Raw genomic sequence first — 57671 nt, forward strand, 5'->3', positions numbered from 1 at the left:
TTCTCAGAAGCCGAACGCCGTGAAGCCCTCCCTGGATGGCTGCATGCCTACAATCACCACAGGCCCCACTCAGCCTGCGAGAACAAGCCACCCATCACCCGCTTGACCAACGTCCCAGGTCAGTACAGCTAGGCACTCCTCGGACGCCCCGTCAGCCGTCTCGCGGGCCTCCTGGAGCCGGTCGAGGGTCTCCTGGAGGGCGCGGGCGTCCTGGGACTCCGCCCCCGTCGCGAGCTCTTCGAGCGCCTCGTCGACCACGAGGTTGTACTCCGCCGCCCTGACGCATGCCGCGGAGACATCACCGGTCTCGGCTGTCGAGTCGTCCGCCGTCGGCGACGGCGACACGCTCGGGCTGGCGCTGATGACCGACAGCGCCTCCATCGGCGTCGCCCATCTGATGCTGAGGAGGAACACGCCCGCGGCCGCGGCCAGCACGATGCCTGCCAGGAGTCCGATCAGGATCATGACCCAGCCGCTGAATGAACTGCCCCGGCGCGAGGCGTTTCGGTGATCGCCAACTGTCATCGATCCTCCTGGTGGTGAGGTCGTCACGCGGCCCGACGGGGCACGGCGTACTGCGATGCTAGTTGTCACACGCGAGCTGGGCTGGACTTTTGCACAGGATCGGGGCTTGGGTCACACTCGGCCGGGGTGGCTAGGGGTCCCAGAGAGCCAGGACCTGCTCGCCTGCCTCGTGCAACAGCGCCACGTCATGCCAGAAGAGATGCCCGCCTCGGATTGTTCCGGCGCTGATGCTCATTCCCGTGGCCTGGGCCGATCGGAGCATGCGGTGAACGGAGGCTCGTGGCGACATGCGGCTGGTGTCCCCGTTGATGATCAGGACGCGAAGGTCCGGGCGGGTTCGTCCGATCGATGTCAGGTAGGCGGGGATGGTGGGCCAGCAGAGCGCGGCCGGCAGGAGTGCCTGGTCGAGGTGCGAGCGGGCCGGGCGCAGTCCTGGCGGTTCTGGATCCCAGCGTCCCACTGCATCGGGCAGGCGGTGGCTGAGGCGGGTCGACTCGTCCCGCTCTCGGAGTTCGTCGCTGGAGGCTTTCAAGAGCCGCCACGGGACCCAGGCCTTGATGGCGATCGGCTCAACGAGCGTGAGGGTGCGGATCGTCAGATCGTTGGTCGCTACCGATGTCGCGGCGGCGGCGACCGAGGCCCCCATCGAATAGCCGAGGATGTGGATCCCCTGGTCTGGGTCTGTGCCGACTGCCCTGAGGCCCGCGAGAGCGGATCGGAGCATTCGCCTCCCGACGGGGGCGAAGGATCCGCCGAGGAGAGCCGCACGCTCCCCCGGGCTCAGGCGGGTTCCGGCCGCACCCAGCCCGGGGCTCTCGACGATGACGATGCGCGCGGCGAGCTGCTGGGCCAGGCGTGTGAACAGTCCGTACTCGAAGGGCTCCAGCCATCCGCCGTACCCCATGAATGCGACGCACAGGCGCTCGGCGTCGCCGTCTCCGACGGCACCCCACTTGAGTCCCTCGCTGACGCCTTCTCGGGGTGCTCCCGCGTGGTTCACCGCCCGGCCGTTCGCGGTCTGGTCGCCATGTGATGGGTGAAGGCGAGGCGGACATCGGGGGCGTCCCAGAAGCGGGAGGTGTGGGTCAGGAATTCGGTGAGTGGGTCACGTTGTGTCCAGGAGAACTTGTACCCGGTCCGCGTACTGGGTCTGGTTTCCGTATCTGCGGCGTCGCTGAAGGGGTCAGAGCCGTCGGGTGGGGTGTCCCACACGTCGATGAACGCCTGGGCTGCGTCGTGGAGGTGTTCAGCGATCACGTCGAACTGATGGCTGCGGCGCACGGGCAGTTCGGGGGTGTATCCGACGATCTCGTGGAAGGCCTCCTTGATGGGGCGTCCGAAGGCGAACTGGTGTCGTCCCTCGCGCGCTCGCCGGTAGATGCGGTACCAGTCGAAGCCCGACGGGTTCTCGGCCGGGGTGATGAGCTGGCTGTCGCCCAGGGGGTTCAAGGTCAGCATCGTCATGAGGGGGCCGGCTGCGAGCTCCACCATCCGTTGTTGCATGGTGCCGACGGCGTCGGCTCGCCTGGACGAGCGGAGACGCTGTGCCATGTTCTCCACGGTGCTGTTGCCGTCGAAGAAGCGGGCGCCGAACCACGCCCAGGCCGCGGCGGCGAAAAGTCGGGAGGTCATGTCGGCGTACTCGACGAAGCTGTAGAGAGCCGAGCCGCGGGGGTCGCGCCAGGCTCGTTCCGTACGAGATCCCGTCGATGCGCGCACAGCCCAGGCATCCCAGTACTCCGGGGTGCTCATCAGTTCCCGGACTCGGAGCAGCACGCCCATCCCTGTTGCCTGTCTGAGGTCCAGGCTGACGCGGCTCGACGGCATCGAGTCATCGCTACCCGCGACATCGAGTCGCAATCGCTCGTCTCTGGGCAGGCCTTGGCTGGACTGGAGGTTGAAGTCGACGAAGATGGCGTCGTACTCGGCGAGCGCCTCGGGGGTGAGGGTCAGGAGCACCTCAACGGTCGGCTGCCAGTCGATCACGATGGGAATCGGCGGTGGCGTGCGTCGAAGGAGAGTGGCGGCGTCCTCGATCCGCCGATACCGGGCACCGTGGTCATCGAAGACGAGGAACTGCAGGTCCGGCCTTCTCATTGCCGGGACCTCGGTTCCGGGTGCCGAAGTGGGACCGTGATGGGCCATGTCGCACGCAGGACCTTGCCGTTGGGCATCGAGTCTTGCCGCAATGAGCCCCCCACTGCGGACAGGTGGCGGCTGATGCCGCCAAGGGTGTGTGAGTTGGCGAGGACCCCGTCGGGGATCAATGGGAGGGTGTCGCGGACCTCGACGACCAGGTTCTGGCCTTCTTGGCGGGCTGTCGCCAGCACGTGCCCGAACTGATCTGGCATGAGCGATGCGTAAGCCTGGACGCTGTTCGAGACGAAGGTCCGAAGGTACGCCGCCACCATCTGGTGATGCTTGGGGTCCAGCCCCGGGTCCAGGCGGATGTTCGTGTCCAGCTGAACGGCCCCGTTCTGGGCTTCGCGGCGGAGGAGTTCCTCAATCGGGGGGAGGAGCCCGCGACGGGGGTCCAGGCGGCCTCGTTGTGCTTGTTCGTGGATGAAGTCGACGTTGGCGATGTAGTGCTCGAGCTCCATGCGGGTCATGGGGTTCGCTACCCGTCGAGCGGCTTCCTGGAGCGATCCCTTCACCGGCTGGGTGAGGGCGTGGTATTCCAGGGCTGCGGTCTTGACGTTCTCCTCGTTGATCTGATCGCGAACAATGGCGGCCGCTGTGACGGCTCGGTCGAACTCCCGCTGCCTCAGGCCGACGTAGTATCCGAGACCCAGGGTCATCAGGGCGTAGGGGAGGGCCTCACCCCATGCTCCGGGACGGGCGGCGATGATGACCGCGAGCAACAGGGGTATCGGGATCCACAACAGTCGGATGGATCGCAGGACGGGCGTTGCAAGCCCGTTGCTGGGGGAATACGTGGCCGGACCCATGAGTGGTCCCAGACCACCTGACACGAGGTACATCATGGCGGTCGCGAGCGCCAGGACTTTTACCCAGCCACGGTCCGTGGTGGGCGGCTCGAGGAAGACCAGCACAAGCGTCAGCTGGAGCGAGCACGCGACAACGCCCAGCGCCGATGTGACGTTGGGAAGGAACTTCTCGTAGTTCCGGTACCACACCCGCACCGCCCGCCAGTACCACTGCCTCCGTCCGTCCCGACCGGTCGAGGAGCGTTGGGCAACAGCCTCGTACCGATGGCGCATGATCGGCTCGAGGTAGATCTCGAGGGCTACTTGGAGAGCACCGGGGATGAAGAACAGCCACCCGAACCACGGAAACCCGACCGCCGCCGAAGCGATGATCAACGTGACCAGGAGGACCAGGCGTGTGACGTAAGGCCGGTTCCGGTCCTGGTGGGAGGAGCGAGCATCGACGACGCGCGCGAACCAGGTGGATCGGGGTGCGGAGACGAAGTCGGCGAACAGGCAGGCAAGCGAGCTGCGATCCGCGGCCGAGGTGTCGGCGGCGTCGTCGACGGCTGTCTCGTCGGAGGTCTTCATCCGTGTCGCTCCTGCGCTCTCTGCTTCTCGCAGCACAAGCGTGGCATGTAGGGACCACGGCGTGTCCCGGCACCCCCGGTTTGCGCCGCGATCGGGACGCATCCCACCCGCGTTGCGTGATGCAACGCCACGGACGAGCGCACCGCTGAAGATGAGTCCTGCAATGCGGCGACAGGTGGTGGCCAGCCGCACTTGGGGGGAGCGGCTGGCCACCACCGAGCCTTCGTATCCCCAGGCGCATGCCACTGCCCCAGATCGGTAACAGCCAGACACATCTCCGACAGATACCCCATGGGGTACGCGACCGATCGGAGTACCGTGGAGGACATCCGAGCGGAGGCAGGTGAGCCTGATGGATTGGGACGACATGGGTGGTTGGCACGGAATGGGCGGCTGGGGCATGGGCGGCGGCTGGGGGCTGCTGTTCGGCGTGCTCCTGCTGGCGGGACTGGTGCTGTTGATCGTGTTGCTGGTCCGAGCCTTGAGCGGAGGAGTTCGCCAGGACCGGAACCCACCGCCGCCCTCGGGCTCCTCCGGCCCTGAGTCGGGGCCGGTGCGGGCCCGTCAGATCCTGCAGGAGCGCTACGCGCGCGGCGAGATCGACACCGAGGAGTACCAGGAGAGGTTGCGGAACCTCGGGGAGTCCTGAGGGTGCGGCCGATTCCCCGGCGCCGGGCCCTGCAGTTGGGAGCGCTCGGCACTGCCGGCGTAGTCGTGGGCGGGTGGGGCCTGGCCCGGCAGGCCAGCAGCCCTGGTTCGACGCGGACACCGTCGGGCGGGGGCACTGCCCTCACCCTCCCGTCGGAGCTGGTCAGCAGCGGCGGCGTGCTGCGCGTGGAGTTGGACGCCGCCCCGCGCACGGTGACGGTGGGCGGCGAACGGGTGACGATGCTGGGCTACGCCGACCACGTCCCCGGACCGACTCTGCGTCTTCGCCCCGGGGACCTGCTGCAGATCCGGTTGCGCAACGGCCTGGATGAGCCCACCAACCTGCACGTCCACGGGCTGCACGTCTCCCCAGAGGGCAACGGCGACAACCCGTTCGTGGTCATCGAACCCGGGCAGAGCTTCGACTACTCCTACCAGCTCCCACCAGACCACCCGGCAGGCACGTACTGGTACCACCCCCACCTGCACGGCACGGTGGCCGACCAGGTGTTCGGTGGCCTGTACGGCGCGATCGTGGTGGACGAGGACGAGCCGCTCCCGGTCGCACGCGAACGCGTGCTCGTGGTCTCGGATGTGTCCTTCGACGGTGCCGGCAATGTCCGTCCGGCCTCCCCGCAGGAGCGGATGATGGGACGAGAGGGTGACCTGCTGCTGGTCAACGGCCAGGTCGCCCCCGTGTTGGAGGGCCGCCCGGGGGAACGGGAACGGTGGCGGGTGGTCAACGCCTGCACCTCTCGCTATCTGCGCTTGGTGGTGGACGGACAGCGGTTCCAGCTCCTCGGGATGGACCTGGACCGCTCCCCGATCCCCGAGGAAGTGGACGAGGTGGTCCTCACCCCGGGCAATCGGGCTGACCTGCTGGTCACCCTCGCTGAGGGCACCACGACGGTCCGCACCCGCGGGTACGACCGCGGCGGCATGGGAGGCATGATGTCCGCCACCTCCGGACCGGCGACACTCGCCACGCTGGCTGCCAGCGGCGACGCCGTCGCCGAGGGGGGTCAGCTGCCGCAGCTCCCGCCGTCCCGGGACCTGCGAACGGGCGAGGTGGACCGCCGTCGGGAACTCACCATGGAGATGGGCATGGGGATGGGAATGCGGGGACGGATGATGTCCTTCACCATCGACGGCGGCGAGTTCGACCATGAGCGCACCGACCAGCAGGTGGCGGCCGGGACCATCGAGGAGTGGACCATCCGGAACACCTCCACGATGGACCACCCCTTCCACCTGCACGTCTGGCCGATGCAGGTCCTCGAGGAACGCGGCCGTGCGGTGAAGGAGCCGCGGTGGCGGGACGTCGTGGACGTCCCCGCCGGTGGCCAGGTGGTGGTGCGGATCCCGTTCGAGGGCCACACGGGCCGCACCGTCTACCACTGCCACATCCTCGACCACGAGGACCTCGGGATGATGGGCGTCATCGATGTCGGGTGAGCCGCCGGTGGAACGGGTGCGGTCACGGTCCTCCACTTCTTGATCGAAGCCGAGGGGAGAGTTGATCAGATCCATACGTTGCCAAGGGACAGTGGTCCTATCGGCCGGAAGGCCGGCACCCGAATGAAGGAGACCACCATGATCAGCAAGCGCAAGATCGCTGCCCTGGCCGCCGCGGCCGCGGCAGTCGTCGCGATGACCGCCACAACTGCGGGAGCAGTCGAACCCACCGGCCGCGAGTACGCCGACCACGTTCGCATGATGGCCCAGTCGGACATGGGCCTCGACGGCGCCCACAACCCCGGCATGCACCAGGGACTCTCCTGCATGGAGAACCACCACTCGTCCTGACCAGAAAGGTCAGCTCGTCACGCGATCCCCGCCAGACCCCAGGTCGGGCGGGGATCATTCATTGACTCAGGCTGCTCAACGCCACACCGGGGTGAAGGGAAGGGAGCCACCATGACCCGCGACGCACCGCGCCACATGCAGTAACTTCACCGCAGTCGCGTGGTGACCTCGTTGAGGAGTTCCTCGGGGTCGAGCCACATCGATGGGTAGTTGCCGTACCAGCGTTGGACTCCGTCGCCGTCGATGAGGACGAAGCCGTGGCCCGGCATTCCGGGGTGCATGCCCTTGTCGAGGACGTCGTAGGCCTTGGACACCGTCCCGTCGTCGAGGAGGTACGGGGTGGCGATGCCGAACTGCTGCATGTCGGGCAGGATCTGCTCGGCGGTGTTCATGACGATGGGCAGCACCGTGATGCCGGCTTGGGCGAACCCGGGGTTCTTCTCGATCTCGGCCATCTGCATGGTGCACGACGCGCAGCCGGCGCCTTCGTTGAAGTAGATGAGCACTGGGCTCGGGCGCAGGTCGCTGAGGGTGACGGCGGTGCCGGCTGTGGTGGTGAGCGTGAAGTCGGGGGCGAGTCGCTGGGTGTCGCCTTGTTCGGGGACGGCGGTCCACAGACCGTAACCGACGACTGCCAGCACGATGAGCGTCACCGCTCCGCCGATGATCCGGGCCCAGGTGCGGCGCTTCTTGTCGCGCTGCGTCTCGGCCTGCTGACGGGCCTTGAGTTGCTCGCGTCGGGAGGGTGCCGGGGCGGTGGGGGTCATCGAGGCTCCTGAGAGGGGACGGTCGCTGCGCCGGTGTCCGCCGGCGCTGTGTCGGGGCTGTCGCAGCAGGCGTGGGCGGAGACCTCGGGTTCGGCGCGTCGGCGGTCACGGAGGGTGGCGACGACGAACACGGCCACCAGTGCGAGCAGTGCCAGCCCGAGGACGGCCTCGGGGATGGGTGCAGTGATCGCGATCAGCCAGGCGAAGACGTCGGTGAGCCAGGCGCCCATTCCCACGAGCGGGGCGTCGGCGCCGGTCATCTCGGTGGCGCCAGCTTGACCGATCACGAGGATGCCCATGATCACGAACCCGATGGCGACCAGCAGGTTGACCGTGTTGGTGGCCAGCGCGAAGCGGCCGAGGTTGATGCGGATGGGCCTGGCGCGCAGGCTGCGCATCCGCTCGGGGCGCTTGTCCCACAGCAGCGCCATCACGAACAGGGGGATCACCATCCCGAACACGTAGGCCAGGCCGAGCAGGAGCCCGCCGACAGGTGAGGCGGACAGCGCGGAGAGGGTCATCACGCCTGCGAGGACCGGTGCGCAGCAACTGGAGGCGATGCCGGAGAACACACCCAGGCTGAAGAAGGTGGCGGTGTCGCCGCGTGAAGTGTTCGGGGCCCGCAGGAACGACGGCATCGACCACATCGCCCCGGACAGAGCCAAGAGGCCGAGGCCGATCATCAGCAGGCCACCGGCCCAATACAGGACCACGTGGTACTTGGCGATGGCGCCTGCGATCAGGCTGACGCCCATGGTGATCGGGACCAGCACCGCCGCCAGGCCGGCGGCGAACACGAAGGTCAGCGGGATGAGGCGCCAGCGGCGGTTTTTGGCCGCCGCGGCGAGGTAGCTGGGGGCGAGGAAGACGATGCAGCAGGGGGCGAACAGCGCGACGCTGCCGGCGAGGAACGCTGCCAGGACCCCGCCGGCGCTGAGGAGATCGGCGCCCATCAGCGGGCGCTCAGGTGGTCGACGAGCCGCGCCAGTTTGCCGCGCGGGATCCGCCCGTCGTGGAAGTGGCGCCCTGCCACCAGGGTGAGCGGGAACATGCCTGGGCGATGCTCGGCAATCAACGCTCGGCCCTCGGAGGACTCCGCCGGGACCGTCCTGAGGCGAAGCAGACCGGCACGGTCGAGGGCGTCGAGACGCTCGTGGGCGTCGTCGCAGAAATGGCATGCGGGGGTGGTCACCAGGGTGACATCGACCACGCCGGTCGGTGCTGACGGCAGGGCGGGTGCCGGAATTTCGTTCACGATCCCAGTCTCAAGCGCCCAGATCAGGGAACGGTTCAGCCCGGGTCAAGGTTCGGCCAAGATCGCCCCGCCGGCGCAGCGAGGGGGTGAGTTAGCGGGTGAGGTCTGCCAATAATGGCCGCATGGCTGAGCCCTGCACGAGCGTGTTGGTGATCGACGACGAGCGCCCGCTCGCAGCGATCGTCGCCTCCTACCTCAGCAAGGCCGGCTTCGACACCGCTGTGGCGTACACCGGCCCGGACGGGGTCCGCTCCGCCCAGGACCTGGATCCTGATGTCATCATTCTTGATCTGGGTCTGCCCGGCCTCGACGGCGTCGAGGCGTGCCGCCAGATTCGGCTGTTCTCCGACTGCTACATCCTGATGCTGACGGCCCGCGCCGACGAGGTCGATAGGCTGATCGGCCTGTCGGTGGGCGCCGACGACTACCTGACCAAGCCGTTCAGCCCCCGCGAGCTCGTCGCGCGCGTCAACACCGTGCTGAGACGCCCGCGCCGCCAGGCACACCGCACACAGCCGGCCGCCCCGCGCGAGTTCGGGCGTCTGCGGGTGGAAGCGGAAGGCCGCGTCTTGATCAAATCTTGACCTTCCACGGGTTGGCTCCCGGGCCCACGGTTCATAGCCTCGAGATCAGGGCCCGGCGACCATCGTCGGCCAGGAACGGAGCACCACATGTCACGCATGAAGCAGATCACCGCCACCCTGGCCGGGCTGGCCCTCACGGCCACCCTGGCGGCGTGCGCAGACCAGAGCGCCACTCCCCCAGCCGCGACCACCTCACCCACAACCGGTGCCGCGACGGCCACCGAGTCAGTGTCGGCGAGCGCTTCAAATGACGTCGCCGGCGAGCACGACGATCAGGACACCACGTTTGCGCAGATGATGATCATTCATCACGAGGGCGCCGTCGAGATGTCACAGCTGGCCATCGAGCGAGCCGACAACCCCGAGGTCGTCGCGCTGGCTGAACGGATCGCCGAGGCCCAAGGCCCGGAGATCGACCAGATGACCGAGTGGCTGGGCGCCTGGGGGGAAGACGTCTCCCCCGACGACCACGGCGGCATGGACATGGGCGGCATGGACATGAACGGCATGAGCCAGGAAGAGATGATGACTCAACTCGACGGCCTCACGGGCGCCGAGTTCGATCAGGCCTTCCTCGAGGCCATGATCGCTCACCACGAAGGCGCCATCAAGATGGCCGAGCAGCAGCTGGCCGACGGCCAGAACCCGGCTGCTCTCCTGTTGGCGCAGAAGATCATCGACGACCAGCAGGCCGAGATCACCGAGATGCAGGAGCTGCTCACCAGCCCCTGACCCGACGCAGGTGAACGCGCGATCTGAAAGCTCTGTTCTGTCCCTTTGTGGTCACTTTCGACCGAGGTGAAACATGCATGATTCCTAGTCAAAGGAGCTTGACCAGGGAGTTCGGCGTGGAGCATAGGGGACTCGAACCCCTGTCGAAACGCGTTTGACTGGGAGTCTAGCCAGCACCCGGCGCTGCCGTGCTATGAGCGTGCTACGAACGTAGGCCTGGGTCGACGTAAGCCAGCCACACTCCGCAGACTCCTCTTTGGGACCCCGGCACCTCTGGGCGTTGACACATATCATCCCGCATCGGATGATATGTGTATGCGAGTGACGGTCTCAGACGCTGCCCACGAGGCGGGGGTGACCACCCATCAGGTCCGCGCCGCGCTGCGCGATGGCACGCTTCAAGCCCAGCACGCCTTCGGCCGCGAGCCGGTCCTCGACGACATCGCCGTCATCGCCTGGAAACGATCACGCTCCCGGGGCCGGCGCTGGAGTCAGCGCGCCTCCCAGGCGGCACTCGACCTGCTCAGCACCGGGACCACGATGCACTTCACCGGCTCCGAACTGAGCCGACTCCGGCGCGTCTTGCGCACCGCCACACCCCACCACCTCGCGTATCTCGCCGGCGGTCTGGGCGGCACTTGGGCCAGATACCGCGGCCTCGAGACAGTGACAGGACTGGTTCCGATCGGCCCATCAGCGGTCAGCGACATCATCCGGTTCGACACGGTCGGCCCTCGGGAGATGTCCTTCGTGGAGGTCGACGACCTCAACGAGTTCGAAACCCGAGCCCTCGTCGCCCCTGACGGAGAAGGAGACCTCGGCGTCGTCGAGCGGCGACCCGACCGGCGAGTCGCCCGCGTCCTGCTCGATACCTATCTGCTCGGCGACAGCCGCGAATCGACCGCTGCCGCACAGGCACTCATGGAGCGCGCACGTGACCTCTGACCCGTTCGACCTGCTCGACGAAGTCGCCAGCGTCCTGCCGCCAGCTCACTGGATGCTGGTCGGCGGGCTGATGGTCCACGCGTACGCGAACCTGGCCGGTGTTGGGAACAACCGCCCCACACTGGACGCCGACATCGTCGTGGAGGTCATGGCCGCCGGCAGCTACCAGGAAGCGGCGTGAGCGATCCAACAATTGGGGTTCGAACCACACGACCCCGTCAATCCCGACGCCCTCAGCTACCGTTTCGACCGCGAAACCGACCGGATCGACCTGATGGTCCAGGACCGCAGGAGGGCCGTGCGGTTCCGGAGGAGGATCGTGCTGCAGGTGCCCGCCTCGGACTCGGCGTTGAGAAACACCGCGAGCTTCATCCTGCCTTCCTGTTCAGCCATCCGCATCCCCACCCTGGCCGGTGCACTGGCGCTCAAAGGGGCGGCCTGCGCCACCTCGTCGCCCAATCCGATCCGCCACGCACAGGACGGGCTGGTCCTGCTCGCCTGCGCCGACGCTCTCGGAGTGCCTACCTTCTCCAAGTCGCAGACCAAACACGTCAACCGGCTGCTCCAAGATCTGAACAGCATTGAGGCATGGAGCCTCGCCGGTCCGGCCGAGGTACGCCGCGCGATGCGCGCGGCCAAAGCCATCCGCCCCGACTGGCAAACTCCTGCATTCCTGGCGTCCGGCTAGTAGGACACGCGTCACGAAACCCCACCACTCCAGGGCACTCACACCACCGTGGGGTACCGAGCGAAGTGCGCCGTTGCTACGGGCTTCCTTCGCCGAGAACGGCGACGTTGCGGACGGGCGAGCGACCCCGATCGGCTCGGCGCCATCGTGGGCGCCGTGCGTTGGGGCGCCGTCACGTCGGCCGATGACAAGTCCTATCAGGCTCACTTCCGGTCGGGCGCGAACGTCGAGGCGTACCAACTGGAGCCGCTCCGCCGCGCTCTGGCAGCCCCGCGCACGAACCTGCTGTTGGCCGACGACGTCGGCCTGGGCAAGACGATCGAGGCCGGGCTTGTCATCCAGGAGTTGCTGTTGCGGCATCGTGCGCGCAGTGTGGTCGTGCTCTGCCCGCCGAGTCTGGCGGTCAAGTGGGCGGACGAAATGCGCGACAAGTTCGGCCTGGACTTCGTGATCGTGAACTCCGAGCGCATGTCCGACCTGCGGCGTAGCCATGGCCTGAACGCGAACCCGTTCCGGTTGTTCCCGCGGGTGATCGTGTCGATGGCTTGGCTTCGGTCGCCGCGCGCCCAGCGTCTGCTGCGTGACATCTACGCCGATGTCGACGACGACCGGACGGCCCGGCGGTACGCGTTCGATGTTTTGGTCGTTGATGAGGCACACCACGTGGCGCCCGCCCGCCCCTCACGCACCGGCCCGGCGCGCGGCTACGCGGTCGACAGCCTGCGCACCATCCACACCCGCGAACTTGCGGAGCGGTGCGAGCACCGGTTGTTCCTCAGCGCCACCCCGCACAATGGTCACAGCGAGTCGTTCACCGCCCTGCTCGAGATGATCGACAACCGGCGTTTTAGCCGCGGTGCCGACCTCGACGAGACCGCTCTGCGCGAGGTCACCGTCCGCCGGTTGAGGTCGGAGATCGCTTCGAAAAACTTCCAGACCCGAATCATCAAGCCGATCCAGTTCTCCCCCAGCGACGACGAGCAGGACCGCTTCGCTGAGTTCGACGACCTGCTGAGGATGAGCAAGAAGCTCAATGGCCGCGATCACGGCGGCGACCTGTCCGGCATGCTGCTCAAGAAGCGGTTCCTCTCAAGCCCTGTCTCTTTCGGCCGCACCCTCGTCGTCGGCGAGCGCACCGAGGCCGCCGTCGGATTCCGCCCCCCAGCCCGCCGTCACCCGCGATCCGGGACCTCCCGCCGCCGCGATCAAGGACGAGCCCGCCCGTGGGAAGTCGGAGGAGAAGAAGCCGACCGAAGCCGAGGAGGCTCGCGACAAGGCCAAGGGCAAGCCGGAGAACCCCGGCGGCTAGGGCCCGGGTGCGCGGCTCGCTATCGGCGTGAGCGGCCGGCCGGATCCTTGCGCCGGGCCACGTAGATCTCGCGGCCGATGATCGCCACGACGGCGAGGACGCCGATGCCCACACCGATGAGCAGGTCGCGCATCCATGGCTCCAGGACGAATGTGTCCGCCAGGTCGCCTAGCGGTGAGTCATCGGCCCGCGGCGGAATGTAGTCCACCCTGTGACCCCGCACCAGAAGCCTGTGGGTGTTGACGGCGTAGGGGGTGCAGGTGAAAAGCGTCAGCAGGTCCTCGCCCTGGACGACGGTCAGGTCCTCAACCTCGTTGGGCAGCACCACTTTGATCTGGTCCACCTCGTAGGCCAGGGTCTGGCCGTAGACGTCGACGAACACCAGGTCGCCCTCCTCGACGTCGATGAGGTGGTCGAACAGGGTGGCCGTCGCCATGCCGGTGTGGGTGGTGAGGACCGAGTGCGTGCTCTCCCCTCCCACCGGCAGCGACGTGCCGTAGAGGTGGCCGGCGGCCCGGCCGATGACGGCGTCGGTGGTGCCGTGCTCAACCGGCAGGTCGATGTTGACCGACGGCACCCGCACCCGAGCCATCACGGAGAAGTCCGACAGCAGCCCCAGGTACTCCCGATAGGCGGTGGAGCGTGGATCCGCGGAGACGTGCGTCAGCCATGGGTCGAGGATGGGCACCCCCTCGATGCGGCTGTTGTACTCCTCCGCAGCCGCGAGGTCAGCGCTGAGGTCGACCGGGTCGGCCTTCTGCACCTCGTTGTTGTACTCGAGCGCGAACTCGCGCTGCTTGTAGTTGTTGTACTGCGTGGCCAGGATGGGATACGTCAGGACCAGCACCCCGGCCAGCACGATGAGCAGGGGGATGAGAATGCCACTCGCCCCGCGACGCGTGGACGCGGCGCGCCGGGGCGCCTCCTGCGGCGGTACCTGGGTGGTCACGGTCGCCTCCTGTGGTGTCGAAGGTCGGTCACGATCCAGCTCAGGATCATCGCCACCGCCAGGGCGACGGCACCCACGCTCAACGCCAGGCGGAGCTGACGGTCGGGCGTCTCCGTGAGGTGGGCCAGGATGAGGAGCGTGGTGTGGACGGTGCTCGCCGTCGACGAGGTGACGAGGGCGTCGGCGGGTGGCGCCTCGACGACGCGGACGGCCCGAACGAGAAGGCGATGGGTCCAGCCGGGGTAACCGCGGCAGGTGACCAGAGTGATGAGATCGGCTCCGGGCACGGGGGCGACGGCGCCGATGTCGTCGGGCGCGACGAGATCGAGCGAGTCCACGCGGTAGGTCAGGGTCTCGCCCGCCACGTCGATGTGGATGAGGTCGGCCCCGGTGAGTTCGTCGAGCTCGTCGAACATGGGGGCGGAACGAAGCCCGGTGTGCCCGGCTAGGACCGCGTGGGTGCCGGCCCCGCCCACGGGGAGCGAGGTGCCGAACATGTGGCCGACGCCGGCGTCGAGTTGCGCGCGGGTGGCGTCGTGCAGGATGGGGAGGTCCACGTCGATGGCGGGGATCCGGATCCGGCCCATCGCCGGGGCGCCGGCGAGCTGCTGGAGGTACTCGGCGTGGGCGGCGTCGGGATCGGGGGCCCGATCCCCCCACGGGTCGAGCAGGAGCGCGGGAGGCAGGGCGGCGTTGTAGGCATCCGCCGCGGCGAGGTCCGCGGCGCGCTCCGCGGCGGGTTGCGCCTCCACCTGGGTGGTGTAGGTGGTGACCTGTTGCATCACCATGATGTCGGTGCGGATGCTCTCCGCGACGGGGGCGCTGAGCAGGAAAGCGCCCGCGGCCACCAGCGCGAGGCTGACGGCACGATGAAACCAGCGGCCACGACCAGGGGGGCGGGTCGTGGCCGCTGGCATGCCGGGCTGGTGGCGGGGGGGCTCCCCCGCCACCAGCTCAGTGTCCTGCATCAGATGGATGGCTGACCTTTCAGCCGTTCACCTTGCGACGCCGCGAGGACGCCACGTAGTAAGCGGTGCCGCCGCCGATGAGCAGCAGGCCGCCGAGGCTGAGGGCTGCGACGCCCTCCCCACCGGTGAGGGGCAGGTTGTTGCCGAGGTTGGACTTCTCGTTCTTGATCGGCAGGTTGGTCACGGCAAGCGTGTCGTTCGAGGTCTGCGAGATCTGGAACATGATCGGATCGGCGAGCAGGTTGTAGCCGGCCGGGGCCTTGGTCTCGACGAGGCAGTAGGTGAGCAGATCCGTCTGCGTCGCTCCGTCGTAGAAGTCGGAGGTCTGCAGGCCGTCGATGGTCGCGATGCCGTCCGTGCCGGTGGCCACGGCGGCCTTGACGGCGTTCGCCGCGACCGCGTCGCTGTCGTCACACGACTCGTTGTTGTTGGCGTCCTTGTAGACCGTGAACTCGGCGCCGGAGATGAGCGCGCCGCCGACCGCGTCGGTCTTGGTGATGACGAGGTCGCCGTACTTGCTGTACACCATGTTGGAGTCGATGCCCACGAGCGGCAGCATCGGCGGGGTGGTGTTCGGGGTCTCCGGGTCGAACGTGGCGCCGGGGTAGTTCTGGTCGAACCAGGCCTCGCTCGGGACGAGGGACGCCTGCGCGGGCACGATGCCGTTGGGGTTGTACTCCATGTCCATCATCGTGTTGATGGTCGTGTAGACCTCCATGTCCCGGTTGTCCTCGAGGATCATCAGGCCGGCGTCGGTGAAGACGACGGTCACGACGCCGCCCGGGGGAAGCGTGGCGCCCGGCATCACGGCGGTGGCCGGGGTGTTCAGGTCCGGAGCCCAGTACACGATGTAGTCGGTGCCCTGCGTGAGCGGGGTCGTGCCCACCATGATGTCGACGTCACCGGCGAAGTCGACCGTCGGGTCGAGGTCCTGCGTGATGACGTACTGGCCCAGCGACACGGTGCCGTCCGGGATGGAGGAGGTCAGCACGTAGTCGACGTCGCGGTAGATGCCGCCGTCGTCGGCGGTCGTGGTGCCCTTGTCGACGACCGCGAGGCTGATGTAGTCGGCCTGGTTCTTCGGGTAGACGTCGACGTCGTACATCCAGCGGCTGGTCGCGTCGGGGTTCGTCAGCGGCAGAGTGACGAAGAACGGCGCCGTCGGGGTGATCGACGAGGTAGCAACCTGAGCGCCCGAGGTGACGTTGATGACGTTGGTCGACGCCATGATGTCCTCGTTGACCAGGTACAGGCCCACGCCGTCGACCTTGGTGAAGGTCGCGGTGCCGGTGGCATCGGTGGTGACCGGGACCGCCGTGCCGAGGTAGTAGGTCGTCGAGCCGATCATGAAGGAGCCGGCGTTGATGTTGGCCTGGGTGAGGGTGTAGCCGTTGATCGCGGACGCGGCCTCCCAGCCGGCGTTCGAGGTCAGGTCGACCGGGAGGGTCTTGGCCGAGTCGGTGTACACCTGGTAGACGTCGAACACCACGCCCTGCAGCGCGGGCAGGCCGGTGACGGTGGTCTCGGAGCCGTCGCCGTAGATCGGCATGCCGTTGGTGTCGACCAGGTTGGCGCCGAGGTACTTGTGGATCTGGAGCTGGACGTTGGCGTCCGGGTTGATCAGGGCCTTGTTGGAGGTGTTCTCCTGGTTGACGCCATTGACACTGTACGGGTCGCCCGCATCGGCGAGGGCCGGGGCCAGGCCGAGCGTCGCGATCGCGATGGCCGCCAACGCGGCCCCGGCGATGCGAAGTGGTGTGCGCTTCATGGTTGTGCTTTCTCTAGAAGAAGATTGAGGAAAGGGACGAGGAGGGACAGGGTTCGGGCGCTGGTGGGGTGTGGGACGTCGGTGGCCCGCACCCCGCGATGAGCGATCTCAGAGGCTCCACCTCCTGCCGCGGCTCCGGCGGACGCTGCGGACGTAGGCGGCGAACGCGGATCCGATGAGCAGCAGCCCGACCAGGAGGTGGGGCAGGCTGCCGTCGCCGCCGACCAGAGGCAGGTCGGCCGCCGGCACGTCGGTCACCGAGATCCGGAACCCGTCCGCCGTGATGAGCGGGCTGGCCGAGGCCGGATCCAGGGTGATCTGTGCGGTGGTGAGGTGGAACTTGATGGGCTGCGCGAGCAGCTGGAACCCGGCCGGCGCCTTCGACTCCACCAGCCAGTAATCGCGATTGACGATGAGGTTGGTGGTGGTGAAGGTGCTGGTGCTGCCGGCCACGGGTGTGAGGACGTCGCCGGTGCCGGGGTCGGGGCCGGTGGGGTCGGCGGCGTAGATCGTGAACTCGGTGCCGGCGATGGTCATCTCGCAGGTGGGCAGGCCGACGTCGCAGTTGGTGCCCATCTTGTAGACGGTGACCACCTTGCCCAGCGGGGTGACGGTGGCCTGCGCGGTGTCCTCGCGGGGGCCCAGGCCGTCGTTGGGCTGGATGGGCTGGCCGTTCTCGTCGAGCGCCCGCTCCACCACCAGGCCGGTGACGGTGACGGTGTTGACGGTGGGGCCCTCCTCGCCGAGCTCGTCGAGCGTGCAGGTGTAGCGGTGCGTCTCGCCGGGGTTGAGGTAGCCGTCGGCGTCGGCGTCGCCGCTGGCATAGGCGAGCGTGCCCGCGGTGCAGACCGGGTCCTGGACGGTGAGTAGGACGGCGTTGATGCTGTCGCGGAAGTCACCGAAGGGCGCGGTGATGGAGTGCGAGATGTCGATGGCGTAGCTGACGGGCTGTCCCGGCTCACCCAGGATGTCGTCGCCCGGCTCCGCGATGGCGGTGTCGGCAGTCTTGACGACCGTGAAGGTGGGGTTGAGGACGAAGACCTGCGCGACGGCCGGGCCCGGGGTGTATTTGTTGCCCAGGTAGTCCGTGGACTGGCCGAGGGTGAACGTGTTGAGGAGGGCGTAGGAAGTGGTGCCATCCTCCAGGGCGTTCATCGGCGTGGTGCAGGTGAAGTACAGCTCCTCACCGGGGTCGAGCCGACCGTCACCATCGGCGTCGGCGGGGGCCGCGAACGGCACGGGCACCATGGGCGCGCACTTGTCGTCGACGGGGGTGCCGAGGCTCGACGGCGCGAACCAGGTCTGGCCGGTGTTGCGGACCGTGTAGTGGTAGGTGACGTCGGATCCGAGGCCCACGTAGTCGCTGTCCACCTGCTTGAGCAGGATGAGCTCCGGGGTGAGGACGCGGACGTTGGTGGAGTCGCTGTCGCTGACCGTGCCCGCAAGGGTGGTGTCGCCCACCGTGATGGAGTAGGCGCCCACGGCCTGGACGGCGGTGGTGACCGTGCCGGAGTAGCCGCCGTCGAGCAGGCCGGCGTCGTAGGTGTAGAGCCACACCTCACCCGGGTCGAGCAGCCCGTCCTTGTCCAGGTCGCCGTTGTTGAAGCCGTCGTTGTCGGCGTCCACGGGAACCGGCGGGGTGGTGGTGCCGTCGTCGGTCAGGGTGACCGCGAGCGGGACGTCGCCGGGGTTGGTGACCGTGTAGAGGTACATGATGTCGTTCGTCTTGCCGACCGTCAGCGGGGTCTCCGCCGGGGCGTCCACGGCCTGGGCCGCGGTCGTGGTGCTGGAGTCGTAGACCTTCTTGTCCACCACGATGGCCGGGTTGATGACGTCCACGTTCACGGCGACGGGCGCGTTGTCCTCCACGGGGGTGCCGAAGATCAGGGCGTTGCCGGTCGCCGTCACGGTGGCTCCGGTGACGTCGTCGGTGAGCGGCGCGGTCGTGCAGGTGTAGGTCCACGTCTCGGCGATGTCGAGGATGCCGTCGTTGTTGGTGTCTCCGCCGGTGTAGGTGAGCGACGTGCAGTTCGACGCCTTCACGGCGGGGTTGGTGATGGCCACGTCGCCGGTGTTGTCGAGGGTGTAGGTGTAGCTGACCGTGCCGCCGGACAGGATGGTGCTGTTGGTCGGGTCAGCCGTGATCTCGATCGACGGGTGGAGCACCTTGACGTTGGCGGTGGCATCGTCGGTGACGGTGCCGCCCGCGGTGTCGGTGAAGGTGGCGGTCACCGTGTTCGGGACGTCGTCCGGGGCGTCGGGATAGGGATCGGGATTCGTCTCACCGTACGGCGAGGAGACCGTGTTGGTGCAGGAGTACCGCCAGATCTCGCCGACCTGCAGGACGTCGTCGGAGTTCAGGTCACCGGTGCGAGCCGAGAGAGTGCCGGCGTCGCAGAGCGGGTCGCTGATGCTGACGAAGGTCAGATCCGAGTTGCCGGTGTTGCGCACCTCGAACTGGTATTTCACCACGTTGTTCGCTGCGTTCGCCCACGTCTCGATCGCGGTCTTGGTGATCTCGACGGACGGGTCGAGGTACGGGGTGGACACCGCGGCGCTGACCGGGGCGGTCTGCTGGGTGCTGGTCACGGACGCCAGGTTGGAGAACTGGTACCCGTCCGCGGGCGCGCCCGTCACGGTCACCGGGATGGTGAAGGTCAGGACGTCGGTCGGGTTCAGGTTGTAAGGGCCACCGACCGAGGTCAGGGTCGGAGGATCGCCGGCGGTCACGCCGGTGGCGGGGGTGGTTCCGGTGATGGTGACGTTGTCGATCCAGAAGTCCTTGTTGCCGTTTACCACGATCTTGACGATCTGGCCGTCGATGAGCTGAGTCGAATCGACGGGGAGGAGCGTGTTACCCCACGCCGTCGTCGAAACCGGGCATCCCTCGTCGGTTCCGTTGGGGAAGGTCTTCACGATCTGGGTGCCGACGTACACGGTCAGGGTGTCGCCACCGTCGAAATTCTCGCGCCTGCAGTCGAACGAGATGGTCGCGGTGCTCGCCGCAGCCAGGTTCACCGTCCGCTGCACGCCCCTGCCGTCACCGGGGTTGAACCACAGGGACGGCGCCGGGTTTCCATTGGCCGTGGTGGTGTCGATCCTGATGTTGTTGTCGGCAGGATTCGTGGTCTCGCCGATCTCGGTCCACTCTGAGGCCCAGCCCGAGCCGGTCGAGTAGGACCGAGTGGTGGCCCCGCTCGTGCCGAAGCCGTCGGTCGCGGTGAGGGTGAACTCCGGCTTGTCGACAGTGACGGACCCGTCGAGGCTCAGGCCGGCAGGCAGAGCGTCGGTGATGGTCACGCCTGTCTGGTTGGTGGTGCCCGTGTTGGTGACCTTCACCTCGTAGTACATGGTGTCGCCCTCGCGCAGCGGGCCGGCCTTGGAGGCGGTCTTCGAGATGGAGAGGCCCGGGGTGCCGGGCATGACCGGCTCGGTGTCCGTCGCGGTCTTGGTTGTGCCGAACGGATCGGTACCGGTGGCGGTCACGGTATTGACGACCGTGCCCTTGATGATCTCCACGTTGTCGAGGTAGAGCTGGTCGTCCTTGAAGTCCGCTGCGGCCCGGAAGCGGATCGCGGTGTTCGCGGACGCGTAGCTGCTGATATTGACCGAGACCTGCGTCCAGGCCGTATCCACGGTGTTCGATCCGGTTCCGGTGATCGTCGCCAGCACCGGCGTCGACCAGGTGGTGCCTCCGTCTTTGGACGCCTCAACGTACAGATTCGCGGGGGTGTCGTTGAAGCCTGCCGACCGGAAGTAGCGGAAGTTGAGGGACGCGCTGGCCGCGCCGCTGAGGTCAACGCGGCGAGTGAGGGAGGTCTGGTTGCCGGCGTGCTGGACGACATTGCCGTTCGCGGTCCCGCCGGGAAGTGCAGAGCCGCTGACGACAGTGATGTTCGTCCCGGCGGTCCAGCCGGCCAACCACCCGGTGCCGCCGGTCCACGAGATGGCATCGAACGAGTCCGAGGCCACCGTCGTCAGCGTGGGCGAGGTGGGGGTCGTCGCCGAGCAGAGCACGTCGTAGCTCTCACCCGCCGCGAGGGTGGGGATGGTGGCCACGGAACAGGTTCCCGGCCAGCCGTCGGTGGTGCTGACGTCGGTGAGCGGCACGTTACCGGTGTTGGTCACGGTGATCCTGAAGGTGGCGTCCTTGCCCGGGGCGGGCAACTGTCCGGCGGGCTCCAGGGCCTTGGTGACGCTGATCGCGGGGTTGGACACGGTCACGGTGGCCCACGCCACTCCCGAGACAGTGAGTCCGGCTGCGTCCTTCGCGGTCACCTTGACCACGTTCTGCTTGGTGAAGGTATCGCCGTCGATGGCCTTGCCGGGGCTCCCGTCGAACGCGACGGCGACGTCGCCGGTGGTGGACGTGACGGTCTTGGTGCAGCTATAGCGCCAGATCTCGCGGTCGACGCCGAGGTAGGGCTCGTTGAGCAGCCCGTCGCCGTTCAGGTCGCCGGTGGGCCCGGTGACGGTGCAGGTGGGGTTGTCGGTGACCACCACGTTTGACAGCGGATTGTCGCCGGTGTTGCGCACGGTGTACTCGTAGGTCACGGAACCGCCGCCGTTGGGCACGATCAACGGGGTTGCGGTCTTGGTGATCTGGATGCCCGAATTGACCACGCGGGTGGAGGCATGGGCGCTGTTGTTCGTCAGGTCGGGATCCGGGGTGGTGGCGGTGACCTCCACGTTGTTGACCACGGTGGTGCCGGCTGCGGCCGCGGCGGCTGTCGCGGTGACCTGGATGGTGCGCACCTGCCCGACGGCGACCGATCCCAGCTCCCACGTGAGCACCTGGCCCGACACGGTGGTCGGCGTGGGGGTCGCGGACGCATAGGTCAGCCCCGCCGGCAGCGTGTCGGTAACCACTACGCCGGTGGCGGGGGCCGGGCCGGTGTTGGTGACCGAGAGCGTGTAGGTGACCTGGCCGCCGATCGCGGTGGCAGTCTTGTCGGCCGTCTTGGTGATAGAGACGTCCGCGATCGGCATCACCGTGGTGGTGTCGGCGTCGAAGACCGTGCGCAGGCAGGCGTCGACGACAACCAGCCGCACCTGGCACGGGGTGGCCGACGACACCGACGGGGCCGTCCACGTGGTGCTGATGGTGCCGCCCGGGCTGGAGCCTGTCTTGGTGGCGAAAGTGCCGCCGCAGGTGTCCTGCCAGGTGTACTGGTAGTTCGGCGAACCCGAGCCGAGCTCGATGGTGGCCGAGACCGGAACCGTAGCGCCGGAGGGCGTGGAATCGTTGACCTGGGAGGTGTCCATGACGACGTGGGGTGCGTTGTCGGCACCGCTCAGGAGGACGAAGTTGAAGAACGCCCGCTGGGCGGGAGTGTCGCCGACGGTGCCCTTGTTGATGCTGTGGCTGGCCTCGTACATGACCATGCCGCGGTTGGGGTCGTCGAACGCCCGCCCGTAGATGGCCGCCACCGCGACGCCTGGGGAGTTAAGCGGCACGTCTGCCTGCGTCGGATCCCAGGCGATGTAGCGGACGCCGTCACGCCAGCGACTAACCCCGGTGAGCGCAGGGTATTTCGACTCGGGGTTTGGCATGTAGATCGACTCGGAGCCGTTCTGCTGTGCCAGTTCGGTGGCGCCGATGAACTGGACAACGGGGTCGCTCCGGTCCGCGATGGTGGTGCCCGGAGTGGTGTAGCTGAGGCCCGACGTGCCGGTGAGTGACCCGTAGTAGTACGGCGGACTGGCGTCGTTGTGGGCGCCATAATCGAGCGTCCCCTCAGTGGAGAGGAAGTTCAGGGCCGGCCTGTTCGGCACGGTGGGGTCCGCGATGTTCTCCAGAACACTCACGGCGTGGCACCCCGCCCAGATGTAGCCCTTCTCGTCACGGTTCCAGCTCAGCAGCCGCTGGTGGGTGGCCCAGGTGGGGTCGGCGTGGGGCATGACGTACAGGTCATCGCAGGGGCCGAGCTGGCTGGGGAGCTTGTAGTTGTACGACAGTTGGGTGTTCGCGGGGATCTTGGCGTTGGTGTAGAAGCCGGCTGCGATGGACCCGTTCTGCGCGTCAAGCGTGGCACGTGGCCAGTAGGTGAGTTTCTCGAAGTACGGGGCCGTGAATGCGGCGGTGGACTTGTCCACCCGCACGGCCGTGAGCGCCGCGGCGGAGATGAGTGAGGTCAGCACCGAGTCGGTCATGAACTCGGCCGGGATGACGAACGCTCCGGAATAGTACGACTTGGTGACGGGTGCCGCCGTGGTGTTGTAGGGGCTGCGAACGGTGGTGGTGATGTCGGGCGGAAGGTTGGTGCGGCTCGGGGCGGTCTGGACCTGACCGGTCTTTCCGTCTGCGATGATCCAGTACACCGGGACCCGTGCCGACGTGAGCAGCTGGTAAAGGAGCCCGTAGGGCTGGAGGCCCTCCGGCTTGGGCTGAACGCCCGTGGTAGATGTGCCCATCCAGGAGCTGTCGATGATGTAGGAGCCGGCCGCGAACGTCTTGGTGGGGCGCGGATCCGCCGCCACCGCCGTCTCGTCGCTCAACGTCGCCAGCGACAAGGGCAGCATCATCAGCAGGGCGAGGAGCCATGCCACCTGTCGCCTTGGGGCGGAGCGCTGGCTGCTGACGTGGGGGACTGGCCCCACCGAGGCAGCGTGCTGCACCTGCAACGTCCTCACCCCCGGTAAATTCTGTGACGCACCGACTAAAGCAGTTGACCGTCGATAGATAACTTTCGGGCGAAGGAAATTGACGGACAAGCTACGGAATCTTGATGCGTTCTTGATGGACTGCCCTCGCGAGTCGCCCGTCGATGCGAGGAATCTGACATGCTGATGGGGTGAGTGGAGCAGCGCCGGGCCCCGCGCCCCTGGCGACGATGTGTGATCTCCCGGCTGCGGTTCCGTGGAGAGCGATTTTCGAGCATTCCATGGACCCCATGGAGTTGTTGCGCCCGCAAAGAGACACGACGGGCCTCATTCGCGACCTGGAAATTCGAGCGGTCAATCCCGCCTTCGAGGCGGCTACGGGTCGGCGCGCGGCTGACCTTGTGGGCCAGGGTCTGGCGAGCTCGTTCCCCGAGATGGACCCAGGGATCTTCGAGTCTTTCTGTGCTGTGGCGGACGGATCTACTCCACTGAGCCTCAACTCGGTGCCCTTGCGGTCAGCCATTCATGCTGGCACGGTTCACTTCTTCGATGTTCGCGCGGTCCGTCTCGACATCGACCTCCTGCTCGTCACCTACCGAGACGTCACCGACCAGGTGCAAGCGGTAGAGCGCCTCAAGCACAGCGAGAACCTCTACCGCCTGGTCTCGGACACGTCCAATGATCTGGTCCTCATCGTCGCTCAAGACACCATCGTCTGGTCATCCCCCGCGAGCGAACGGCTCCTCGGGCTCCTGCCAGAGACGCTCATTGGCCAGGACTGGACAGCTTGGATCGACCCGGAGCATCGGGAGGAAATGGGTGCGTTCCGCACACAACTCGTCACGACAAGCCACGGGACCACGCGCACCAAGGTTATGGGTGCCGACGGCACGAGGCACTGGGTGTCGATGACGGCCGGGCCGTACACCGACGATCGCGGACATCCGATCGGCTTCCTGATCACACTTCGACTGATCGATGCAGAGGTGGCAGCAGAGGACCGAACGCGGGCGCTGCTGCGGCAGCGAGAGCTCATACTCACCAACGCCCCAGTGGGGGTGTTTCGCCTCCGTCTTTACCCCGACGCGGTCAAGACGGACTACATCACTGAGCGAGGCGAGCGTCTCCTGATCGGCCGCCGAGGGACATGTCTGCCCTTGCGATGCCTGACCGATGGCACCGTGTCCGCCGCCGACGTCGATGAGCTGTGGGCCCGTGCCGCTGAGGCGGCGAGCACCGGGGGTCCGGTGGTCTGCGACGTAGAGGGCGATGACGCGCTGGGGTGGATCCGTATCACGGCCTACGTATCGCGCGACACCGACGGGAATCTGATCATAGACGGCGTCATCGAGGACATCACGCGATTGAGACAACACGAAGTGGCTCTGCAAACAGAGACCCTGGCTGCAATGGACAGGGCAGAGAGACTCCAGCGGCAGGTGAACCTGGAGAAGTCTGTCATCGCCTCGCTCGGGCATGACCTGCGCACACCTCTCTCCACAATCATGTCTTCCGCGTCCGCCCTGAACTCCTCAGACACCCGGCTCACAGACTTGGAGCGATGCGAGCTTTCGCGCGGTATCGCCGCGAGCGCCGAGCGCCTCAGCCAGCTCATCGAATCTCTCATAGACCTGCGCCGAATCGAGACGGGAGGCTTCACCGCCCGGCTGGAATCCACGACTTTGCTCGCCGTCCTTGAGGCCCCGTTGGGTCGGGTGCTCGTCCCGATAGAGCTCGACATCCCCACCGATCTGCCCGATCTCCTGGCCGATCGAGCGCTCTTAGAGCGGTCAGTGGAAAATCTGATCGACAACGCTGTTCGTCATTCACCACAGGGCGTACCGGTTCTAGTTCGCGGGCGTCGGAACGGAGACGCGATCGACCTCGAGATCATTGATAGCGGCGAGGGAGTACCGGCCGAGCTCTATGAGGACATGTTCTCGCCCTTCCGTCGCCTCAATGGAACAACCAGAGGCGGGCTGGGCCTCGGCCTTCCCATCGCGAAGGGTTTCGCAGAAGCCATGGGCATGACGCTGACCCCCTCAGCCACCCCGGGCGGGGGACTGACCATGACCCTTCGGATACGGACAACCCATGGCTGACATCCTTCTGGTTGAGGATGACGACAAACTGAGGCGCTCCCTCACCATCAGCCTCAAGTCCCGAGGCTTCCGCGTGACAGAAGCAACAAGTGCTCGCGCGGCCATCACCGCTGCTCGCTCTGCCGAGCCCGACCTCATCGTCCTCGGCCTGGGCCTCCCAGATATGGATGGATTAGAGCTGATTGGGATACTGCGATCGCTGACGAACGAACCACTCCTTGTGCTCTCCGCACGCACCCTCCAGTCGGACAAAGTATGCGCACTCGAGGCCGGAGCCGATGACTTCGTCACCAAGCCCTTCGGCCTGGAGGAACTCGTGGCACGCGTGCGAGCCGCATTGCGTCGAGCAGCGCGTCCAGCAACCACTCCGTGGGTCGAGACTCCGACCTTCACCCTGGACTTCTCCGCCATGAGTGCAACCGTCGACGGCGCACCTGTACGGCTCACGCCCACCGAATGGAAACTCGTCCGACTCTTGACTGAACGAGTCGGTGAAGCCATCACGTCCGAAGACATCCTCAGCGAGGTGTGGGGACCGACTTACGTTAAGCAGACGCACTACCTGCGCGTCTACATGGCGCAGCTGAGGAAAAAGCTTGAGCACGGGCCTCAATCCCCACGTCACTTCCTCACGGTGCCCGGCGTCGGCTATCGCTTCCAGGCATAGTCGTATTGGCCCTGCCGGCGAAGTAGCTCGACAACCTGCCTAGTTCGGCGTGCGCGCCGCGCCGCTAGATCAGGCGCCGCGGCCGACTCACTGTCGTTCTTGTTCGTACCCCCCCGGATCCGAAGTCGCACACACCCACTGCACCATCGGAGGGTCTGTGCGCGTTAGGCGGCCGAGTCCGGGGTTCTAGTGGGCATGGTTGTGTCGTTGCACAAGCTCACCGCGGGGTCCGGGTACGACTACCTGACCCGGCAGGTTGCTGCGCACGACACGACGGAAAAGGGCCATGCGACGCTGGCCTCCTACTACTCGGAACGCGGCGAGGCGCCCGGGTCGTGGCGGGGCCGTGGGCTCGCGGGTCTCGGCGACCTTTCCGTCGGTGACGTCGTCACAGCGGAGCAGATGAGTGCCCTGTTCGGCGCCGGCTTCCACCCGAACATGCAGGCCCGCCTGTCCGCATTGCCGAGCGACGCGACAAAGGCGATGGTCACCGAGGCTGCCCGCCTCGGCCAGCCCTTCCCTGTGCACGGGGCGGTCAACGAGTTCCGCCTGGAGGTGGAGAAGCGCACCGCAGCATGGCGCGTCTCGGAGGGGGTGCCGACAACGGCGACGGTGCCCACCGACGTCCGAGCCGACATCGTGAATCACGTCGCGAGGGAGACGTTCGAGGCGCGCATCGGCCGCCTGCCAACGACCCCAGAACTGGGCGCGGAGGTGTCCCGGTTGAGCCGGGAACCGTCGACTGCGTGCGCAGGTTTCGACATGACGTTCACTCCGGTGAAGTCGGTCTCGGCACTCTGGGCGATCGCCCCGCGTGACGTTGCCGAGGCGATCGAACGGGCCCACGACGCGGCGGTCGATGACGCGCTCCGGTTCTTGGAGGATGAGGCGTTGTACTCGCGCGCCGGTCACGCGGGTGTGCGGCAGATCGATGTCCGGGGCCTCATCGCAGCCTCATTCACACATCGCGATTCCCGCGCCGGCGATCCGAACCTTCACACCCACGTCGCGATTGCGAACAAGGTGCAGGGCTTGGACGGGAAGTGGCGTTCCATCGACGGCCGCCTCATCTACCAGGCTCGGGTGGCGGTGAGCGAGACCTACAACACGCAGCTGGAGGCACACCTGCGCGAGGCGCTCGGGCTGGAGTTCGTCGAGCGCGAGCCCGGCACGCTGGAGCGACGAGCGGTCCGGGAGGTTGTTGGGATTCCCTCCGAGCTGGTGGAACTGTGGTCCTCACGCAGAGCGCTGATCGAGTCTCGTCAGTCGGAGCTTGCGGCTGAGTTTCAGACGCGCCATGATCGTCCTCCCACGCCGGCGGAAGCGATCCGGCTGGCCCAGCAGGCCACCCTCGAAACCAGGGATGCGAAGCACCCACCCCGCTCGCATGAGGAGCAACGCAGAACCTGGCGGGCACAGGCAGAAGCAGCGATCGGCGTGGCAGGGATCGGGCGCGCCCTCGCCCACTCGCTTGGTCGCGCCACTACGTCGCGCGTCGACATCACGGAGGTCCTGTTGGACCGCGTGGCGGGTGAAGTGGTGGACCGGGTCGCGCGGTCGCGGGCTTCGTGGCAGGTCTGGCACCTGCGCGGTGAGGCGTCCCGGCGGTCCCGCGAACTCGCCACCACCTCGAATCAGGCTGAACTCCTCACCACGGAACTCCTCGACCGAGCACTCGCCATCTCGGTTCCCTTGACCGTCGTCGGGGACGGGATCGAAGAGCCCCCAGAACTGCGCCGAGTCGACGGCTCCTCAATGTACGAGGTCGCCGGATCTCGCCTCTACACCTCGCCGGCCGTGCTCGACGCGGAACGGCGAATCGTGGCAGCCGGCTCGCTCGCCGCGGGCCGCCAGGCTCCTGATTTCGCAGTGGAGATCGCCTTGCTGGAGTCGACCGCCAACGGAGTCTCGCTGAACGATGGGCAGGCACGCCTGGTGCGGGCCATGGCCACCAGCGGTGCCCAACTGCAGCTGGGGCTGGCCGCCGCGGGCACGGGGAAGACGACCGCGATGCGGGTCCTCACCCGGGCCTGGGAGGAGTCCGGCGGCAGAGTCCTGGGCCTGGCGCCGTCGGCTGCCGCGGCCGCGGTCCTCGCAGAGGCGACGGGTGACGCCACCACCATCGCCAAACTGCTCTGGGACCTCCACCACGGCGATTCCGATCAGGTGGATGCGGCGACGCTGATCATCGTGGACGAGGCAGGAATGGCCGACACCCTCTCCCTCGCCGAGCTCCTCGACTTCGCCCTCCCCCGAGGCGCCTGCGTTCGCCTGATCGGCGACGACCGGCAGCTGTCCGCCATCGGCGCGGGCGGCGTGATGCGCGACCTGCGACGCGTGCACGGCGCCGTCGAGCTCGACGAGGTGCTGCGCTTCGTCGACAACGGCGAGAAGGCCGCCTCCCTCGCCCTCCGGCAGGGGGACCCCACCGCGCTGGGCTGGTACCTCGACCATGACCGCATCCATGCGGGCAGTTCCGAAACGGCGCTGGACGGCGCGCTCCAAGCCTGGAAGGCCGACACCGACCGTGGCCTCGACTCGCTGATGCTGGCCAGCACCCGTCAGGACGTCGCCGAACTCAACCGCCGTGCCCGCCAGTTGCTCCTTCCCGAGGACGCCTTGGCCGTTGCGTTGTCCGACGGCAACCTGGCAGGCGTCGGCGATGTGATCCTCACCAGGCGCAACGATCGACGCCTCCGGACCTCCACCACTGGCTTCGTCATGAACGGCGACCGCTGGATCGTCCAGACCGTCAACCGCGACGGCGGGCTCCTGGTTCGGCACCGCACCACCGGGCACCGCGCGTGGCTACCCGCGGCCTACGTCGCCGACCACACGGAACTCGGCTACGCCACCACCATCCACACCGCCCAAGGCTCAACCGTCGACACCGCCCACACCGTCCTCAGCGGCACGGAGAGCCGCCAACTCCTCTACGTCGCCATGACCCGCGGGCGACAGGCCAACCACAGCTACGTCACCACCGTCGGGCAGGGTGACCCACACTCCGCCTTCGTGCCAGAGACGCTGCGGCCGCCCACCGCAGTCGAGATCCTCGAATCCGTACTCGCCCGGGACGGCGCCGCCCGCTCCGTCACCAGCGACATCGCGCACGCCCACGATGCGGCCGTGCGGCTCGCGGACGCGGTCAACCGGTACCGGGACGCGCTGACCGTCGCCCTCGAGCACCGCCACGCCCCCGAGCTGGAGATCCTCGACCATGGGGCCGACGACGTCGTCCCTGGCCTCACCGATGCCAATGCCTGGCCAACTCTGCGGCACCGGCTCCTCGCGGCCACCGACGGTACCGCCCCGCTCGATGATCTACGCCGGATCGCAGCCGGCCACCGCTTCGAGGACATCGCAGACCCTGCAGCTTCCCTGGCCACCCTCATCCCCGAACCCACGGGCGGGCCCCTCCCCTGGCTCCCCCGCATCCCGGCTTCCCTAGCCGACGACGAGCGCTGGGGTCCCTACCTCACCGCACGCGCCCAGCACGTGACCAGCCTCGCTGCACAGGTCCGCCTCGACGCGCTGCAGGCCCCGACCCCGACCTGGGCACCCAGCGACACGAACCTTCCACAGCACCTGCTCGGCGATGTGGCCGTGTGGCGAGCCGCCACGGACGTCGACCCCGAGGACCGCCACCCCACCGGAGGACGCGCGCAGGACGGATCCGCGCGGCACTACCAGAACCAGCTCGACAGGGAACTCCTGACCGCGATACCGAGCCTGGGCGTGGCGCAACTGCGCGCCCTGGGTCAGGGCCTGGACCACGACCCCGGCGTCATCGGGCTGGCCAGGCACCTCACCCTGCTCGGCGAACGCGGGATCCCAGCTGGGGCCCTCGTCGCCAACGCGCTGGCAGAAGGACCACTCCCCGCAGAGCGACCCGCCGCGGCCCTCTACTGGCGGATCCTGCAGCGCCAGACGGACGCCGAGCCGTCGGTGGCCTACACCGTCGAGCCGCACGTCGATCAGCCATCATCCCGGCCACGGCCCGAACACCTACGACGTCCATCACGACACACCGGAGGTCCCCGCCGATGACCACGTCCCGCCGATTTGAGGGGAGCAAGCCACGGCGCGCGCTACGGCTTCATGCGCTCACTTCGCATAACGCGCTCCATCGCCATCCGCAGCCGAAGGAGAGCTACTCCGGGACTCGTCACCCGCGCCACCGCATCGATGACGCGAGCGGCCTGCGCACTCGTCAGGTTCTCCGAGAGGTCCTCCGCCGTCGCGATGCCGGCAAGGAAGGCGATGTCTGAGAGGTGGCGCGCAGGATCCCGATCAGAGACGTTCAGCAACGCCGAGGCCTTCGCCACAACCGCACCGAGCAGCGACGGGACAGGCACGGTGAAATGATGATCAGCCACCGCCAAGGTCCACAGTCGGCTCAGGTCCGTAGCCCACTGGACTCCGTGCGACTGAACACCGGGACGCCCGTTGGCCGATGGCTGGCCACGCGCCCCGAGGCCCGCCGGCAACAGCAGGTCAACCCGAACCTCGCCTCCACCGTCGAGTTTCTTGTACCAACGATGCTCGACACCGCTGGGGTGGAGAACCGGCCGAAGCCCCAGCTCCTGGACCGCGCCCGAGATGGACGGAAACGCCGACGGGTTGGCCCGGGCGGCAATCCCGGCGTCAAGATCGGTTGTCGCTCGGGTCGGAACAGCCCCTGCGCGCCACCCATGGAACTGCACCATCTGGCCACCGACAATCGTCCATCCGCCCGGAACGCGCTGGTAGAGCCGTCCGGCCAGCAGCCAGGCCTCACGCTGAGCCGACGGCACCCACTCCGGCATCCTCACCGGTGGCCGCAGAGGAGTCACCGTCGCCTCACTTCGGACAGGCATTCAGCAACGGCCCGGTCATTCCTGCCCCCACCCGCATCGGCAACATCGACCAGACACGCCGCCAGATCCACCCTGACCACCGGCTCGGAACGCAACAGCACGTTTCCGTCCGGGACCGCCACTAGCAATAGATCCCAGATCACGCCCTCCCGATCGGACTCCGCGACGTGCGGCTCCAGCAGTGCCCCACCCGCCAAACCAAGCGCAGGATGCGCGGCGCCACCAGGGCTGAGCCGAGAATCCGCGAATAACTCCGCAGCGTCCCCCTGAAATGAGAACCGACCCACATCACAGCGACGCGGCAGCCATGCCCGCAATAACGACGCCGGCTCCTCGCTGGCCCGCAACTGCTCCCACCGACGTCGCAGGCGCGAACGCTCCCGATCCTGCAGCCCTTGCCACGACACACCAGCCGGCTCACCGAAACCCTGGCCGATCAGATCCACCATTGCCCGAGCCATCCGTGCCGACATCGGCCTCACGCTCGGCCGACGCGCCACCTCAAAGCTCGCCAACTCCCCTTCGGCAATGGCCCAACTTCGACCCAGTCGAACCGCATGGAGACGCCCGTCGCCGATCAACTGCACAACACGTTGACGACTCACGCCGAGCCGTTCCGCTGCTTCAGCCACCGACAGTCCCACCATGCCACAAGCCTAGACGTACCAAAAGACTAGTGGCAAGATACGACTCGCACTTCGAGCTTACGGTCTGTGCCCACGAAGCCGACACCCGCAATGCGGTCACCCGGCCATCGTCTTGAGACCGCCGGCGCTCGCGACCACGAGTTCGTCCAGCTCGTCCAAATCGACCATCACCCGGCGTCCAACTCGGTACCGGATCAGGGAACCGTCGCTGAAGCGCCGGGTCAGGGTCTTGGGGTGGACGCTGATGTACTCAGCCGCCTCCTTCAGGGAGGCCCAACGCCGGGCCCCGCCCTTCGACGTGCGGGCAGAGCTGTTACGCGTGTTCATCGAGGATCCTCTCGCTCATACCCCTATGAACCCCAGTCAGGCACGGCCAACGCGAGGACAGGGGCCAGCCTCAGGCCACAACCACTGTGAGGCCCTTGAGGGCTTCGTCCTGCTTGGGACCAACGCTCTCGACTCGGCGGGGGAAGACACGGCTGTAGACCTCCAGCGCCATGCGGGAATCGCTCCACCCCAGCAAGAGCATGACTTCCGCGATCGTGTATCCCTCGCTGAAGAGCCACGCGGCGTACGAAGCACGAAGGTCGTGCAGCGTGATGTGATCCTCCTTCGGTACCGGGAGCCCCTTCCTCCATAATCGGCGCCGCTCCGCCTCTGGGGTCCGCAACCCCATATTGGCCAGCGCCCTGTTGTGCCGCCGGTCGGCCTCGGCCGGCCCCATCGGCTTGCCATCCGCGACGGTGAACACGAGCTGCTCCGGCGACCTCGGATGCAACGTGAGGTGATCCCGCAAGATCGTCACCAACGTCGTCGACATCGGCAGCGAGCGGATGCCGGCCGACGTCTTGGGAACCTTCACACCCACGCGGTAGGCATCGCCGTCCTTGCCATGCTCGATCGCCTGGCGCACCAGGATCCGCCGCCCCTCGAGGTCGAGGTCCATCCGACGCAGACCGCGGACCTCACCGGATCTCAACCCGCCCAGGGCCACCGTGGCCAACAACGCCACGTGCTGAGGTTCGGCGGCTTGCAGGTAGCGTCGTACGTCGTCCAGGTCGAACACGTGACGCTGCTCCATCGCCTTCGTCTGTCGCGGGATGCTCACGCCGGCGGCGGGGTTCTTGTCGATCCATCCCCAATGCGCCGCCTTAGCCAGCAACTCACTGAACAAGGCCAACGACGACCGGTCGCGGCGGCGCTCAGCGGCCAGCGGGCCCTGGCGCCATTGCCACACGTCGTCGTGGGTGATGGTTTTCACGTCACGCTCGGCCCCCCAGTGGGGAACGATCCGCAGACGCCAGTCTTGCTCATACGCGGTGAGAGTGGAGAGAGCCAATGGCCGCGGACGCTGGGCCAGGAACCGGTCATACGTCTCTTGAAGGGTTCGCCGTTGGGGACGGCGAACCGCCTCCTCCTCAGGGGAGAGCCACTCGCCTCGTTCAATGGCCCTCTGCTGGAGTCGCAGCCAATGCTCGGCGTCGGCCTTGTGCGTGAAAGTCACCGGGGCAGCGACCCTGCGCGTGGAATCGTGGGGGTGGACGAAGCTTGCCCGATAGCGCCCGCTGGGCAGCCGTTTGGTTGATCCGAACCGTCTCATGACCATAGGAACCCCGCCTCAGTCGGTCTACGGCGTTCCACGAACGTTCCACGAGTGTGCTCCATAGTGTCCCCCTGAGGGCACCGGAGTCCAGGGTCAAACATGCAAACTCCCTAGTCAAGGGCGTTTGACTAGGGAGTTCAGCCGTGGAGCATAGGGGACTCGAACCCCTAACTTCCACCTTGCAAAGGTGGCACTCTACCAATTGAGTTAATGCCCCGAATCGACGGCAAGTATAGGGCAGCGCCGCCGGGCGACACACCTCAGCGGATCCGGGACTCCGCGACACCTCCAGCCGCCTGTCGGCCCCGTGTCCTAGGGTCGGCGTCGTGAGCATGTCCGAACGCCTGTACTCCGCGGTGATGCGCCGCGACCTGGAAGCCGAGCAGGCCCTCCCGGGGGACGCCGGCCGCCACGTCGCTGGCAATGGGATGCGCCTGGTGCTCTCCAGCGCGCTGCAGTCGTCGGGCGACCAGATCGTCAAGCCGTCGACCGTCCTGCCGTGGCTGCTGCACGCACTGGGCGCACCGGCGGCTTTGATCGGCCTCCTCGTGCCCATCCGCGAGTCCGGCTCCATGCTGCCGCAGGCGTTCCTCACCCCGCTCGTCGTGCGGGTCCGGCGCCGGACGTGGGTGCTGGTGCTGGGTTCGGTGGTTCAGGCGGTCTCGGTGGCGGCGATGGCGCTGGTGGCCGCCGTCGGCTCCGGGACGACGGCGGGCGTCGCGATCGTCGGGGCCCTGGCCGTGTTCTCGCTCGGCCGTTGCCTGACGTCGATCGCGTCGAAGGACGTCCAGGGCCGCACGGTGCCCAAGGGCGAGCGGGGCCAGATCAACGGGCTGGGCACCATGGCCGCGGGCATCGTCGCGATCACGCTCGGTCTCGCGCTGCGGATCTTCGCGGGCGAGAACCTCTCGGCGACCCAGCTGGCATGGCTCCTCGCCCTCGGAGCCGCGTTCTGGGTGGCGACGGCGGCCGTCCAGGCCGGCATCCGCGAGCCCGTCGAGGACGGGCCCACCACCGGCGACGACACCGACTCCCCCGTCGGCGTCCTGCGACTCCTCCGCGACGACCGTGAGTTCCGCAGCTTCGTCACCACCCGCAGCTTCCTGCTGGTCTCCGCGCTCAGCCCGCCGTTCGTCGTCACGCTCGCCGCGACGGCCGGCTCCAGCACGCTGGCAGGCCTGGGCGGGTTCGTCATCGCCTCCGGTGTAGCGTCCCTCATCGGCGGCCGGATCTTCGGGCGCGCCGCTGACCGGTCGAGCCGCGTCCTCATGGCCGCGACGGGGGCCGTCGCGTCGCTCGTGGTGCTCGTGCTGGTGGCCCTGGTCTCGGTCCCGGGCTTCGACGGGGCCTCCACCTGGGGCACGGTCGTCCTGGTGACGGGCTACTTCCTCCTCACCCTGCTGCACACGGGCGTGCGGGTGGGGCGCAAGACCTACGTCGTTGACATGGCCGAGGGGGACCTGCGGACGGCGTACGTCGCGGTGTCGAACACCGCGATGGGCGTCATCCTGCTCATCGTGGGCGGCATCAGCTCCGTGCTCGCGCTGGCGGGTGTGACGTGGGCGCTGCTGTTCCTCGCCGGGCTCGGGCTCCTCGGTGCGGTGTGGGGGTGGCGGCTGCCCGAGGTGTCGCGGGGCCGCTGAGGCTCGCGGTCCGAGGGGCGCCGGCCGCCGCGCTGGGAACGGTGCGGGGCGGCCGGCGCCGGTCAGGGTCAGCCGACGATGTCGTCGGCCTTGATCCGTTCCGCCGACGCCGCGGCGTCGGTCGGCTGCTCTTCCGCCGCGATCTCCGCAGCGATGCGGGCCCGATAGTTCGCCTTCTCCCGCTCGAGCCGCGCCGTGTCCCAGCCCAGGACCTCGGCCGCGATCTCGCCGACCTCGTCGACGGCGGCGCCGCCCCGGTCCCGCGACTCCGAGTTGAGCCGCACGCGCGCGACGAGGATGTCCTCGAGGTGCAGGGCCCCTTCGACGGTGCACGCCCAGGCGACCTCCGCGCGCAGGAACTGCGGCGCGGCGGCCAGCGGCCGGCCCATGGTCGGATCGGCGTCGATGGTCGCCAGCAGCGACTCCACCTCGGATCCGTAGCGCGACAGCAGATGCTTCATCCGGTCGGCGTCGAGGCCGTAGCGGGCACCGAGCCGGTCGGCCTGGTTGCGGGCCGCCGCGAAGCCCTCCGCGCCGAGCAGCGGGAGGTCGGCCGTGACCGACGGCTTCGCCTTCGCCTCGGCGGAGCCCAGCGCGAAGTCGACGGCGTCCTCGGCCATCACCCGGTAGGTCGTCAGCTTGCCGCCGGCGATCGAGACCATGCCGGGTGCGACCTCCGTGACGGTGTGTTCCCGCGACACCTTCGTCGACTTCGACTCGTCCAGCACCGCCGGCTGCAGCAGCGGCCGCAGCCCGGCGTACGTGCCGATGATGTCGTCGCGGGTGAGGGGCTCGGCGAGCACCTCGTTGGCGTGGGCGAGGATGTAGTCGATGTCGGCGCTGGTCGGCACCGGATGCTCGAGCTGCTCGTGCCAGGCGGTGTCGGTGGTCCCGATGACCCAGTAGTGCTGCCAGGGGATGATGAACAGCACCGACTTCTCGGTGCGCAGGAACATGCCCGCGCTGGCCTTGATGCGCTCCCGGGGCAGCACGATGTGGATGCCCTTGCTGGCCAGGACCTTGAGGCCGCCGCTGCTGCCGGCGAGCTTCTGGGTCTGCTCGGTCCAAACGCCGGTGGCGTTGATCACCCGCGTGGCCGAGATGGTGAGCGTGTCGCCGCTCTCCAGGTCCACGGCCTCGACGCCGTCCACGCGCCCGGCGTCGTTCTTCCGGACACCGGTGACCTTGACCCGGCTGGCGGCCTCGGCGCCGTACTTCACCGCGGTGCGGATGAGCGTGACGACGAGGCGGGCGTCGTCGACCCGGGCATCGTAGAACTCGATGGCGCCGATCAGCGCGTCGGGCTTGATGTCCGGGAAGCGCCCGCGAGCGCCGTCCTTGGAGAGGTGCTTCTGCAGCGGGACCGTCTTGCGGAAGCCGGCGCCCGCGACCGCGAGCGCGTCATAGAGCCCGACGCCGACCGCCGAGTACGCGCGCTCGATCACCCGCTGCTTGAGCGGCCACAGGAACGGCTGCGCCTCGACGAGGTGCGGGGCGATGGTGGTGAGGAGCCGTCCGCGCTCGGTCAGCGCCTCGGCGACGAGCTTGAAGTCGAGGTTGTAGAGGTAGCGCAAGCCGCCGTGCACGAGACGCGACGACCGCGACGACGTGCCAGACGCCCAGTCCTGGGCCTCGACGACGGCGGTCCGCAGTCCGCGGGAGGCGGCGTCCAGCGCGATCCCCGCTCCGGTCACCCCGCCACCGATGACGAGGACGTCGAAGTGTTGTGACTCCATCGCACGAAGCGACGTGGCACGCTGGGCCTGGGTGAGTGCGGTCATCTGCTGCTGGCTCCTCTGCTGGCGGACTCCCAGGATTCGTGCACTGCACGTTTAAATCAAGACCCCTGCACGTTCGTGCAGGTCACCGCTAGGATGGGCCGCGACGGTGCCGACATCGACGTCTCGGAGGCTCGGGTGAGCAGGACCAGCGACCAGCTGCTGACAGTGGCGCGTATGTATTACGTGCAGGCCGAGACCATGGACGCCATCGCCCATCACCTGGGGGTGTCGCGCTCGACGGTGTCGCGGCTGCTGAAGGAGGCCCGCGACCGCGGCCTCGTCCGGGTGACCATCGTCGACCCGGACCGCCCCCTGAACCGGCTAGCCGAACTGTTCGAACGCCACTTCCACGTCACGGCTCACCTCGTGCACGTGCGCCCGGGGGCCAGCAGCATCTTCCGGCTCGACCAGGTCGCCAGGATGGCCGCCGGTCTGCTCGGGAACATGGTGCGGGACGGCGACACCGTCGGCATCGCCTGGGGCACCACGGTCTCCGCGATCGCCACGCACCTGCGCCCCCGCGACCTCACCGGCGTGACCGTCATCGGACTCAACGGCGGCGCCAACCATCAGACCACCGGCCTGCCGTATGTGGGGTCGATCCTCCACAAGTTCGCCACCGCGCTCGGGGGCCAGGAACAGCTCTTGGCGCTGCCCGCGTTCTTCGACGACCCCGCGACGAAGGAGGCGATGTGGCGGGAGCAGAGCACCCGGCACATCCTGTCGGTGCGGGCCAACTGCCGGATCGCCTTGTTCGGCGTCGGTGGGCTGCACTCCGAGCTGCAGAGCCATGTGTACTCGTCGAACTATCTGAGCGACGCTGACCTGCGCTACCTGCGGGAGAACAACGTCGTCGGCGACGTCTGCACGGTCATGGTGCGCGAGGACGGCTCCTACCGGGACCTGGAGATCAACAAGCGCGCCACGGGGATGACCCCCGGCGAGCTGCAGGCCATCCCGAAGCGGATCTGCGTCGTCAGCGGCCTGTCGAAGGCCGCGCCGGTCCTGGGTGCCCTGAGGGCGGGCGTCGCCACCGATCTCGTCATCGACGCCGAGACCGCCCGCGCGGTCCTCAACCGCATGAAGCCGGGCATCCGGCTGGCCTGAGCGGGCGTCGCCGCTAGTCAGCGCGGCCTGGAGCCGCCAACTGACACGCACGTGCGCGACCACCTAGGCTGTCCCCCATGTCTGAATACATCCTGACCGAGGTGCAGGACGGCATCGCGCGGATCACGCTCAACCGTCCCCGGGCGATCAACGCCCTCACCGAGGACATGTTCACCGCCATGTACGACGCGCTCACCGCCTGGCACGACGACGACGCGGTGACCGCCGTCGAGCTGGCGGGCGAGGGCGAGCGCGGCTTCTGTGCCGGCGCCGACGTCCGCGCCCTAGCCGAGACGGTGCGCGAGGGCGGCCCGTTCCTCCGCTATCTCGAGACCGAGTACGCCCTCGACATGATGTTCGCGGACTACACCAAGCCCGTCACGTCGTTCCTCCGCGGCATCGCGATGGGCGGTGGGCTGGGCATCGGCGGCCATGTGGACCGCCGGATCGTCTACGCCGACACCGTCATGGCCATGCCGGAGACGAAGATCGGCTTCTTCCCCGACGCGGGCGTCATGTACGAACTGTCGCGGGCGGGCGCCGTCGGCGTGCACGTGGCGCTGACCGCGGCCACCTTCACGGGCGGCGACGCGCTCCTCATGGGGTTGGCCGACGAATCGGCCGACGGCGAGCTCCCCGCTCCCCTGTTCGAGGACTCGGCCGCGTGGATCCACGACTGCTACTCCTCCGACGACGTCGTCGAGATCGCGCATCGACTCGAGCACCATCCCGCGGAGGCGGCGCGCCAGGCGGCCCGCGACCTGCGGGCGCGCAGCCCCTTCTCCGTGCACGTCGCGATGCGCGCTCTGCTGCGCGCGCGGTCCCTGCGGCTCAACGAGGTGCTGGCCCAGGATCTCAGGCTGGCCGAGTCGGTCATTCCGTCCGGGGACTTCGTCGAGGGTGTCCGCGCCCTGCTGATCGACAAGGACAACCGGCCGCAGTGGCGCCACACGTCGCTCGAGGAGGTGCCGACCGCCGAGGTGGACCGCGTCTTCGACTACTGACGGCGACGGCCCGGCGATAGAGGACATGCCCCCCAGGGTATGCTGGTGGGAGTGAGCACACACTACGATGGGGCTGGCTATCCCGCCCCTGGTGAAGGAGAAGCATGTCCACCGTCCACGACGTCATCATCATCGGCTCAGGTCCGGCCGGCTACACGGCGGCCATCTACGCCGCGCGCGCCAACCTCAAGCCCGTCGTCTTCGAGGGCTCGTTCGAGGGTGGCGGAGCGCTCATGAACACCACCGAGGTGGAGAACTACCCGGGCTTCGCCGAGGGCATAATGGGCCCGGAGCTCATGGACCAGATGCGCAAGCAGGCTGAGCGCTTCGGAGCCGAGCTCATCACCGACGACGCCACCGCCGTCGACCTCACGGGCGAAGTCAAGATCGTCAAGGACTCCTACGACAAGGAGTACCACGCCAAGACCGTGATCCTCGCCATGGGCTCCGGCTACCGCAAGCTGGGACTCCCCGACGAGGAGCGCCTGTCCGGGCGCGGCGTCTCCTGGTGCGCCACGTGTGACGGCGCCTTCTTCCGCGACAAGCCCATCGCCGTCATCGGCGGCGGCGACTCGGCGGTCGAGGAGGCGACGTTCCTCAGCCGCTTCGGCTCGAAGGTCGTCATCGTCCACCGGCGCGACGAGCTGCGCGCGTCGAAGATCATGCAGGACCGCGCCATGCGCGACCCCAAGATCGAGTTCGCGTGGAACTCCGTCGTCGAGCGCATCAACGGCGCGAACTCGGTGGAGTCCATCACGTTGAAGGACACCCACACGGGCGAGCTGCGCGACTTGGACGTCAAGGGCGTGTTCATCGCCATCGGCCACGACCCCCGCTCGGCCCTCGTCAAGGACCAGGTGCACACCGACGCCGAGGGATACGTCCTTGTCGACGGCCGGTCGACCGCCACCAACGTCCCCGGCGTGTTCGCGTGCGGCGACCTCGTCGACCACACGTACCGGCAGGCGATCACCGCCGCGGGGAGCGGCTGCTCCGCCGCCCTCGACGCCGAGCGCTACCTGCAGGCGCTCGAGGACGCGGTCCCCATGGCGGTCAGCGCCTAGACTCGGTCCGCGACCCACACATTCCGGAAGGCGATTTCATGGCAGTGACCGACGTGACCGAGAAGACGTTCGTCGACGAGGTGCTGATGGCGGGGCAGCTCGTCGTCGTCGACTACTGGGCGGACTGGTGCTCGCCGTGCAAGCAGATCGCCCCGATCATCGACGAACTGTCGCGGGAGTACGGCGACGTCAAGTTCGTGAAGGTCGACACCAACACCAACCCGAACCTGGCGGCGGAGCAGGGCGTGCTGAGCCTGCCCACGCTGCAGTTCATCCAGGGTGGGCGCGTCGTGAAGTCGCTCACGGGCGGCAAGACGAAGGGCGCGCTCAAGAAGGTCATCGACGAGCTGCGTTGACATGACGCACTCCCCCGCGACGCCGTCGGCGCCGGAGTCCTGGGAGCCGGTCTCCCCGGCCGACGTGGTGCGGCCGCGGCCCTGGTGGGTCGCGGCGGCCGGGCCCGCGCTACTCGTGGTCCTGCTGGTGCTCGGCGGGATCATCGGGGGCGCGCTCGGCCGTTCGGTCGGCACCGCGTCGCCGACGCCGTCGGGGTCCCCCACGCCGGCCTACGTCATGGATCCACCCATCCAGGTGGGTGACCTGGTCCGCGGGGCCGTGACCGAGAGCTCGGGCCCCGCCCCGGAGAACCAGCGCATCGTGCGCGCCGACTATTCCGACGGCGTCAACAAGGTCATCTTCGTCATGACCTGGCCCGAGGACGACGTCAGCACCTACGTCGCGGACGCCGGCGTCGAGGGCGCCAACGAGGTGGGCGGGGCCGGGACGCTGTGCGGCACGTCGCTGGACACCTCACTGCCGGCGTGCGGCCGCATCTCCCAGGGCACCGGGCTCCTCCTGCTGGCCGTCACGGAACACGCCACCGCCGAGCTGGCCACGCAGCTGGCCGCGTTCGAGGACGCCGTCGCCGCCGCGGGCTGAGCGGGCCCACATTCCCTGACGGGATACAGTGAGCGCATGCGAGAGGGCGCGCCGCGTCCCTGACGGCAAGGTAAAGGATCGTGACCGAGCACTCCAGACACGACACCCGGCTCGACCGGTTCGTCGACAGCTACTCCCAGCGCACCAACGGCATGCGGGTGTCCGCCGTCCGAGCGTTGTTCGCCGTCGCCAACCGCCCCGAGATCGTGTCGCTGGCCGGTGGGATGCCGAACATCAAGGACCTGCCGCTGCCTGAGATCGCGGGCTCGATCGCCGACATGATCACCAGCAACGGCACGCAGGTGATGCAATACGGCTCGGGGCAGGGTGAGCCGGCCCTCCGGGAGCAGATCCTCGACGTCATGGCGCTCGAGGGCATCACCGCGCACGCCGACGACGTGGTCATCACCGCCGGGTCCCAGCAGGGCCTCGATCTCGTCACGCGCATCTTCTGCGACCCGGGCGACGTGATCCTCGCGGAGTCGCCGTCGTACGTCGGAGCTCTCGGCACCTTCCTCAGCTACCAGACCGAGGTCGTGCACGTCGGTTCGGACGAGGACGGGCTGGACCCCACAGCGCTGCGCGAGACCGTGGCGAGGCTGAAGAAGGCCGGCAAGCGGATCAAGTTCCTGTACACGATCCCCAACTTCAACAACCCGTCCGGCAAGACTCAGCCGTGGGAGCGCCGCCTCGACATCCTGTCGGTGTGCGCCGAGGAGGGCGTGCTCGTCGTCGAGGACAACCCGTACGGGCTGCTGACGCTGGACGCCGACCCGATCCCGGCGATGCGCTCCGCGGACGCCGACGTCATCTACCTCGGCTCGTTCTCCAAGACCTTCGCCCCGGGCTTCCGCGTCGGCTGGGTCCTCGCCCCGCACGCCGTGCGCGAGAAGCTCGTCCTCGCGCAGGAGTCCGCGACGCTCTGCCCGCCCGTGTTCAGCCAGTTCGCGATCTCGACGTACCTGGCGACCCAGGACTGGCAGGGACAGATCGAGATCTACCGCGACATGTACCGCGAGCGCCGCGACACCATGCTGCACGCCTTGGCCGAGGAGATGCCCGACGGCGCATCCTGGACGCGTCCCGCCGGGGGCTTCTTCGTCTGGGTCACGCTCCCCGAAGGGCTCGACTCGCAGGCGATGCTCCCGCGCGGCGTCAACGCGCGCGTCGCGTTCGTGCCCGGCGGAGCGTTCTACGCCGACGGCCAGGGCGCCCGCAACGTCCGGCTCTCGTACTGTTTCCCGCCCGCCGACCGCATCCGCATCGGCGTGCAGCGCTTCGCCGACGTGGTCCGCCGCGAGCTGGAAGTCATGGACACCTTCGGCATCGACGCCTCACCCCACGAGTTGCGGCGCCCCACCGGCCCCGGACCCGATCTCACCTGACAAGGAGTTATCCATGACGATCATCGTGATTGCCGGTGGGCTCAGCCACGAGCGCGACGTGTCGCTGCGGTCGGGCCGGCGGGTCGCGCAGGCGCTGCGTGACGTCGGCCGCGAGGTGATCGAGGCGGACGTCAACGCCGACCTGGTGCCGTTGCTGCGCCGCACGCCGGACGCCGTGGTCGTCCCCATGCTGCACGGGGGACTCGGCGAGGACGGAGCGTTCCGGGAGGTCCTCGAGGTCCTGAACGTGCCCTTCGTCGGGCCGACGGGGGCGTCGTCGCGGCTGACGTTCGACAAGTCCATCGCGACGTCGGTCGTCCGCGCAGCCGGGCTCGCCGCCCCCAAGCAGATCGCTCTTCCCCACGACATCTTCCGCGAGCTCGGCGCGCCGGCCCTCATGGAGGGCATCGGAGCACAGCTGGGCTACCCGCTCATGGTCAAGCCGTCGCGCAGCGGCTCAGCGCTCGGCGTCACCAAGGTCGACGACGCGTCCGGGCTCCCCGCGGCGCTCGTGGCGGCCTACGCGTACGGATCGGTCGCGGTCATCGAGTCCTACGTGGCCGGCACCGAGATCGCCGTCACCGTCCTCGACGACGGGTCGGGGCCGGTGGCGCTGCCCCCCGTCGAGATCCGTCCCGAGTCCGGCGTGTACGACTACGAGTCGCGCTACACGGCTGGTCAGACCCGGTTCGTCACCCCCGCCGAGCTGTCCGACGACGCACTCCTGGCCGCGCGGGAGCTCGCGGTGGCGGTGCACCGGGCCCTGGGGCTGCGGCACTTGTCGCGCACGGACATGATCGTCGAGGCCTCCGGCCGGCCGGTGTTCTTCGAGGGCAACGTCGCGCCCGGCATGACGGAGACGTCGCTCGCACCGCTGGCCTTCGAGGCCGCCGGCCGGGAGCTGGGCGAGGTGTTCGCGACGCTGGTCGACCTCGCGCGCGCCTGACATGGGGCTGCGGACGAAGCAGGCGCTCGCCATCATTGCGGGTGTCGTCGTCGCGGGCGTGATGCTGCTGCTCGGCCTGTGGCAGATGGCGTCGTACCAGGAGTCGACGCGCGACGTGTCCGCTGAGCGGGCCGCGGAGGCGCCCGTGGCCCTGGCCGAGAGTGTGAGCGAGTCCGGTGAGGTGGCGGACGTCTACGGTCGGAGGGTCACCCTCGAGGGAACGTACCTGCCGGACGAGGTGCTCGTCGGCGAGGCTGCGCCGCTGCGCGTCGTCACGGCCTTGCGGATGACTGACGGCCGGCATGTGGCGGTGGTGCGCGGCGCCGTCGCCGAGGGCGCAGAGCCGCCGGCCGCGCCGTCGGGGAACCAGAACATCGTCGGCGTGTTCCTGGCGCCGGATCTGCCCGCGGAAGGTGTCGCGGGGGGCGCCGACCTGGGATCGCTACGCATCCAGACGCTCGCGCAGACGTGGCCGTCGCCGCTGGTGGCGGGGTACGTGACACTGCCGGCCGACGAGGCCGCACGTCAGGGGCTCGACGCCGCCTCGCTCACGCTGCCGTCCACCGAAGGGTCCCCCACCCACCGGGGCTACGCGCTCCAGTGGTGGGTGTTCGCCGCGGGCGCTGTCGCGTTCGGCGTGTACGCCGCCCGTGGTTTCGCGAAGGACGCCGAGCGAGCGGCGGCGAACCGGCCGAGCGACTAGGCGGTCGAAGCCCGGAGCTTCGCGCGGACATCCTTGGTGGCGAAGTGCTCGGCCACGAACGACAGGAACGGCACGGTGCCCGCCGCCATGATGGCGAGGAACCACTTGATCGACCAGTTCACGCGGCGGCCGAGGTCGTACGCGGTGATGAGCAGGACCATGTAGAGCCAGCCGTGCGGCATGCCGGTCCAGGTGACGACGCGGCCGTCGCCCCAGATGTACTTGAGCGGCAGCCCCACGAGGACCAGCACGACGAGCAGGATCCCGACGACCCAGGCCATGATCCGGTAGCGCAGGAGCGCCGATCGGACGGCTGCGACGTCGTCGTCGGGGATGGACATGGTGGGCGAGGTCATTCGGCGCCTCTCTTGATCGTTTTGTCGATATAGCTGTTTGGATGTTTATCTGTTTGGCGTCGTGGAGCTATACCGTTCGGCCGTCCAAGATAGCCATGATGCGTTCCAGATCGTCGCCGGATGCGAATTCGATGGTGATCTTGCCCTTGTTCCTCCCGATGGCGACCCGCACCCGGGTGTCGAAGTGGTCGCTGAGGTGCGTCGACAGGTCTCGTTCCCGCTCCGAGGGCATGCGCGGCGTTCTCACCATGGGCCGCTTCTCCTCTCGGCCGCGGCCGAGCGCAACGATCTCCTCCGTCGAGCGGACCGACAAGCCCTCGGCGACGATACGGTCAGCGAGGCGCTCCTGCTCGGCGGCATCGTCGAGCCCCAGGAGCGCGCGGGCGTGACCGGCTGAGATGACGTTGGCGGCGACCTTGGACTGCACCCTCGGGGGGAGGTTCAGCAATCTGAGCGTGTTGGATACCTGCGGGCGGGACCGGTGGATGCGCTGGGCCAGATCTTCCTTGGTGCAGTCGAAGTCCTGAAGGAGCTGGGCGTAGGCGTTCGCTTCCTCGATCGGGTTGAGATTGGCGCGGTGCAGGTTCTCCAGCAGGGCGTCGCGCAGGAGCGCGGTGTCGTCGGTGCCTCTGATGATCGCCGGGACGGTGTCGCGGCCTGCCTGCTGGCTGGCGCGCCATCGTCGCTCGCCCATGACGAGCTCGAACCGGCCCTCCCCGGCCCTTCTGACCACGATGGGCTGGAGCACGCCGAACTCGCGGATCGACTCGGCAAGCTCCTGCAGGTCGTCTTCGTCGAAGACCGTGCGCGGCTGCTGCGGGTTCGGGCTGATGCTGCCCACCGGGATCTCAGCGAACTCTGAGCCGTCGCTCAGCGTCGCCACCTCGTCGGCGTCGGTGCGGGCGAACAGGTCCCCCAGCCCTTGTCCGAGGGCACTCTTCTTCATCGCTGCCATCACTTGGTCACCGCCACTCGTTCGGCGAGCTCCTTGGCGGCGGCCAGATAGGCGACGGCGCCAGGGGACTTCGGCTGGTAGTTGAGGACTGTCTGCTGGAAGCTCGGCGCTTCCGCGATGCGCACGGACCGCGGGATCTCGTTCGACAGCGTCTGGGTCGGGAAGTGCTTGCGCACCTCGTCGGCGACCTCCCGCGAGAGGTTCGTGCGGCTGTCGTACATCGTGAGCAGGATGGTGCTCAGCTCGATCGAGTCGTTGAGATTGCCCTTCACGCGCTGAATGGTCCGCATCAGCTGCGTCACGCCCTCAAGGGCGTAGTACTCGGTCTGAATGGGCACCAAAATCTCCGTGGACGCCACCAGGGCGTTCAGCGTGAGCAGGCCGAGGGACGGCGGGCAGTCGAAGAAGATGTAGTCGACTCCGGACTCGTCGATGTACTGCATGATCGCGTCGCGCATGCGGTGTTCACGGCCTCGCATGTTGACGAGCTCCAGTTCCGCCGCGGCCAGGTCGATGGCGGCAGGCAGCACATGGAGGTTAGGGGAGTGCGGCGAGGGCTGGGCGTGCTCGATGATGCCGATCCCCTCCATCAGCACCTCGTATGTGCCCTTCGTCCCCGGCGAGTGGGGCACGCCGAGGGCAGTCGACGCGTTCCCCTGTGGGTCCGTGTCAACGACCAGCACGTTCAAACCGCCCATCGCGAGCGCATGCGCCAGGTTGACAGTGGTCGTCGTCTTCCCCACGCCGCCCTTCTGGTTGGCCACCACGAAGATGCGGGGCCGTTCGGGCCTGGGCAGCGTCGGGCTGGGCTCGCTGAAGTCGATGAACTCATCGCCGTACTCGGAGTCGATGCTGGCGTGGAGGTCGTGGGCCGCTCGTCGTGGAGCGGTAGCCGTTTCACGTGAAACGTTGCTGTGTTCCTTCCACAGCTCGTCTTCATTGATCTGCTGCTTGCGCTTGCGGAAGAACAACGCCATCCAGGGCCTCCTCGGTGATCCGCGACGACTCTACCCAACCCGTCAGTCGTGCGAAACTTCGTTGGCGCGTCGCGCACCGTTTCACGTGAAACGCACCAAACCCACGCCCTCCCATACCGGCACGACACGCCGTCGAACGCCGCGCCGAGCCCACATACGGGCCGCAGGAGGGAGATCTGACGTCATTGGTGCCACCGTCTGAGGATCGGAGTCCCGCCCCTGATCCGAGTCGGGATCCATGAAGCGCAGGCGAGCGGATCGACCGTGCCGCGGGTGGAGTCGCCCCGCGCACTATTCGCATCCGCGTTGGCCGCTGCGACCAGGCACATCCGCCGCGGCCCTTCGTGGTCCGTTGAGCCTGACACGCCGTCTGCCGGATCCGGTTGAGCCTGACTCACGGTTCACTGGAGGCGATTGAGCCTGCCTCACGGCTCGACACCCGGATCGCGCACGAGGACCCCGAATCTCGGATCGAGCCTTCACTCAGGCTCAATCCCCCATCTGCGACACGAATGACAGGCTTCATGGCACATCGGTGCGCAATACGGCCGTCGGGTCGCAGTTCGACGGCGTGTCGTGCCCAAAGGGTGCGGCGGGCCGGATCGAGCCCTCGTTCAGGCTCAATCCCCGATCTGCGACACGAATCACAGGTTTCATGGCACATCAGCGAGCTATGCGGCCGTCGGGGCGCAGTTCGACGGCGTGTCGTGCCGAAAGGGGGGCCGGACCAGGCCGGGGCCTCGTTCAGGCTCAATCCCACATCTGCGACACGAATGACAGGGTTCGCGGCACACCAGTGAGCTATGGGGCAGTCAGGTCGCAGTTCGACGGCGTGTCGTGCCGAAAGGGGGCCCCCGACCGGGCCGGCCGGGGCAGTGGGGGGCGACGTCGAGGGGCGTCGGCTCAGCGGGTGGTCACCCGGATTGCGCGGGTCCCCTCGACGCCGGCAGCCACACGCAGTTCGAGCACCTCGGCCCGGGCACCCGACACCGATAGAGGCTTACCCGCCGCGCGGATCTCCTCCTCCGCAGACTCGCCCTTCAGCGCCAGCAGCTGGCCACCGTCGCCGAAGAGGGGGAGCGTCCACTTCAGGAGCTTCTCCAGCGGCGCGACGGCGCGACACACCACGACGTCGTAGCGCTCGCGAACGTCCTCAGCCCTCGCACGCACAACCGTCACGCGGTCGCCGAGTCCCAGCTCATCAACCGCCTCCTGCAGGAAGTTCGCGCGCCGCAGCAACGGCTCGATCAGCGTGACCCGCAGGTCCGGCCGCACGATGGCCAGCGGCAACCCCGGTAGTCCAGCCCCAGAGCCCACGTCCGCGACGTCACTGCCCTGCGGGACCGCGTCGTCCAGCGCTAGGGAGTTGCCGACGTGCCGCTGCCAGAGCCGCTCGCCCTCCCGGGGCCCCATGAGTCCCCAGGAGATTCCACGACTTGCCAATATATCGACATAGCGCTTTAACCTTTCGGCGCTTTGCGGATATGCGTTCTCCAGCGCCGAGGCAGCCGCGAGCTCCGGCTCATCGCTCACTTGGCGCGGACCACCACGCGACGTGCCGGCGGCTCACCCTCCGACTCGCTCACCAGGCCGGCTGCAGCAACCTCGTCGTGCACGATCTTGCGCTCGTAGGCGTTCAGCGGTGCCATGCGCACCGGCTCGCCACTCTGCTGCACCTCGGCGATGGCGTCCTTAGCCATCGCGACGAGCTCCGCCCGACGCCGCTGGCGGTAGCCCGCGACGTCGACCATGAGCCGAGACCGGTGACCCGTCTCCGTCATCACGACGAGGCGCGCCAGCTCCTGGAGGGCATCGAGCACCTCCCCGTCCTTACCCACGAGGAGCTCGGAGTCCGTGTCGATCACCACGAAGGCCCGGCCGTCCTGCACCGAGTTCTCGATGTCGCCATCGAGGTCTGCGATGTCCAGCAGCTCCTCGAGGTAGTCCGCGACGAGGTCGCCCTCGGCCAGCAGCGCCGCGTCAGTCTCGTTGTTCGCCATGAAGAGGTGTCCTCTCGTCGTGCCCCTGCTGCGGGGCGATTCACTCGTGGGATGGGGGATCGAGCCGCCGTCGGCTCACTTCTTCTTCCGCGCGGACCGGGACTGCTGGCGGGGCTGCTGTCGGGTCACGACGCGCTTGCCGTCCTCGGTGCTGCGGACGGTCTGCCGCGACACCTGCTGGCGGGCGATCTTCGGCGCCGCCTCGTCGGCCACCGCCTCGTCCGTGCTCAGCGGTGCCTTGGTACCCACGGTCCGCGGCGGCGCGGCGGCGGCGTTCTTGGGCTTGCGACGACGCTTCGCCGCGCGCTGCTCCATGATGGCCTGCGGGTCGTGGCCCTTGGCGAGCATGCGCTCTTCCCAGTCGATGTAAGCGGGAGTGTTCGGCGCGGGGTTGTTGCGGATGAGCAAGCCCTGCTGCGCCATGGTCCACAGGTTCGAGGTCAGCCAGTAGACGAGCACGCCGATCGGGATGACGACCGACGAGGCGGCGTAGACGACGGGGAAGAAGTAGAGCATCAGCTTCTGCTGCTGCGCCATGGGGCCGGTCAGCGACTCCGGGGGCAAGTTCTTGCGCATGAGCTGCAGCTGCGTGACGAAGAAGACCGCGACCATCGCGACGACCAGGATGACGCCGACGATCTGCGTGGGTCCGACCCCCGTCATGGGGAAGATGCGTTCGGCGAGGCCGGCGCCAAGGATCTCGGCGTTCTGCAGCGACGACACCAGGTCCGGGTTGGTCTTGAAGAAGTGCCCGCGGACATTGCCCGACGACACGCCCTCGAGCACGCGGAACAGCGCGAGGAAGATCGGCATCTGGAGCAGCAGCGGCAGGCAGGAGGCGGTCGGGCTGACGCCCTCCTCCTGGTACATCTTCATGGTCTCCTGGCCGAGCCGCTCGCGGTCGTGGCCGTACTTCTTCTGCAGCTCAGCCATCTTCGGCTGGAGCAGCTGCATGCTGCGCGCAGAGTTGATCTGCTTGACGAACAGGGGGATGAGCAGCGTCCGGATGACGACGGTGAGGCTGATGATCGCCAGCGTCCAGTTCCAGCCGGAGTCCTCGCCGAGCAACGGCGTGAACAGCCAGTGGAAGAACACGACGATGCCGGACACGGCCCAGTAGAGCGGCTGCATCATCGCCGACAGCACTCCGTAGAAGCTGTCCCAGATGTTCAGCGTCACCAGCAGATCCACCACGTAAGCCACCTCAGTCGGGTTGGGGACCCGAGGTCCCCGGTTTGGTTGAATTCTTGCGCTCCCAGGCGGCCGCCTCGGCGGTGCCTGGGACGTAGTCGACGCCGCCCTGCGCCCATGGATGGCAGCGCAGGAGCCGTCGGATGGTGAGCCAGGAGCCCTTCAGAGCCCCGTGGGTCCCGAGAGCCGCCAGCCCGTACGTCGAACACGACGGGTGGTACTTGCACACGTCGCCGTAGGAGGGGGACACGAACTTCCGCCACCCCTTGACGAACCAGATCAGCGGGTACTTCAGCACGCGGCCGCCTTCCGGAACGCGCGGCGCCACGCGTCCGCGAGGTCGTCGGCGAGCCGCTCGGGCTCGGTCGCGGCCGGCGGCAGGGCGCGCACCACCACGTCGGCGGGCACAGGCGTCTCGAGGTCGACGACCAGATGACGCAACCGGCGCTTGACCCGGTTGCGGGTCACGGCGTTGCCGACCTTCTTGGAGACAACAAAACCCACCCGCCCGGGGACGGGTGGATCGTGCTGGGTGATGCGCTGGACGTGCACCACGACGCTCGGGCTGGCTGCTCGGGAACCGCGACGGACGGTGGCACCGAAGTCACTGGGCCTGGTGAGGCGCCGCGGACCCGGCAGCACCGTCGCTCGACCCCTTAGGCCGACAGCTCGACGCGGCCCTTGCGACGGCGGTTCGCCAGGATGGCGCGGCCGGCGCGGGTACGCATACGGGAACGGAAACCGTGGGTGCGGCTGCGGCGACGGTTGCTCGGCTGGAAAGTGCGCTTGCTCATGGGATTACTCCCTCAGGTTCGAAGGTGTACAACTGCCCTGGTGGGCAGGGGGAAGTGACCGCCTCGATGGCGACTGGTCAACGATACGCGCGAATCGGCCCTCCGGCCAAACCGGCGAGGGCGAACCGGGCAACTAAGCAAATAACACTGATGTAGTCCAGTACGCGCCCGGCGTGTCGTCCAAATCGCCTTGCGCCTGGCCCCTTGCGGTACTAACTTCGTTGTCCTGCCTTCCAGCTTATCCACAGGTGAGTGCCGGTGGGCGGTCCCCGGAGGTGAGTTATACCCTCTTGTGGACAACCTTGTGGACATTGAGTGCAGGCGGGGGAGAACCGCCGGGAAGTGGGTGAGGTGAGCGAATCACCGATGCCGGACCTGGCGGGCCTGTGGAACGACGTCATCGCCTCGGCGGACGTTCCGACCAGGGCCTGGCTCCGGCGCACCCAGCCGTTGGACATGCACGGCAGCACCCTGATGGTCGCTGTCGGGGACGAGACCACCCGTGAACGCATCGAGACGAGGCTCCGTCCCCAGATCGAGGAGCGGCTGAGCTCCCTGTGTGGCCAGAACACGCACCTGGCCGTCATGATCAACCCGGAGCTCGTCGCCGAGCCGGAGTCGCCGCCCGCGCCCGAGCCCACGGAGGAACCCCGCCGGGCCGCCCCGCGATCGCGCCCCCAGGATGTGCGGCTGAACCCGCGCTACACGTTCGAGTCGTTCGTCGCCGGGTCCTCCAACCGGTTCGCGCACGCCGCGGCCGCCGCCGTCGCGGAGACGCCTGGCAAGTCCTACAACCCACTGATGATCTACGGACCGTCGGGCCTCGGGAAGACGCATCTGCTGCACGCCATCGGGCACTACGTCACCAGCTACTACGAGCAGCTGCGGGTGAAGTACGTCTCGACCGAGGAACTCACCAACGACTTCATCAACGCCATCTCGTCGAACCGCACCGCGGAGTTCCGCAGCTCCTACCGCGACGTCGATGTCCTGCTCGTCGACGACATCCAGTTCCTGGAGTCGAAGATCCAGACGCAGGAGGAGTTTTTCCACACCTTCAACACCCTGCACAACGCGCAGAAGCAGATCGTGATGACCTCCGATCGGCCGCCGAAGCTGCTGGAGGCCCTGGAGCCTCGGCTGCGGTCGCGGTTCGAGTGGGGCCTCATGACCGACATCCAGCCGCCCGACCTCGAGACCCGCATCGCCATCCTGCGCAAGAAGGTGGCGTCGCAGCGACTCACGGCGGGCACGCAGGTGCTGGAGCTCATCGCGTCGCGGATCCCCACGAACATCCGCGAGCTCGAGGGGGCGCTGACGCGGGTCGCGGCGTTGGCGAGCCTCAACCAGCAGGAGATCACGGTCGCGCTGGCCGAGCAGGTCCTCAACGACCTCATGCCCGACGACGCCACCCCCGTCGACGCGCAGGCGATCATGGACGCCGCCGCCAGCTACTTCAGCATCTCGATGGACGACCTCATCGGCAGCAGCAGGGTCGCGACCATCGCGACGGCGCGGCAGATCGCGATGTACCTGTGCCGAGAGCTGACGGACATGTCGCTGCCCAAGATCGGCAACAAGTTCGGCGGACGCGACCACTCGACGGTGCTGCACGCGGTCCGCAAGATCAACGAGAAGATCGGCGTGGATCGGGACCTGTTCAACCAGGTGACCGAGCTCACCAACCAGATCAAGCAGTCCTGAGCGGCGCCGTCGATACCCCTGCTCCCTGGGGCATGCCACGCACGGCACCCGGGTGGGGGTATCGGCCCAGTATGCGGCCCCGCTGTTGTTCCGAGCCCTCCTCCGCGTGACAATGGACCGTCGGGCGGCAGATGGCCGCCGGCCGAGGCTTCCCTCCGTATACCGGTAGGGGTATACTCGTCCCATGGAATTCGTGGAGGATCCGATGCAGCTGGACCCGGAACAGATGACGTCGGTGGTCAAGCGGCTCAAGCGTGCCCAAGGGCAACTGGGCGGGATCATCCGGATGATCGAGGAAGGGCGCAACTGCGACGAGATCGTCACGCAGCTCGCCGCGGTGTCCAAGGCTGTGGACCGCGCCGGGTTCACGACGATCTCCATCGGTCTGCGCCAGTGCATGGAGCAGCCCGAGCCCGATCCGCTGGACCAGGCGAAGATGGAGAAGCTCTTCCTCAGCCTGGCCTGACTCAACTCCTCTGCTTCCCCGACTCCGGCGGCTCTCGCCGGACCACGGGACACGACGAAGGGGCGCGACCTCCCGCACACCATGGGAGATCGCGCCCCGGTCCATGTCCGGGCGGTGATGTCCGCCGCCCGGCCCGCCCCGTCAGATGCCGGTGCCGGCCCGCCAGGTGGTGTAGCCACCGTCGAGGTTGAGCACCTCGCGACCCGAGTCACGCAGCGCCGCCAGCGCCGCATGGCTCCGGATGCCGACGCCGCAGTGGAGGATCAGCGGCACGTCGCCGCCGGGGATCTCGTCCATACGGTCGCGCAGCTCGTCGACCGGGATGTTCATCGCACCGGGGATGGCCCCCGCCGCGTACTCGCCCGGCGTGCGCACGTCGATGACGACGGCACCCTCGGCCTGCCGCTCCGCCACCTCGTGCCACTGCACGGACTTCTCCCAGCCGCTCAGCCGGTTCTCGGCGATGAAGCCGAGCATGTTGACCGCGTCCTTCGCGGAGCCGAACTGCGGCGCGTAGGCGAGCTCGAGTTCGGCCAGCTCCGGCGCCGTCATCCCGGCGGTCATGGCCGTGGCGATAACGTCGATGCGCTTGTCGATGCCCTCGCGGCCGACGCCCTGCGCGCCCAGGATCTCCCCGGTCGCCGGATCGACGAGCAGCTTGAGCGCCATCGTCGACGCGCCGGGATAGTACGTGGCGTGCGAGGCGGGGTGCGTGTGGATCGCGAGGTAGGCCCGTCCGGCGTCGCGCAGCCGCTTCTCGTTCCAGCCCGTCGCGGCAACCTGGAGTCCGAGCAGCCCGACGATGGCGGTGCCGCGCACCGGGCGCGCCGGCTTGCCGCGGCCCGCGATATCGTCGGCCACGCGACGTCCCTGCAGGTTGGCCGTGTTGGCGAGCGGCACGAGGACCGCCTCGTCGCTCAGGGCGTCGTTCTTCTCGACGGCGTCGCCGACGGCGTAGATGTGCGGATCGTTGGTCAGCTGCCGGTGGTCGACCAGGAGTCCACCGCGCGGGCCGACCTTGAGGCCGGACGCCTTGGCGAGCTCGGTGTCGGGACGCACGCCGATCGCGGCGACCACCACGTCGGCGGGCACCGTGGCACCGTCGGCCAGCGTGACGTCGTGCTCACCGATGATGGTGACGCCGGAGCCGAGGCGCAGGTCGATGCCGGCGGCGCGCATGGCGTCGTGCACGGGGTCGACCATTTCGGGGTCCAGCGGCGCCATCACCTGGGGGAGTGCCTCCACCAGGGCGACCTTCATGCCGCGGTGCAGCAGGTTCTCGGCAACCTCGAGGCCGACGAAGCCGCCGCCGATGACGACGGCAGTCTCGGCACCCTGCACAGCCTCCAGCATGCGGTCGGTGTCCTCGACGTTGCGCAGCGGCAGCGCACGCTCGATGCCCGGGATGGGCGGCATCAGCGGCTTGGCACCGGGGGACAGGACCAGCTTGTCGTAGCTCAGGGTCTCCTCGCGGCCGGTGGCGACGTCGCGGACGATCACCTCGCGCGACTGGCGGTTGATCTGCACCGCCTCGACGCCGACGCGCACGTCCAGGCGGAACCGGTCGTAGAGCGCCTGGGGCGTCTGCAGCAGCAGCGCCGACCTCTCCTCGATCACCCCGCCGACGTGATACGGCAGGCCGCAGTTGGCGAACGACACGTAGCCGCTCTTCTCCACCACGACGATCTCCGCGGACTCATCCAGACGACGCAGCCGCGCGGCCGCGCTCATCCCACCAGCAACACCACCAACGATCACAACTCTCATGTTGCAAACTATATACCCCTGGGGGTATGGTGGTCTAACCGGGGTAACCGAGAAACCTGAAGGAGAACATCTATGTGCAGTCCCGCTAAGTGCCGAGTGTGTGGCAAGACGACCTGGGCCGGTTGCGGCAACCACGTCGAGAGCGTCAAGCGCATGGTGCCTGCCGACCAGTGGTGCGGCGGTCACCAGAACCAGAACGCCGGCGGCGGCTTCTTCAGCCGCGTGATGGGCCGCTGACACCTGCGGACAACCGTGTGAGACGGGCCGGGGCCGGGATGTGGATAACTTCCCGCCCCGGCCCTACCCACAAATACTCCCCGTGTAGTTTTCCAGTGATCCACAGCCGTTCAACAGGGACGACGACGCCCTGACAAGCGGCGACGGTGGTTATCCACCGGTTCCACAGCCGCTATGAGTAAGGCTGGAATGTAATTACACAAATCCCCTCAAAGTCAGTGATGTGGGCAACCGGGCCACTGAGGGCCCGCTGCTACCTTTGGTGGGGTGAGCATCGCAGCACGGGCCAGGGGCCTGACCAAGATCTATGGTTCGGGGTCGGCCGTGGTCACCGCGCTCGACAACGTCGACTTCGACATCCACGAAGGCGAGTTCACCGCCATCATGGGGCCCTCCGGCTCCGGCAAGTCCACGCTCATGCACCTCATGGCGGCGCTCGACACCCCCACGGCCGGCGAGGTCTACATCGGCGACACCGCGGTCTCCACCCTCGACGACACGCCCCTGACGGTCCTGCGGCGCGACCGCATCGGGTTCATCTTCCAGGCGTTCAACCTCGTTCCCACGCTCACGGCGCGCGAGAACATCGTCCTGCCGCTGCGGATCGCCGGCCGCCCCGTCGACGACGAGTGGTTCGAGCGCGTCGTCGGGGTCCTCGGCCTCGGCGACCGGCTCACCCACAAACCGACGGAGCTGTCGGGCGGCCAGCAGCAGCGCGTCGCCTGTGCCCGCGCGCTCATGAACCGGCCCGACATCGTCTTCGGCGACGAGCCGACCGGCAACCTGGACTCCACGTCGGCCGCCGAGGTGCTGGGATTCCTCAGGCGCAGCGTCGACGAGTTCGGGCAGACCGTCGTCATGGTCACGCACGACGCCCACGCCGCGAGCTACGCCGATCGGGCCGTGTTCCTCTCCGACGGGCGGATCGTCCACGAGCTCCGCGGCGCCACGCAGGAGGACCTGCTGAGCGCCATGTCGCACATCTACCCGCGCACCGACGCCACGCAGCGGCGCCCCGCCCCCGAGCCCGTCTACCGCGACGGCGGCCACGCGCCCACGCACGCCGGCCCCGTCGACGACGAGGAGCCGACCGTCGAGCGCTCCATCGCGCGCCGCGCGCTGATGGGCTGAGCGGATGCTGCACGCCACCTGGAGGTCTCTCTGGGCGCACAAGGTGCGCCTGGTGCTCAGCGCCCTGTCGATCGTGCTGGGCGTCGCGTTCGTCGCCGGCTCTCTGTTGTTCACCAACCTGCTGTCGTCGAGCTTCGACCAGCTGGTCAAGGGCGCCCTGGCGGACGTCAACGTGTCCGCCGAAGGTGTGGGCATCGAGGGCTTCGACCAGACCACCGGCCTGCAGCAGGTGTTGATGAGCCCCGACGACGTGGCGGCCATCGCCGACGTCGACGGCGTGGCGCAGGTCGAGGGCATGGTCTCCAGCAGCCAGATCTTCCCGCTGGACAAGGACGGCAACCTGTTGTCGTTCCCGGGCGCGCCCGGCGTCGGCATGAACTGGATCCAGGCCCCCGCGGCCGGCGGCCAGGTCGGCGCCCGGGTGGTCGACGGTCGGCCGCCAGAGACGGCCGACGAGCTCATGATGGACCCCGCGACCGTCACCCGCGGCGGCTACGTCCTCGGCGACACCGTCGAGGTGTCCACCCCCCGCAGTGGGCTCAAGAGCTACACGCTCGTGGGCACCGGCACCTACGGGGCGGGCGCTACCGCGGGCGCCAGCTACCTGTTCTTCACCCTCGACGAGGCCCAGGAGATCGTGCAGGACGGGGCCGAGGGCTTCTACGCCGCGTGGGTAGTGACCGAGCCCGGCGCGGACCCCGCGACGGTCGCGGACGCCGTCGAAGCCGGGCTCCCGGAGGGTTTCATCGCGGAGACCGGTGACGATCTGGCCGCCGAGATCGATGAACAGCTCGACGTCGGGCTCGGGTTCGTCAACACGTTCCTGCTGGTGTTCGCGGGCATCGCGCTGCTCGTCGCGACCCTGCTGATCCTCAACACGTTCTCGATCCTGGTGGCGCAGCGTTCGCGCGAGCTGGCGCTCCTGCGCGCCATCGGCGCCACCAGGCGGCAGGTCCGCGTCGCCGTGCTGAGCGAGGCCTTGGCCATCGGGCTCGTGGGCGCGACGCTCGGGCTCGGCGTCGGCTACGGCCTGGCCTGGGGGATCCTCGTCGCGATGCGCTCCTTCGGCATCGACCTCGGCACCGCGGTGCCGACCATCACGTGGCAGGCGGTGGTCGCCTCGTACGCCATCGGGATCGTCATCACGCTGGTCGCGGCGGCGCTGCCGGCGCGGAAGGCGTCGCGGGTCCGGCCGGTGGAGGCCATGGCCGCCGCCGCCCAGTCCGGCCCGGAGCGGATCGGCGGGCTGCCGATGGTGGGCGTGGCCATGATCGAGGTCGGCGTGGCGGCCCTGGTGTGCGCCGTGTGGCTCGACGTGCCGGAGCCACTGTGGTGGGCCGGCGTGGGCGCCGTCCTGCTGCTGGTCGGCATGGTGCTGGCCGCCGTGGTCGTCGGCACCCCGCTCATCGCCGCGTTCGGCGCCGCCTACCGCGCGCTCTTCGGTGAGGTGGGCAGGCTCGCTCGGCTCAACGCGGTCCGCCAGCCGCGCCGCACCGCGGCCACCGCCGCGACGCTCATGATCGGCCTTGCCCTCGTCGCGACGGTCGCGATCCTCGCCGCGAGCACGACAACCTCGATCCGCGAGCGCCTCACCGCCGACCAGCGCGGCGACTTCACCCTCAGCCCCGTCGCCTACCAGCCGTTCGACGCCACCGTGATCGACGAGGTCCGCGCCGTCGACGGCGTCACGGACGTCTACGAGTTCTACCGCGGCGTCACGCGCATCGGCGACGAACCCGTACAGCTGAGCGGCGCCTCCGCCGACGGCCTCACCCGCGCCAGCAGCCTGGAGCTCATCGCCGGCTCACTCAGCGGCGACGGCGGCGCCCCGCCCGCGGTGATCAGCCGTGAGGTCGCCGACGGCCACGACCTCACGCTCGGCCAGCTGTTCGACCTGCCGACCCCCACGGGCGGCACCGTGCGGCTGCTCGTCACCGGCATCCACGACGGCGGCCCGGGGCTGCAGCTGGGCGACATCATCGTCGACCTGGACACGTATCCGCAGCTGGGGGACGCGTCGCTCGTCCAGCGCCTCGTCGTGTTCACGGCCGACGACGCGGACCCGGCCGCGGTCCGCGACGGACTCGAGGCGGCCGCCGACGATCTGCCCACCGTCGTGGTGGCCGACGTCGAGGAGTTCATCGACGCCCGCATCTCCCAGTTCTCGCAGCTGTTCTCGATCCTCTACGCCCTCTTGGCGCTGGCGATCATCATCTCGGTGCTGGGCATCGTCAACACGCTCGGGCTGTCCGTGATGGAGCGCACCCGGGAGGTGGGGCTGCTGCGCGCGGTCGGCATGACCCGGGCGCAGCTGCGGCGCATGGTCACGCTCGAGTCCGTCATGGTCGCGACGTTGGGCGCCGTGCTCGGCGTCGTGCTCGGGGTGGTGTTCGGCTCGGTGCTGGTGTCGCTGCTCCGCGACGACGGCATCGACATTCTGGTCATCCCGTGGCTGCAGCTGGCCGGGTTCGTGCTCGTCGCGGGGCTGTTCGGGGTTCTGGCGGCCGTGGGTCCCGCCCGGCGCGCGGCGCGCCTCAACGTGCTGGAATCGATCGCCACGGAGTAGCGGTTCGGGCCT

52 protein-coding genes, 1 tRNA gene and 1 pseudogene are annotated in these 57671 nt (G+C 68.2%); 27 read left to right on the forward strand and 27 right to left on the reverse strand.

What is annotated here, in order from left to right:
* Nucleotides 1-132: integrase core domain-containing protein (locus BCR15_RS14180; protein ID WP_141679962.1), on the forward strand; the 132-nt coding region annotated here is incomplete at its 5' end.
* Here BCR15_RS14180 and BCR15_RS14510 read toward each other — a convergent pair.
* The 4 genes from BCR15_RS14510 to BCR15_RS00670 all read right to left on the reverse strand — a co-directional run bounded on the left by BCR15_RS14510 (nucleotide 70) and on the right by BCR15_RS00670 (nucleotide 4256).
* Entirely contained in the window at nucleotides 70-465 is a 396-nt protein-coding gene (locus tag BCR15_RS14510; protein WP_078919926.1) for a hypothetical protein, read from the reverse strand. The genes BCR15_RS14180 and BCR15_RS14510 overlap by 63 nt on opposite strands.
* 190 nt (nucleotides 466-655) lie before the next feature.
* Complete coding sequence (locus tag BCR15_RS00660; RefSeq protein WP_068749515.1) at nucleotides 656-1525, reverse strand: alpha/beta fold hydrolase; 870 nt, start codon at nucleotides 1523-1525, stop codon at nucleotides 656-658.
* A complete protein-coding gene (locus BCR15_RS00665; protein WP_068749516.1) occupies nucleotides 1522-2622 on the reverse strand; it encodes a hypothetical protein in 1101 nt (366 codons plus the stop codon). Before BCR15_RS00665 ends, BCR15_RS00660 begins: the two co-directional genes overlap by 4 nt.
* Entirely contained in the window at nucleotides 2619-4256 is a 1638-nt protein-coding gene (locus tag BCR15_RS00670) for a hypothetical protein (RefSeq protein ID WP_141679963.1), read from the reverse strand. Before BCR15_RS00670 ends, BCR15_RS00665 begins: the two co-directional genes overlap by 4 nt.
* A gap of 139 nt (nucleotides 4257-4395) precedes the next feature.
* On the opposite strand from BCR15_RS00670, the gene BCR15_RS00675 reads away from it, so the two are divergent.
* The 3 genes from BCR15_RS00675 (at nucleotide 4396) to BCR15_RS00685 (ending at nucleotide 6497) form a co-directional block, all read left to right on the forward strand.
* Nucleotides 4396-4692, forward strand: a complete 297-nt coding sequence (locus BCR15_RS00675; RefSeq protein ID WP_078919925.1) for an SHOCT domain-containing protein — start codon at nucleotides 4396-4398, stop codon at nucleotides 4690-4692.
* Nucleotides 4693-4694: 2 nt separating this feature from the next.
* Nucleotides 4695-6146: a multicopper oxidase family protein gene (locus BCR15_RS00680; RefSeq protein ID WP_068749518.1), complete on the forward strand. Its 1452-nt coding sequence runs from the start codon at nucleotides 4695-4697 to the stop codon at nucleotides 6144-6146.
* A 138-nt stretch (nucleotides 6147-6284) separates the two neighbouring features.
* Nucleotides 6285-6497, forward strand: a complete 213-nt coding sequence (locus BCR15_RS00685; protein WP_078919924.1) for a hypothetical protein — start codon at nucleotides 6285-6287, stop codon at nucleotides 6495-6497.
* 146 nt (nucleotides 6498-6643) lie between these two features.
* On the opposite strand, the gene BCR15_RS00690 is transcribed toward BCR15_RS00685, so the two are convergent.
* The 3 genes from BCR15_RS00690 to BCR15_RS00700 are packed head-to-tail and all read right to left on the reverse strand — an operon-like array spanning nucleotide 6644 to nucleotide 8519.
* Entirely contained in the window at nucleotides 6644-7264 is a 621-nt protein-coding gene (locus BCR15_RS00690; protein ID WP_068749520.1) for a peroxiredoxin family protein, read from the reverse strand.
* Nucleotides 7261-8217, reverse strand: a complete 957-nt coding sequence (locus tag BCR15_RS00695) for a cytochrome c biogenesis CcdA family protein (protein ID WP_068749521.1) — start codon at nucleotides 8215-8217, stop codon at nucleotides 7261-7263. The genes BCR15_RS00690 and BCR15_RS00695 overlap by 4 nt, the downstream gene beginning before the upstream one ends.
* Nucleotides 8217-8519: a thioredoxin domain-containing protein gene (locus tag BCR15_RS00700; RefSeq protein ID WP_197971727.1), complete on the reverse strand. Its 303-nt coding sequence runs from the start codon at nucleotides 8517-8519 to the stop codon at nucleotides 8217-8219. The genes BCR15_RS00695 and BCR15_RS00700 overlap by 1 nt, the downstream gene beginning before the upstream one ends.
* 149 nt (nucleotides 8520-8668) lie before the next feature.
* Here BCR15_RS00700 and BCR15_RS00705 point away from each other — a divergent pair, with 149 nt between their 5' ends.
* The 6 genes from BCR15_RS00705 to BCR15_RS00730 all read left to right on the forward strand — a co-directional run bounded on the left by BCR15_RS00705 (nucleotide 8669) and on the right by BCR15_RS00730 (nucleotide 12842).
* Entirely contained in the window at nucleotides 8669-9103 is a 435-nt protein-coding gene (locus BCR15_RS00705; RefSeq protein ID WP_408647383.1) for a response regulator transcription factor, read from the forward strand.
* An 87-nt stretch (nucleotides 9104-9190) separates the two neighbouring features.
* On the forward strand, nucleotides 9191-9835 hold the full coding sequence (locus tag BCR15_RS00710; protein ID WP_228383355.1) for a DUF305 domain-containing protein: 645 nt from the start codon (nucleotides 9191-9193) through the stop codon (nucleotides 9833-9835).
* 321 nt (nucleotides 9836-10156) lie between these two features.
* Nucleotides 10157-10780: a hypothetical protein gene (locus BCR15_RS00715; RefSeq protein WP_141679964.1), complete on the forward strand. Its 624-nt coding sequence runs from the start codon at nucleotides 10157-10159 to the stop codon at nucleotides 10778-10780.
* A complete protein-coding gene (locus BCR15_RS00720) occupies nucleotides 10770-10961 on the forward strand; it encodes a hypothetical protein (RefSeq protein WP_068749525.1) in 192 nt (63 codons plus the stop codon). Before BCR15_RS00715 ends, BCR15_RS00720 begins: the two co-directional genes overlap by 11 nt.
* A 12-nt stretch (nucleotides 10962-10973) precedes the next feature.
* Nucleotides 10974-11468 (forward strand): hypothetical protein, encoded by a 495-nt coding sequence (locus BCR15_RS00725; RefSeq protein WP_068749526.1) that lies wholly within the window; start codon nucleotides 10974-10976, stop codon nucleotides 11466-11468.
* Nucleotides 11469-11615: 147 nt separating this feature from the next.
* Nucleotides 11616-12842 (forward strand): DEAD/DEAH box helicase, encoded by a 1227-nt coding sequence (locus BCR15_RS00730; RefSeq protein ID WP_068749527.1) that lies wholly within the window; start codon nucleotides 11616-11618, stop codon nucleotides 12840-12842.
* Here the strand turns inward: BCR15_RS00730 and BCR15_RS00735 are convergent.
* From BCR15_RS00735 to BCR15_RS00750, 4 genes are all read right to left on the reverse strand, one after another.
* Nucleotides 12797-13726 (reverse strand): class C sortase, encoded by a 930-nt coding sequence (locus BCR15_RS00735; RefSeq protein WP_068749528.1) that lies wholly within the window; start codon nucleotides 13724-13726, stop codon nucleotides 12797-12799. The genes BCR15_RS00730 and BCR15_RS00735 overlap by 46 nt on opposite strands.
* Complete coding sequence (locus BCR15_RS00740; protein WP_176715158.1) at nucleotides 13723-14574, reverse strand: class C sortase; 852 nt, start codon at nucleotides 14572-14574, stop codon at nucleotides 13723-13725. Before BCR15_RS00740 ends, BCR15_RS00735 begins: the two co-directional genes overlap by 4 nt.
* 139 nt (nucleotides 14575-14713) lie before the next feature.
* Nucleotides 14714-16462, reverse strand: a complete 1749-nt coding sequence (locus BCR15_RS00745; protein WP_068749530.1) for a SpaH/EbpB family LPXTG-anchored major pilin — start codon at nucleotides 16460-16462, stop codon at nucleotides 14714-14716.
* A 108-nt stretch (nucleotides 16463-16570) separates the two neighbouring features.
* Complete coding sequence (locus BCR15_RS00750; RefSeq protein ID WP_068749531.1) at nucleotides 16571-23011, reverse strand: CLIPPER-2 domain-containing protein; 6441 nt, start codon at nucleotides 23009-23011, stop codon at nucleotides 16571-16573.
* 344 nt (nucleotides 23012-23355) lie between these two features.
* Here BCR15_RS00750 and BCR15_RS00755 point away from each other — a divergent pair, with 344 nt between their 5' ends.
* From BCR15_RS00755 to mobF, 3 genes are all read left to right on the forward strand, one after another.
* Nucleotides 23356-25167, forward strand: coding sequence for a PAS domain-containing sensor histidine kinase (locus BCR15_RS00755; protein ID WP_176715159.1), 1812 nt, complete (start codon nucleotides 23356-23358; stop codon nucleotides 25165-25167).
* Nucleotides 25160-25834, forward strand: a complete 675-nt coding sequence (locus BCR15_RS00760) for a response regulator (protein ID WP_068749533.1) — start codon at nucleotides 25160-25162, stop codon at nucleotides 25832-25834. Before BCR15_RS00755 ends, BCR15_RS00760 begins: the two co-directional genes overlap by 8 nt.
* A 207-nt stretch (nucleotides 25835-26041) precedes the next feature.
* Complete coding sequence (gene mobF / locus BCR15_RS00765; protein WP_176715160.1) at nucleotides 26042-29884, forward strand: MobF family relaxase; 3843 nt, start codon at nucleotides 26042-26044, stop codon at nucleotides 29882-29884.
* 41 nt (nucleotides 29885-29925) lie between these two features.
* On the opposite strand, the gene BCR15_RS00770 is transcribed toward mobF, so the two are convergent.
* The 5 genes from BCR15_RS00770 to BCR15_RS00785 form a co-directional block, all read right to left on the reverse strand.
* Nucleotides 29926-30630 carry a hypothetical protein gene (locus BCR15_RS00770; protein WP_068749535.1) on the reverse strand — a complete coding sequence of 235 codons (705 nt, stop codon included), beginning with the start codon at nucleotides 30628-30630 and terminating at the stop codon, nucleotides 29926-29928.
* Nucleotides 30631-30665: 35 nt separating this feature from the next.
* Complete coding sequence (locus BCR15_RS14190; RefSeq protein WP_083196538.1) at nucleotides 30666-31340, reverse strand: helix-turn-helix domain-containing protein; 675 nt, start codon at nucleotides 31338-31340, stop codon at nucleotides 30666-30668.
* A 96-nt stretch (nucleotides 31341-31436) separates the two neighbouring features.
* The gene (locus tag BCR15_RS00775; RefSeq protein ID WP_068749536.1) at nucleotides 31437-31667 is read right to left on the reverse strand and encodes a helix-turn-helix domain-containing protein; all 231 of its coding nucleotides are present in this window, start codon (nucleotides 31665-31667) and stop codon (nucleotides 31437-31439) included.
* A 70-nt stretch (nucleotides 31668-31737) separates the two neighbouring features.
* Complete coding sequence (locus BCR15_RS00780) at nucleotides 31738-32946, reverse strand: site-specific integrase (protein ID WP_083196539.1); 1209 nt, start codon at nucleotides 32944-32946, stop codon at nucleotides 31738-31740.
* 141 nt (nucleotides 32947-33087) lie between these two features.
* A tRNA-Ala gene (locus BCR15_RS00785) sits at nucleotides 33088-33160 on the reverse strand.
* A 115-nt stretch (nucleotides 33161-33275) separates the two neighbouring features.
* On the opposite strand from BCR15_RS00785, the gene BCR15_RS00790 reads away from it, so the two are divergent.
* Nucleotides 33276-34586: an MFS transporter gene (locus BCR15_RS00790; protein WP_218058932.1), complete on the forward strand. Its 1311-nt coding sequence runs from the start codon at nucleotides 33276-33278 to the stop codon at nucleotides 34584-34586.
* Between the two features lie 68 nt (nucleotides 34587-34654).
* On the opposite strand, the gene BCR15_RS00795 is transcribed toward BCR15_RS00790, so the two are convergent.
* Nucleotides 34655-36367, reverse strand: coding sequence for a glycerol-3-phosphate dehydrogenase/oxidase (locus tag BCR15_RS00795; protein ID WP_068749539.1), 1713 nt, complete (start codon nucleotides 36365-36367; stop codon nucleotides 34655-34657).
* A gap of 135 nt (nucleotides 36368-36502) precedes the next feature.
* On the opposite strand from BCR15_RS00795, the gene BCR15_RS00800 reads away from it, so the two are divergent.
* From BCR15_RS00800 to BCR15_RS00835, 8 genes are all read left to right on the forward strand, one after another.
* Nucleotides 36503-37474 (forward strand): sugar-binding transcriptional regulator, encoded by a 972-nt coding sequence (locus BCR15_RS00800; protein WP_068749624.1) that lies wholly within the window; start codon nucleotides 36503-36505, stop codon nucleotides 37472-37474.
* Between the two features lie 77 nt (nucleotides 37475-37551).
* Nucleotides 37552-38478, forward strand: a complete 927-nt coding sequence (locus tag BCR15_RS00805) for an enoyl-CoA hydratase/isomerase family protein (protein WP_068749540.1) — start codon at nucleotides 37552-37554, stop codon at nucleotides 38476-38478.
* A gap of 104 nt (nucleotides 38479-38582) precedes the next feature.
* Nucleotides 38583-39542, forward strand: coding sequence for a thioredoxin-disulfide reductase (gene trxB, locus BCR15_RS00810; protein WP_068749541.1), 960 nt, complete (start codon nucleotides 38583-38585; stop codon nucleotides 39540-39542).
* 38 nt (nucleotides 39543-39580) lie between these two features.
* Nucleotides 39581-39898, forward strand: coding sequence for a thioredoxin (trxA, locus tag BCR15_RS00815; RefSeq protein WP_068749542.1), 318 nt, complete (start codon nucleotides 39581-39583; stop codon nucleotides 39896-39898).
* Between the two features lies 1 nt (nucleotide 39899).
* Entirely contained in the window at nucleotides 39900-40481 is a 582-nt protein-coding gene (locus tag BCR15_RS00820; RefSeq protein ID WP_068749543.1) for a hypothetical protein, read from the forward strand.
* An 80-nt stretch (nucleotides 40482-40561) separates the two neighbouring features.
* The gene (locus BCR15_RS00825; RefSeq protein WP_228383354.1) at nucleotides 40562-41866 is read left to right on the forward strand and encodes an aminotransferase-like domain-containing protein; all 1305 of its coding nucleotides are present in this window, start codon (nucleotides 40562-40564) and stop codon (nucleotides 41864-41866) included.
* A 13-nt stretch (nucleotides 41867-41879) separates the two neighbouring features.
* Nucleotides 41880-42812 (forward strand): D-alanine--D-alanine ligase family protein, encoded by a 933-nt coding sequence (locus BCR15_RS00830; RefSeq protein ID WP_068749545.1) that lies wholly within the window; start codon nucleotides 41880-41882, stop codon nucleotides 42810-42812.
* 1 nt (nucleotide 42813) lies between these two features.
* Nucleotides 42814-43515: an SURF1 family protein gene (locus tag BCR15_RS00835; RefSeq protein ID WP_068749546.1), complete on the forward strand. Its 702-nt coding sequence runs from the start codon at nucleotides 42814-42816 to the stop codon at nucleotides 43513-43515.
* On the opposite strand, the gene BCR15_RS00840 is transcribed toward BCR15_RS00835, so the two are convergent.
* The 9 genes and pseudogenes from BCR15_RS00840 to rpmH all read right to left on the reverse strand — a co-directional run bounded on the left by BCR15_RS00840 (nucleotide 43512) and on the right by rpmH (nucleotide 49788).
* On the reverse strand, nucleotides 43512-43871 hold the full coding sequence (locus BCR15_RS00840) for a DUF3817 domain-containing protein (RefSeq protein WP_068749547.1): 360 nt from the start codon (nucleotides 43869-43871) through the stop codon (nucleotides 43512-43514). The genes BCR15_RS00835 and BCR15_RS00840 overlap by 4 nt on opposite strands.
* Nucleotides 43872-43938: 67 nt before the next feature.
* On the reverse strand, nucleotides 43939-44826 hold the full coding sequence (locus tag BCR15_RS00845) for a ParB/RepB/Spo0J family partition protein (protein WP_068749548.1): 888 nt from the start codon (nucleotides 44824-44826) through the stop codon (nucleotides 43939-43941).
* Complete coding sequence (locus tag BCR15_RS00850) at nucleotides 44826-45803, reverse strand: ParA family protein (RefSeq protein WP_068749549.1); 978 nt, start codon at nucleotides 45801-45803, stop codon at nucleotides 44826-44828. Before BCR15_RS00850 ends, BCR15_RS00845 begins: the two co-directional genes overlap by 1 nt.
* 903 nt (nucleotides 45804-46706) lie before the next feature.
* Nucleotides 46707-47336, reverse strand: coding sequence for a 16S rRNA (guanine(527)-N(7))-methyltransferase RsmG (gene rsmG, locus BCR15_RS00855; RefSeq protein WP_068749550.1), 630 nt, complete (start codon nucleotides 47334-47336; stop codon nucleotides 46707-46709).
* On the reverse strand, nucleotides 47333-47803 hold the full coding sequence (locus tag BCR15_RS00860) for a Jag family protein (protein ID WP_068749551.1): 471 nt from the start codon (nucleotides 47801-47803) through the stop codon (nucleotides 47333-47335). The genes rsmG and BCR15_RS00860 overlap by 4 nt, the downstream gene beginning before the upstream one ends.
* Nucleotides 47804-47878: 75 nt before the next feature.
* On the reverse strand, nucleotides 47879-48997 hold the full coding sequence (yidC, locus tag BCR15_RS00865; RefSeq protein WP_068749552.1) for a membrane protein insertase YidC: 1119 nt from the start codon (nucleotides 48995-48997) through the stop codon (nucleotides 47879-47881).
* Between the two features lie 61 nt (nucleotides 48998-49058).
* Nucleotides 49059-49322 (reverse strand): annotated as a pseudogene (gene yidD / locus BCR15_RS00870) (membrane protein insertion efficiency factor YidD); the annotation flags it as partial.
* Nucleotides 49286-49636, reverse strand: coding sequence for a ribonuclease P protein component (gene rnpA / locus BCR15_RS00875; RefSeq protein WP_078919909.1), 351 nt, complete (start codon nucleotides 49634-49636; stop codon nucleotides 49286-49288). The pseudogene yidD and the gene rnpA, both read right to left, overlap by 37 nt.
* Nucleotides 49637-49650: 14 nt before the next feature.
* Nucleotides 49651-49788 carry a 50S ribosomal protein L34 gene (gene rpmH / locus BCR15_RS14195; RefSeq protein WP_078919908.1) on the reverse strand — a complete coding sequence of 46 codons (138 nt, stop codon included), beginning with the start codon at nucleotides 49786-49788 and terminating at the stop codon, nucleotides 49651-49653.
* A 366-nt stretch (nucleotides 49789-50154) separates the two neighbouring features.
* Here rpmH and dnaA point away from each other — a divergent pair, with 366 nt between their 5' ends.
* A complete protein-coding gene (gene dnaA, locus BCR15_RS00880; protein WP_068749554.1) occupies nucleotides 50155-51492 on the forward strand; it encodes a chromosomal replication initiator protein DnaA in 1338 nt (445 codons plus the stop codon).
* Nucleotides 51493-51676: 184 nt separating this feature from the next.
* Entirely contained in the window at nucleotides 51677-51958 is a 282-nt protein-coding gene (locus BCR15_RS00885) for a metal-sensitive transcriptional regulator (RefSeq protein ID WP_241389336.1), read from the forward strand.
* A gap of 141 nt (nucleotides 51959-52099) precedes the next feature.
* On the opposite strand, the gene BCR15_RS00890 is transcribed toward BCR15_RS00885, so the two are convergent.
* Nucleotides 52100-53725, reverse strand: coding sequence for an FAD-dependent oxidoreductase (locus BCR15_RS00890; RefSeq protein ID WP_068749555.1), 1626 nt, complete (start codon nucleotides 53723-53725; stop codon nucleotides 52100-52102).
* Nucleotides 53726-53797: 72 nt separating this feature from the next.
* On the opposite strand from BCR15_RS00890, the gene BCR15_RS14810 reads away from it, so the two are divergent.
* The 3 genes from BCR15_RS14810 (at nucleotide 53798) to BCR15_RS00900 (ending at nucleotide 57659) form a co-directional block, all read left to right on the forward strand.
* The gene (locus BCR15_RS14810) at nucleotides 53798-53962 is read left to right on the forward strand and encodes a DUF8730 family Cys-rich protein (protein WP_176715161.1); all 165 of its coding nucleotides are present in this window, start codon (nucleotides 53798-53800) and stop codon (nucleotides 53960-53962) included.
* Nucleotides 53963-54229: 267 nt separating this feature from the next.
* On the forward strand, nucleotides 54230-55093 hold the full coding sequence (locus BCR15_RS00895; RefSeq protein WP_078919907.1) for an ABC transporter ATP-binding protein: 864 nt from the start codon (nucleotides 54230-54232) through the stop codon (nucleotides 55091-55093).
* Between the two features lie 4 nt (nucleotides 55094-55097).
* The gene (locus BCR15_RS00900; RefSeq protein ID WP_068749557.1) at nucleotides 55098-57659 is read left to right on the forward strand and encodes an ABC transporter permease; all 2562 of its coding nucleotides are present in this window, start codon (nucleotides 55098-55100) and stop codon (nucleotides 57657-57659) included.
* Nucleotides 57660-57671 lie beyond the last annotated feature (12 nt).

Origin of the sequence: Tessaracoccus lapidicaptus, assembly GCF_001693815.1 — a bacterium.
Lineage (GTDB): Bacteria > Actinomycetota > Actinomycetes > Propionibacteriales > Propionibacteriaceae > Arachnia > Arachnia lapidicapta.

Bases quoted from the DNA above. Each gene is read 5' to 3' on its own strand.
- BCR15_RS00845 (WP_068749548.1), bottom strand. From the start codon at position 44,826: ATGGCAGCGATGAAGAAGAGTGCCCTCGGACAAGGGCTGGGGGACCTG.
- BCR15_RS00760 (WP_068749533.1), top strand. From the start codon at position 25,160: ATGGCTGACATCCTTCTGGTTGAGGATGACGACAAACTGAGGCGCTCC.
- BCR15_RS14810 (WP_176715161.1), top strand. From the start codon at position 53,798: ATGTGCAGTCCCGCTAAGTGCCGAGTGTGTGGCAAGACGACCTGGGCC.
- BCR15_RS00820 (WP_068749543.1), top strand. From the start codon at position 39,900: ATGACGCACTCCCCCGCGACGCCGTCGGCGCCGGAGTCCTGGGAGCCG.
- BCR15_RS00885 (WP_241389336.1), top strand. From the start codon at position 51,677: ATGGAATTCGTGGAGGATCCGATGCAGCTGGACCCGGAACAGATGACG.
- BCR15_RS00900 (WP_068749557.1), top strand. From the start codon at position 55,098: ATGCTGCACGCCACCTGGAGGTCTCTCTGGGCGCACAAGGTGCGCCTG.
- BCR15_RS00850 (WP_068749549.1), bottom strand. From the start codon at position 45,803: ATGGCGTTGTTCTTCCGCAAGCGCAAGCAGCAGATCAATGAAGACGAG.
- BCR15_RS00830 (WP_068749545.1), top strand. From the start codon at position 41,880: ATGACGATCATCGTGATTGCCGGTGGGCTCAGCCACGAGCGCGACGTG.
- BCR15_RS00790 (WP_218058932.1), top strand. From the start codon at position 33,276: ATGTCCGAACGCCTGTACTCCGCGGTGATGCGCCGCGACCTGGAAGCC.
- BCR15_RS00795 (WP_068749539.1), bottom strand. From the start codon at position 36,367: ATGACCGCACTCACCCAGGCCCAGCGTGCCACGTCGCTTCGTGCGATG.
- BCR15_RS00805 (WP_068749540.1), top strand. From the start codon at position 37,552: ATGTCTGAATACATCCTGACCGAGGTGCAGGACGGCATCGCGCGGATC.
- BCR15_RS00755 (WP_176715159.1), top strand. From the start codon at position 23,356: ATGGAGTTGTTGCGCCCGCAAAGAGACACGACGGGCCTCATTCGCGAC.
- trxB (WP_068749541.1), top strand. From the start codon at position 38,583: ATGTCCACCGTCCACGACGTCATCATCATCGGCTCAGGTCCGGCCGGC.
- BCR15_RS00780 (WP_083196539.1), bottom strand. From the start codon at position 32,946: ATGGTCATGAGACGGTTCGGATCAACCAAACGGCTGCCCAGCGGGCGC.
- dnaA (WP_068749554.1), top strand. From the start codon at position 50,155: ATGCCGGACCTGGCGGGCCTGTGGAACGACGTCATCGCCTCGGCGGAC.
- BCR15_RS00675 (WP_078919925.1), top strand. From the start codon at position 4,396: ATGGATTGGGACGACATGGGTGGTTGGCACGGAATGGGCGGCTGGGGC.
- BCR15_RS00860 (WP_068749551.1), bottom strand. From the start codon at position 47,803: ATGGCGAACAACGAGACTGACGCGGCGCTGCTGGCCGAGGGCGACCTC.
- BCR15_RS14510 (WP_078919926.1), bottom strand. From the start codon at position 465: ATGATCCTGATCGGACTCCTGGCAGGCATCGTGCTGGCCGCGGCCGCG.
- rpmH (WP_078919908.1), bottom strand. From the start codon at position 49,788: ATGAGCAAGCGCACTTTCCAGCCGAGCAACCGTCGCCGCAGCCGCACC.
- BCR15_RS00835 (WP_068749546.1), top strand. From the start codon at position 42,814: ATGGGGCTGCGGACGAAGCAGGCGCTCGCCATCATTGCGGGTGTCGTC.
- BCR15_RS00695 (WP_068749521.1), bottom strand. From the start codon at position 8,217: ATGGGCGCCGATCTCCTCAGCGCCGGCGGGGTCCTGGCAGCGTTCCTC.
- BCR15_RS14190 (WP_083196538.1), bottom strand. From the start codon at position 31,340: ATGGTGGGACTGTCGGTGGCTGAAGCAGCGGAACGGCTCGGCGTGAGT.
- BCR15_RS00690 (WP_068749520.1), bottom strand. From the start codon at position 7,264: ATGACCCCCACCGCCCCGGCACCCTCCCGACGCGAGCAACTCAAGGCC.
- BCR15_RS00685 (WP_078919924.1), top strand. From the start codon at position 6,285: ATGATCAGCAAGCGCAAGATCGCTGCCCTGGCCGCCGCGGCCGCGGCA.
- trxA (WP_068749542.1), top strand. From the start codon at position 39,581: ATGGCAGTGACCGACGTGACCGAGAAGACGTTCGTCGACGAGGTGCTG.
- BCR15_RS00710 (WP_228383355.1), top strand. From the start codon at position 9,191: ATGTCACGCATGAAGCAGATCACCGCCACCCTGGCCGGGCTGGCCCTC.
- BCR15_RS00665 (WP_068749516.1), bottom strand. From the start codon at position 2,622: ATGAGAAGGCCGGACCTGCAGTTCCTCGTCTTCGATGACCACGGTGCC.
- BCR15_RS00745 (WP_068749530.1), bottom strand. From the start codon at position 16,462: ATGAAGCGCACACCACTTCGCATCGCCGGGGCCGCGTTGGCGGCCATC.
- BCR15_RS00890 (WP_068749555.1), bottom strand. From the start codon at position 53,725: ATGAGAGTTGTGATCGTTGGTGGTGTTGCTGGTGGGATGAGCGCGGCC.
- BCR15_RS00775 (WP_068749536.1), bottom strand. From the start codon at position 31,667: ATGAACACGCGTAACAGCTCTGCCCGCACGTCGAAGGGCGGGGCCCGG.
- BCR15_RS00840 (WP_068749547.1), bottom strand. From the start codon at position 43,871: ATGACCTCGCCCACCATGTCCATCCCCGACGACGACGTCGCAGCCGTC.